This is a genomic window from Aquitalea aquatica (assembly GCF_013911085.1).
Classification (GTDB): domain Bacteria; phylum Pseudomonadota; class Gammaproteobacteria; order Burkholderiales; family Chromobacteriaceae; genus Aquitalea; species Aquitalea aquatica.
This window is the reverse complement of record NZ_JACERN010000040.1, coordinates 1-57,671: the sequence shown is the minus strand read 5'-3', so window position 1 is coordinate 57,671 and position 57,671 is coordinate 1. Positions and strand designations below refer to the sequence as shown.

At 60.1% G+C, this 57,671-nt stretch carries 48 protein-coding genes (1 of these 48 running past the window's edge); 27 read left to right on the top strand and 21 right to left on the bottom strand.

What is annotated here, in order from left to right:
* Nucleotides 1-1,476, bottom strand: partial view of an SPFH domain-containing protein gene (locus H2Z84_RS17090; RefSeq protein ID WP_181837022.1) — the 5' portion only. Its footprint begins 504 nt before the window's first position; only the first 1,476 of its 1,980 coding nucleotides appear in the window; its start codon is at nucleotides 1,474-1,476; its stop codon lies off the left edge, out of view.
* A gap of 89 nt (nucleotides 1,477-1,565) precedes the next feature.
* On the opposite strand from H2Z84_RS17090, the gene H2Z84_RS17085 reads away from it, so the two are divergent.
* Nucleotides 1,566-1,811, top strand: coding sequence for a hypothetical protein (locus H2Z84_RS17085; protein ID WP_181837021.1), 246 nt, complete (start codon nucleotides 1,566-1,568; stop codon nucleotides 1,809-1,811).
* 22 nt (nucleotides 1,812-1,833) lie between these two features.
* On the opposite strand, the gene dapE is transcribed toward H2Z84_RS17085, so the two are convergent.
* The 4 genes from dapE to H2Z84_RS17065 form a co-directional block, all read right to left on the bottom strand.
* Nucleotides 1,834-2,964, bottom strand: coding sequence for a succinyl-diaminopimelate desuccinylase (dapE, locus tag H2Z84_RS17080; protein ID WP_181837020.1), 1,131 nt, complete (start codon nucleotides 2,962-2,964; stop codon nucleotides 1,834-1,836).
* Complete coding sequence (locus H2Z84_RS17075) at nucleotides 2,961-3,311, bottom strand: ArsC family reductase (RefSeq protein WP_181837019.1); 351 nt, start codon at nucleotides 3,309-3,311, stop codon at nucleotides 2,961-2,963. The genes dapE and H2Z84_RS17075 overlap by 4 nt, the downstream gene beginning before the upstream one ends.
* 15 nt (nucleotides 3,312-3,326) lie before the next feature.
* Nucleotides 3,327-4,484 carry a PilT/PilU family type 4a pilus ATPase gene (locus tag H2Z84_RS17070; protein ID WP_181837018.1) on the bottom strand — a complete coding sequence of 386 codons (1,158 nt, stop codon included), beginning with the start codon at nucleotides 4,482-4,484 and terminating at the stop codon, nucleotides 3,327-3,329.
* A 135-nt stretch (nucleotides 4,485-4,619) separates the two neighbouring features.
* Nucleotides 4,620-6,299 (bottom strand): long-chain-fatty-acid--CoA ligase, encoded by a 1,680-nt coding sequence (locus tag H2Z84_RS17065; RefSeq protein WP_181837017.1) that lies wholly within the window; start codon nucleotides 6,297-6,299, stop codon nucleotides 4,620-4,622.
* A 308-nt stretch (nucleotides 6,300-6,607) separates the two neighbouring features.
* Between H2Z84_RS17065 and rimP the strand changes: the two genes are divergently transcribed.
* The 18 genes from rimP to H2Z84_RS16975 all read left to right on the top strand — a co-directional run bounded on the left by rimP (nucleotide 6,608) and on the right by H2Z84_RS16975 (nucleotide 28,181).
* Nucleotides 6,608-7,036, top strand: a complete 429-nt coding sequence (gene rimP, locus H2Z84_RS17060; protein ID WP_181837055.1) for a ribosome maturation factor RimP — start codon at nucleotides 6,608-6,610, stop codon at nucleotides 7,034-7,036.
* Nucleotides 7,037-7,087: 51 nt separating this feature from the next.
* A complete protein-coding gene (gene nusA / locus H2Z84_RS17055; RefSeq protein ID WP_181837016.1) occupies nucleotides 7,088-8,566 on the top strand; it encodes a transcription termination factor NusA in 1,479 nt (492 codons plus the stop codon).
* 39 nt (nucleotides 8,567-8,605) lie between these two features.
* Nucleotides 8,606-11,551, top strand: coding sequence for a translation initiation factor IF-2 (gene infB, locus H2Z84_RS17050; protein WP_181837015.1), 2,946 nt, complete (start codon nucleotides 8,606-8,608; stop codon nucleotides 11,549-11,551).
* A gap of 135 nt (nucleotides 11,552-11,686) precedes the next feature.
* Complete coding sequence (gene rbfA / locus H2Z84_RS17045; protein ID WP_181837014.1) at nucleotides 11,687-12,115, top strand: 30S ribosome-binding factor RbfA; 429 nt, start codon at nucleotides 11,687-11,689, stop codon at nucleotides 12,113-12,115.
* On the top strand, nucleotides 12,112-13,035 hold the full coding sequence (gene truB, locus H2Z84_RS17040) for a tRNA pseudouridine(55) synthase TruB (protein WP_181837013.1): 924 nt from the start codon (nucleotides 12,112-12,114) through the stop codon (nucleotides 13,033-13,035). The genes rbfA and truB overlap by 4 nt, the downstream gene beginning before the upstream one ends.
* Before the next feature lie 80 nt (nucleotides 13,036-13,115).
* Nucleotides 13,116-13,385, top strand: coding sequence for a 30S ribosomal protein S15 (gene rpsO, locus H2Z84_RS17035; RefSeq protein WP_103523461.1), 270 nt, complete (start codon nucleotides 13,116-13,118; stop codon nucleotides 13,383-13,385).
* A 183-nt stretch (nucleotides 13,386-13,568) separates the two neighbouring features.
* A complete protein-coding gene (gene pnp, locus H2Z84_RS17030) occupies nucleotides 13,569-15,716 on the top strand; it encodes a polyribonucleotide nucleotidyltransferase (RefSeq protein WP_181837012.1) in 2,148 nt (715 codons plus the stop codon).
* A 422-nt stretch (nucleotides 15,717-16,138) separates the two neighbouring features.
* Nucleotides 16,139-17,353: an aspartate aminotransferase family protein gene (locus tag H2Z84_RS17025; protein WP_181837011.1), complete on the top strand. Its 1,215-nt coding sequence runs from the start codon at nucleotides 16,139-16,141 to the stop codon at nucleotides 17,351-17,353.
* Between the two features lie 106 nt (nucleotides 17,354-17,459).
* A complete protein-coding gene (gene aruF / locus H2Z84_RS17020) occupies nucleotides 17,460-18,494 on the top strand; it encodes an arginine/ornithine succinyltransferase subunit alpha (RefSeq protein WP_181837010.1) in 1,035 nt (344 codons plus the stop codon).
* Nucleotides 18,491-19,525 carry an arginine N-succinyltransferase gene (astA, locus tag H2Z84_RS17015; RefSeq protein ID WP_103523465.1) on the top strand — a complete coding sequence of 345 codons (1,035 nt, stop codon included), beginning with the start codon at nucleotides 18,491-18,493 and terminating at the stop codon, nucleotides 19,523-19,525. Before aruF ends, astA begins: the two co-directional genes overlap by 4 nt.
* A complete protein-coding gene (astD, locus tag H2Z84_RS17010) occupies nucleotides 19,522-20,982 on the top strand; it encodes a succinylglutamate-semialdehyde dehydrogenase (protein WP_181837009.1) in 1,461 nt (486 codons plus the stop codon). Before astA ends, astD begins: the two co-directional genes overlap by 4 nt.
* Nucleotides 20,979-22,325, top strand: coding sequence for an N-succinylarginine dihydrolase (gene astB, locus H2Z84_RS17005; RefSeq protein WP_181837008.1), 1,347 nt, complete (start codon nucleotides 20,979-20,981; stop codon nucleotides 22,323-22,325). The genes astD and astB overlap by 4 nt, the downstream gene beginning before the upstream one ends.
* Nucleotides 22,326-23,084: 759 nt before the next feature.
* Nucleotides 23,085-24,014: a branched-chain amino acid ABC transporter permease gene (locus tag H2Z84_RS17000; protein ID WP_181837007.1), complete on the top strand. Its 930-nt coding sequence runs from the start codon at nucleotides 23,085-23,087 to the stop codon at nucleotides 24,012-24,014.
* Between the two features lie 17 nt (nucleotides 24,015-24,031).
* Nucleotides 24,032-25,114 carry an ABC transporter permease subunit gene (locus H2Z84_RS16995; RefSeq protein ID WP_124643645.1) on the top strand — a complete coding sequence of 361 codons (1,083 nt, stop codon included), beginning with the start codon at nucleotides 24,032-24,034 and terminating at the stop codon, nucleotides 25,112-25,114.
* Between the two features lie 3 nt (nucleotides 25,115-25,117).
* Nucleotides 25,118-25,888 carry an ABC transporter ATP-binding protein gene (locus H2Z84_RS16990; RefSeq protein WP_181837006.1) on the top strand — a complete coding sequence of 257 codons (771 nt, stop codon included), beginning with the start codon at nucleotides 25,118-25,120 and terminating at the stop codon, nucleotides 25,886-25,888.
* Nucleotides 25,885-26,595, top strand: coding sequence for an ABC transporter ATP-binding protein (locus tag H2Z84_RS16985; RefSeq protein ID WP_181837005.1), 711 nt, complete (start codon nucleotides 25,885-25,887; stop codon nucleotides 26,593-26,595). Before H2Z84_RS16990 ends, H2Z84_RS16985 begins: the two co-directional genes overlap by 4 nt.
* Before the next feature lie 15 nt (nucleotides 26,596-26,610).
* On the top strand, nucleotides 26,611-27,411 hold the full coding sequence (locus H2Z84_RS16980; RefSeq protein WP_181837004.1) for a YdcF family protein: 801 nt from the start codon (nucleotides 26,611-26,613) through the stop codon (nucleotides 27,409-27,411).
* A gap of 17 nt (nucleotides 27,412-27,428) precedes the next feature.
* Nucleotides 27,429-28,181, top strand: a complete 753-nt coding sequence (locus H2Z84_RS16975) for a competence/damage-inducible protein A (protein ID WP_181837003.1) — start codon at nucleotides 27,429-27,431, stop codon at nucleotides 28,179-28,181.
* 66 nt (nucleotides 28,182-28,247) lie between these two features.
* On the opposite strand, the gene H2Z84_RS16970 is transcribed toward H2Z84_RS16975, so the two are convergent.
* From H2Z84_RS16970 to H2Z84_RS16940, 7 genes are all read right to left on the bottom strand, one after another.
* Nucleotides 28,248-29,339, bottom strand: a complete 1,092-nt coding sequence (locus H2Z84_RS16970; RefSeq protein ID WP_181837002.1) for a polyamine ABC transporter substrate-binding protein — start codon at nucleotides 29,337-29,339, stop codon at nucleotides 28,248-28,250.
* 169 nt (nucleotides 29,340-29,508) lie between these two features.
* A complete protein-coding gene (gene mmsB, locus H2Z84_RS16965; protein WP_181837001.1) occupies nucleotides 29,509-30,399 on the bottom strand; it encodes a 3-hydroxyisobutyrate dehydrogenase in 891 nt (296 codons plus the stop codon).
* Between the two features lie 24 nt (nucleotides 30,400-30,423).
* Nucleotides 30,424-31,572, bottom strand: a complete 1,149-nt coding sequence (locus H2Z84_RS16960) for an enoyl-CoA hydratase/isomerase family protein (protein ID WP_258869455.1) — start codon at nucleotides 31,570-31,572, stop codon at nucleotides 30,424-30,426.
* Entirely contained in the window at nucleotides 31,557-32,339 is a 783-nt protein-coding gene (locus H2Z84_RS16955) for an enoyl-CoA hydratase (RefSeq protein ID WP_178972804.1), read from the bottom strand. Before H2Z84_RS16955 ends, H2Z84_RS16960 begins: the two co-directional genes overlap by 16 nt.
* Before the next feature lie 89 nt (nucleotides 32,340-32,428).
* Nucleotides 32,429-33,589, bottom strand: a complete 1,161-nt coding sequence (locus H2Z84_RS16950) for an acyl-CoA dehydrogenase family protein (RefSeq protein WP_181837000.1) — start codon at nucleotides 33,587-33,589, stop codon at nucleotides 32,429-32,431.
* Nucleotides 33,590-33,689: 100 nt separating this feature from the next.
* Complete coding sequence (locus tag H2Z84_RS16945; RefSeq protein WP_181836999.1) at nucleotides 33,690-35,192, bottom strand: CoA-acylating methylmalonate-semialdehyde dehydrogenase; 1,503 nt, start codon at nucleotides 35,190-35,192, stop codon at nucleotides 33,690-33,692.
* 45 nt (nucleotides 35,193-35,237) lie between these two features.
* Nucleotides 35,238-36,089 carry a 3-hydroxybutyryl-CoA dehydrogenase gene (locus H2Z84_RS16940; protein ID WP_181836998.1) on the bottom strand — a complete coding sequence of 284 codons (852 nt, stop codon included), beginning with the start codon at nucleotides 36,087-36,089 and terminating at the stop codon, nucleotides 35,238-35,240.
* A gap of 157 nt (nucleotides 36,090-36,246) precedes the next feature.
* Here H2Z84_RS16940 and H2Z84_RS16935 point away from each other — a divergent pair, with 157 nt between their 5' ends.
* Nucleotides 36,247-36,630: a MerR family transcriptional regulator gene (locus tag H2Z84_RS16935; protein WP_181836997.1), complete on the top strand. Its 384-nt coding sequence runs from the start codon at nucleotides 36,247-36,249 to the stop codon at nucleotides 36,628-36,630.
* A gap of 51 nt (nucleotides 36,631-36,681) precedes the next feature.
* Nucleotides 36,682-37,869, top strand: coding sequence for an acetyl-CoA C-acyltransferase (locus tag H2Z84_RS16930; RefSeq protein ID WP_181836996.1), 1,188 nt, complete (start codon nucleotides 36,682-36,684; stop codon nucleotides 37,867-37,869).
* Nucleotides 37,870-37,943: 74 nt separating this feature from the next.
* Here H2Z84_RS16930 and H2Z84_RS16925 read toward each other — a convergent pair whose 3' ends face one another.
* A complete protein-coding gene (locus tag H2Z84_RS16925; RefSeq protein ID WP_181836995.1) occupies nucleotides 37,944-39,056 on the bottom strand; it encodes an AI-2E family transporter in 1,113 nt (370 codons plus the stop codon).
* Between the two features lie 126 nt (nucleotides 39,057-39,182).
* Nucleotides 39,183-40,958 carry a protein-disulfide reductase DsbD gene (dsbD, locus tag H2Z84_RS16920; protein WP_181836994.1) on the bottom strand — a complete coding sequence of 592 codons (1,776 nt, stop codon included), beginning with the start codon at nucleotides 40,956-40,958 and terminating at the stop codon, nucleotides 39,183-39,185.
* A gap of 151 nt (nucleotides 40,959-41,109) precedes the next feature.
* Between dsbD and H2Z84_RS16915 the strand changes: the two genes are divergently transcribed.
* Nucleotides 41,110-41,907: an alpha/beta fold hydrolase gene (locus H2Z84_RS16915; protein WP_181836993.1), complete on the top strand. Its 798-nt coding sequence runs from the start codon at nucleotides 41,110-41,112 to the stop codon at nucleotides 41,905-41,907.
* A gap of 224 nt (nucleotides 41,908-42,131) precedes the next feature.
* Entirely contained in the window at nucleotides 42,132-42,797 is a 666-nt protein-coding gene (locus H2Z84_RS16910) for a class I SAM-dependent methyltransferase (protein WP_181836992.1), read from the top strand.
* Here H2Z84_RS16910 and H2Z84_RS16905 read toward each other — a convergent pair.
* The 4 genes from H2Z84_RS16905 to H2Z84_RS16890 are packed head-to-tail and all read right to left on the bottom strand — an operon-like array spanning nucleotide 42,794 to nucleotide 47,097.
* Nucleotides 42,794-44,086 (bottom strand): MgtC/SapB family protein, encoded by a 1,293-nt coding sequence (locus H2Z84_RS16905; RefSeq protein WP_181836991.1) that lies wholly within the window; start codon nucleotides 44,084-44,086, stop codon nucleotides 42,794-42,796. The genes H2Z84_RS16910 and H2Z84_RS16905 overlap by 4 nt on opposite strands.
* 21 nt (nucleotides 44,087-44,107) lie before the next feature.
* Nucleotides 44,108-45,961, bottom strand: a complete 1,854-nt coding sequence (gene dxs, locus H2Z84_RS16900; protein WP_181836990.1) for a 1-deoxy-D-xylulose-5-phosphate synthase — start codon at nucleotides 45,959-45,961, stop codon at nucleotides 44,108-44,110.
* Between the two features lie 16 nt (nucleotides 45,962-45,977).
* Complete coding sequence (locus tag H2Z84_RS16895) at nucleotides 45,978-46,874, bottom strand: polyprenyl synthetase family protein (RefSeq protein WP_181836989.1); 897 nt, start codon at nucleotides 46,872-46,874, stop codon at nucleotides 45,978-45,980.
* Complete coding sequence (locus H2Z84_RS16890) at nucleotides 46,864-47,097, bottom strand: exodeoxyribonuclease VII small subunit (RefSeq protein WP_059284794.1); 234 nt, start codon at nucleotides 47,095-47,097, stop codon at nucleotides 46,864-46,866. The genes H2Z84_RS16895 and H2Z84_RS16890 overlap by 11 nt, the downstream gene beginning before the upstream one ends.
* A 164-nt stretch (nucleotides 47,098-47,261) precedes the next feature.
* Between H2Z84_RS16890 and H2Z84_RS16885 the strand changes: the two genes are divergently transcribed.
* Nucleotides 47,262-48,095: an SDR family NAD(P)-dependent oxidoreductase gene (locus tag H2Z84_RS16885; RefSeq protein ID WP_181836988.1), complete on the top strand. Its 834-nt coding sequence runs from the start codon at nucleotides 47,262-47,264 to the stop codon at nucleotides 48,093-48,095.
* Nucleotides 48,096-49,135: 1,040 nt separating this feature from the next.
* Here the strand turns inward: H2Z84_RS16885 and H2Z84_RS16880 are convergent.
* Nucleotides 49,136-50,872 (bottom strand): P-loop NTPase fold protein, encoded by a 1,737-nt coding sequence (locus H2Z84_RS16880; protein ID WP_181836987.1) that lies wholly within the window; start codon nucleotides 50,870-50,872, stop codon nucleotides 49,136-49,138.
* Nucleotides 50,873-51,219: 347 nt separating this feature from the next.
* Entirely contained in the window at nucleotides 51,220-52,086 is an 867-nt protein-coding gene (locus tag H2Z84_RS16875) for a LysR family transcriptional regulator (protein ID WP_181836986.1), read from the bottom strand.
* A 100-nt stretch (nucleotides 52,087-52,186) separates the two neighbouring features.
* On the opposite strand from H2Z84_RS16875, the gene H2Z84_RS16870 reads away from it, so the two are divergent.
* Together H2Z84_RS16870 and H2Z84_RS16865 are read left to right on the top strand one after the other, a co-directional pair.
* A complete protein-coding gene (locus H2Z84_RS16870; RefSeq protein ID WP_181836985.1) occupies nucleotides 52,187-52,657 on the top strand; it encodes a multidrug/biocide efflux PACE transporter in 471 nt (156 codons plus the stop codon).
* 2 nt (nucleotides 52,658-52,659) lie between these two features.
* Nucleotides 52,660-52,995, top strand: coding sequence for an SMR family transporter (locus H2Z84_RS16865; RefSeq protein ID WP_103523293.1), 336 nt, complete (start codon nucleotides 52,660-52,662; stop codon nucleotides 52,993-52,995).
* Between the two features lie 62 nt (nucleotides 52,996-53,057).
* On the opposite strand, the gene H2Z84_RS16860 is transcribed toward H2Z84_RS16865, so the two are convergent.
* A complete protein-coding gene (locus H2Z84_RS16860) occupies nucleotides 53,058-54,329 on the bottom strand; it encodes a diguanylate cyclase (RefSeq protein WP_181836984.1) in 1,272 nt (423 codons plus the stop codon).
* 175 nt (nucleotides 54,330-54,504) lie between these two features.
* Here H2Z84_RS16860 and H2Z84_RS16855 point away from each other — a divergent pair, with 175 nt between their 5' ends.
* Nucleotides 54,505-57,336, top strand: a complete 2,832-nt coding sequence (locus tag H2Z84_RS16855) for a valine--tRNA ligase (RefSeq protein WP_181836983.1) — start codon at nucleotides 54,505-54,507, stop codon at nucleotides 57,334-57,336.
* Nucleotides 57,337-57,671: the final 335 nt, after the last annotated feature.

The following is a 57,671-nucleotide window of genomic DNA, read 5'->3' as shown; positions in this document are numbered from 1 at the left end:
CTGCTGGATCCGGTTTCGCAGTTGCAGAGCGGTGGCTGAGAGCCCCTCGCCCAGCAGTTGATCGAGCTGCTGGCCGGCAAAGTAATGCAGCATGGTCTGTTCGGCCAGGCTGTGCAGCAGTGCCGGCGCATCAGCCAGCCGGTACAGCGCCAGTGCGTCTGCATCGCGCAAGCCCTGGCGGTAGACCAGCCGGACATCCAGCCCCATCAGTTGGAGGGACTGGTTGCTGCCACGTCCGCTGGCAATCAGCTGCATGCTTTCTGCGCGGTGTTGGCCATCCCACAGGCGGTTACTGCTGATGGCGGCAGTCGGTCCGTCATCGTCTTTATTCTGCAGTACGGTGCTGGCCTGCTGGTGAACCTGGCCATTCTCGATATAGCTGACGCGACCCAGTGGCCACGGCAGGCCCAGGTGCAGGCCAGGTTGCCATACGGCCACGGCGGCGCCAAAGCGTTGATAGATGCCGCGCTGGTCGATACCAATAATGCTGAGACTGCTGAGCAGCCAGCCGCACAACAGCAAGCCGCCGGCCAGCGGGCGCAGCGCACTGCCGAGAAAGCGCAAAGCCCAGCTGTGGCGCAACTCCAGCCCCAGCCCTTGTTGCAGCTGTTGGCGCAGTCGCTGTACGGGGTTGCTGCGCTGCATGAGCGAAGCCAACACGCTATTGAAGGCTGGTGGCGTTGCCTGCTGCCGGTGATAGGGGTGGAATCCGCTCAGCAGGGCGCGTAGCAGCAGTTCGGCGCTGAGCAGTAGCATCCAGTAGCCGGCTAGCTGCAGGCCGGGTAATAGCCAGTCCAGACCCAGCATCAGGCCGAATCCGCACAGCGCTGGCAGTAGCAGGGCGAGAATGATGGCGCGTGACAGGGTGAGCAGCAGCGGCGCTTCCGGCCAGTCGGCAGTGTTTTCCTGAGCCTGCCTGCGCTCCAGCAGCAGGCAGGCGAAGGCAGCCAGCAGTCCGCACAGTGCTGGCAGTAGCAAGGACTGGCGGCTGATGTCAGCGATCAGCCCAGCACTTAACTCGGCCCGCACCAGTAGCACGGACAGCAATAGTGCCAGCAGGCTGCCCAAGGCCTGCCAGATCACCGGCCAGCCGGTGTGACGGCCGATCAGCCGCCGCAGCCGTGGCCACAGCAACAAGCGGCGCAGTAGCTGGCTTTGCTGCTTGGCAGTGCTGCTTGAGTGTGGTGGCTTGCCACGCCAGGAGGGCAGGCTAAGGGTCAGCAAAGCTAGCGCGGCAGCGCCTTGGCGGCGACGGCGCCAACCCGCTCGGCTGGCCGCCGCATTGAGTAGACCGGACTGCAGGCTGAGTGTGGCGGCATAGCTCAGCCACAACAGGCGTGCCGGCCACTCGGCTAGCAACAGGCTGCACAGCAGGCAGCCCGCTGCCGCCAGCATGGCCAGCAGGCTGCCGACGCGATATTGTCGCTCGTGGCGGCAGTTAGCAGAGGCAGGTGGGAGAGTGGCTGGCGTCTTCATATTCCGGGGGTGGGGCGATCAGGGCGTCTGGCTGTGTCGGCAATGCTACACTGGCCGGGAAGATAGGCCGAATAAAAGGTAAGCAAATCATGACACAGGCGAATTACCTCAGCGTGTCATTTCTGCTGCTGGCTGGTGGCACATGCGCGGCCAGCCTGCCTGCGGCACAGCCGCCACAGCAGGCCGAGCCTGCCGCAGCAGTGCAGCCGGCGGCGGCCGGGCAGTACCAATGTCTCGACCCTTCCGGCCAGTTGCACAGCTTGCTGGGCAAGTACGCGCTGAAATGCGGTAATCCGGCTTGCCCGCTGTGCTATCCAGCCGGGCCGCAGCCCTAGCCTGTTCGATACCCCGACTGTTTCAGTCCGGCAGCAGCTGTTGCAGTGTGCGCTGGTAAATTTCCGCCAGCGGTTCCAGGTGGGCTATTTCCACGCATTCGTTCAGTTTGTGAATGGTGGCATTGACCGGGCCGAATTCCACCAGCTCGCGCGCGATGCGCTTGATGAAGCGGCCATCCGAAGTGCCGCCGGTGGTGGACAGCTCGGCGCTCTGCCCGGTGACCTGGTGGATGGCGCTGCTCAGGGCGTCGGTCAGTGCGCCAGGAGCGGTGATGAAGGGCAGGCCGGACAGCGACCAGTGCAGTTCATAGCCCAGACCGTGACGATCCAGAATGGCGTGCACCCGGTCCTTGAGCGATTCCACCGAGCTTTCCGGGCTGAAGCGGAAGTTGAAGCGGATTTCACACAGGCCGGGAATGATGTTCACCGCACCGGTGCCGGCGTGGATGTTGGATACCTGCCAGCTGGTGGGCGGGAAGAATGCATTGCCCTGGTCCCACTCGGTGCTGGCCAGCTCGGCCAGTGCCGGGGCCATCAGGTGTACCGGATTCTTGGCCAGATGCGGATAGGCAATATGACCCTGGATACCGTGGATCACCAGCCGGCCGGACAGCGAGCCACGGCGACCGTTTTTGATGGTGTCGCCCAGTTGCTGGTCCGAGGTGGGTTCGCCGACGATGCAGTAATCGATCAGCTCGCCGCGAGCTTCCAGCGTATCCACTACCTTGACCGAACCATCCGTCGCCACGCCTTCTTCATCCGAAGTCAGTAGCAGGGCAATGCTGCCGCTGTGCTGCGGGTGATCGGCCACAAAGGCTTCGATGGCGGTGATGAAGGCCGCCAGCGAGGCTTTCATGTCAGCCGCGCCACGGCCGTACAACAGGCCGTTGCGTTGGCGCGGCTCGAACGGCGGGCTGTCCCACTGTTCGGTCGGGCCGCTCGGCACCACGTCGGTATGGCCGGCAAAGCACAGCAGCGGGCCGCTATTGCCACGGCGTGCCCACAGATTGTCCACCTCGCCAAAACGCATGTTTTCAATGACAAAGCCCAGCGCCTGCAGCCGTTCGGCCAGCAGTGGCTGGCAGCCAGCGTCACGCGGGGTGACCGAGTCGCGGCGGATCAGTTCGCAGGTGAGGTCCAGTGTTTTGCTCATGCGCCGAACTCCTCGGCCCATTGCGCCTCATTAAAGCCCACGCTGGTCTTGCCTGCTTGCTCCAGTACAGGTCGCTTGATAATGGAGGGCTGCGCCTGCAGTACGGCGATGGCCCCAGCCGGCGTGGCCGCCTGGGCTTTGAGTTCGTCAGACAGGCCGCGCCAGGTGGTGCCCTGGCGGTTGATCAGCTTGTACAGGCCGATGGCGTCTATCCAGCCTTGCAATTGCGCTTCCGTAACGCCCTGTTTCTTGAAATCGTGGAATACGTAGTCGATCTGCTGTTCGGTAAGCCACTGGCGGGCTTTCTTGACCGTATTGCAGTTGGGGATGCCGTAGAGGGTGATCATGTGTGTGTGCTTGTTTTATAAATCCAGGGTGAATCCGTCAAAGCTGGTAGCAGTGCTGTCGTTGTCTTGCCGCTCCTGCTGTTGCTTGCTGTTCGTTTGTGTTTCGGCCTGCTTGTTCTGGGCATGGTTGATCAGCCAGTACAGATTGGTGGGCGAGTCGGCATTTTTCAAGGCGTCGTCCAGCAGAATGCGGTCTTGCTGGTAGAGCCGGAACAGGGATTGTTCGAAAGTCTGCGCGCCTTCGCTCATGCTGTTTTCGATGGCTTCCTTGATCTGGTCCACCTCGCCGTTGCGGATCAGCTCGGCAATGTGCGGGGTATTGATCAGGATTTCCAGCGCCGGAATCTGCTTGCCGTCCTTGGTGGGAATCAGCCGCTGGGAGATCACCGCGCGCAAGGAGACCGACAGGTCCATCAGCAAGGCATTGCGGCTTTCCGTCGGGAACATGCTGATGACACGGTTGAGCATGTGATAGCTGTTGTTGGCGTGCAGGGTGCTCAGGCACAGGTGGCCGGATTGCGCGTAATTGATGGCGTGGGTCATGGTCTCGGCATCACGCACTTCACCGATCATCAGTACGTCCGGCGCTTCGCGCATGGCGTTCTTCAGGGCGTTCTGGTAGGAGAAGGTGTCCACGCCGATTTCACGCTGGTTGACGATGGATTTCTGATGACGGTAGACGAATTCGATCGGATCTTCCACGGTCAGGATGTGGCCGGACTGGGTCTGGTTGCGATGCTCCAGCAAGGACGCCACGGTCGAGCTTTTACCGCTGCCGGTGGCACCCACCACGATAATCAGGCCACGTTTTTGCAGCACCAGTTCCTGCAGTGTATCCGGCAGGTTCAGCTCGGCCAGCGACGGAATCCTGGGGCGGATGAAGCGCACCACCATGGCCACCGTGCCGCGTTGCTTGAAGATGTTGACACGATAGTTGCCCAGGGTGTCGACCAGGCGGCCGAAGTTCATCTCCAGTTCGCGCTCGAAGGTGGCGATTTCCACCTCGTTCATCAGGCTGTAGGCCAGCTGGCGCACGATGTCGGCGGACAGCGGCTTGTCGTTGATGGGCAGGGTTACGCCGTCGATCTTGATCTGTGGCGGTGCATCCGCGGTGAAAAAGATATCACTGGCCTGTTTGTCGGCCATCAGCTTGAAGAACGGCAGCATCAGCATGGTTGGTATTCCCGATATACAAGAGATTTGTTGTGGCGGACAGCACACTGTCCTTGTTATAGCCGTATTGTGCCTGCAGTCGGCGACGAGGGACAGCAGGCAAGAAAAAAGCCCGCTTGCGCGGGCTTGGATGGTTTAGGCCTGTTTGCCGACTTCCTGGTCGCGCAGTGCGCGGCGCAGAATCTTGCCGACATTGGTCTTGGGTAGTTCGCTACGGAACTCCACCATCTTGGGTACCTTGTAGCCGGTCAGGTTTTCGCGGCAGTGGTGGATGACATCCTTTTCCGTCAGGGCCGGGTCTTTTTTCACCACGAATACCTTGACCACCTCGCCGGATTTATCGTCTGGCACGCCGATGCAGGCTACCTCCAGCACGCCGGGGTGGCTGGCGATAATGTCTTCCACTTCATTGGGGTAAACATTGAAGCCGGATACCAGAATCATGTCCTTCTTGCGGTCCACCAACTTGACGAAGCCTTCTGGCGTCACCATGGCCATGTCGCCGGTGGCCAGGAAGCCGTGCTCGTCAATGACCTTGGCTGTTTCGTCCGGACGATTCCAGTAGCCCTTCATCACTTGCGGGCCCTTGATACACAGCTCGCCCTGCTCACCTTGCGGCAGCGCCTGCCCATCGGCACCGCGAATCTCGATGTCGGTGGAGGGGACCGGCAGGCCGATGGTGCCGTTATAGGCCTTGATATCCAGCGGGTTGATGCAGGCTGCCGGGCTGGTTTCGGTCAGGCCGTAGGCTTCGGCCAGGGTGACGCCGGTGACCTGCTTCCACTTGTCGGCCACGGCCTTCTGCACCGCCATGCCACCGCCCAGCGCCAGCCGCCAGCTGGAGAAGTCGACGGTCAGGAAGTCCGGATTGTTCAGTAGCGCGTTGAACAGGGTATTCACCCCGGTCATGGCGGTGACGCGGTATTTCTTGATCTCTTTGATAAAGCCGGGGATGTCGCGCGGATTGGTGATCAGGATATTCAGCGCGCCCAGTTCGGTGAACACCATCAGGTTGGCCGTCAGCGAAAAGATATGGTACAGCGGCAGGGCGGTGATGATGACTTCCTGCCCCTCGCGCGCCGCCGGCTTCACCCAGCTGCCCGCCTGCAGCATATTGGCAATGATGTTGCGATGGACCAGCATGGCACCCTTGGAGATGCCCGTGGTGCCGCCGGTGTATTGCAGGAAGGCGATGTCCTCATGGCCGATCTCTACCGGCTTGAAGCTATGCGATGCACCCGCTGCCAGGGCGTCGTTGAAGCCGATGTGGCCGGGCAGTTGCCATGCCGGCACCATCTTCTTGATCTTGCGCACCACGAAGTTCACCAGCAGCCGCTTGGGGAAGCCCAGCATGTCGCCAATCGAGGCGATGATGACGTTCTTGACCTTGGTGCGGCCGATCACGTCTTGCAGCACATTGGCAAAATTCTCCAGGATGACGATGGTTTCGGCACCGGAGTCGTTGAGCTGGTGCTCCAGTTCGCGCGGCGTGTACAGCGGATTGACGTTGACCACGGTGCCGCCAGCCCGCAGCGTACCGAATACGGCCACCGGATACTGCAGCAAATTGGGCATCATCACCGCCACGCGGTCGCCTTTTTGTAGCTTCAGCGTGTTTTGCAGGAAGGACGCAAACTGCACGGTCAGTGTTTGCAGCTCGCCATAGCTCAGTACCTTGTCCATATTGGCCATGGCTGGCCGGTCGCGGAACTTCGTTGCGCTGCGATCAAACACCTCAACAATCGACTGGAACTGGTTGATGTCGATCTCGTGTGGTACCCCCGGCTGGTAATTCTTTAGCCAAACCTTTTCCATATCTTAGGGTTTCTCCATCGTGCTGATTCGAGAGTGCCGCGCCGGCAGTGGTTATGCTGGCGAGCGTCTTCTATATATTTGTTTCTGAATTTTCGACCGGGCATTGCGCCCGTTCTTATATACCCGAACTTCGTCGGGTTGCGGCTAATTTACAGTATGTAAAAAACTCGCGCAAAGCGCAGGACCTGCGCGCGGCGGCGGTGGGTAGGGGCTTGACAGGCTTCGGTTTTCTTTTTCGCGGGAATGGGTTACAATCGCGATGTTTAGGGATGGGCGTTTCGCCCATTTTTTATTTGTGGAAAGAAGCAATGGATGTTCGTTTGCTGCTGGAAAACACCCTGCCAGGTCTAGGCTATGAACTGGTCGATTTCGAAATGACCCAGGGTGGCGGTTATCGCGTGTTTATGGACAAGCCCGGTGGTATCACGGTGGAAGACTGTGTGCTGGTAAGCAACCACCTGACCCGTCTGTTTACGGTTGAAAACGTTAATTACGAACGGCTCGAGGTTTCCTCCCCGGGGCTGGATCGTCCTCTCAAGAAAGAGGCCGACTTCGTGCGCTTTGCCGGACAGCTTGCCAAGATCAAGACGCGCATGCCGGTCGAGCAGCAAAAGAAGTTTGCCGGTCGTCTTGCCGGGGTTGAAGATGGCGCCGTCAAGCTGGAAGTGGAAGGCGGCCGCATCGTGGCAATTGCCCTGACCAATATCGACAAAGCCAGGCTAGAGCCTGAGTTTTGAGCGGAGGCGGGCTCTGACGCCACGCATAAGGACAAAAATTCGGAGGAATGCATGAGTCGCGAGATTTTGTTGCTGGTTGATGCCCTGGCAAGCGAAAAGAACGTCAGCAAGGACGTGGTCTTTTCCGCCCTTGAAATGGCGCTTGCTTCGGCAACCAAAAAGAAGTTTACCGATGACGAAATGGATGTGCGTGTCGAAATCGACCGCCATACCGGGCAGTACCAGACTTTCCGCCGCTGGACGGTGGTGCAGAACGAGCTGATCGAAAACGAAAGCCGTGAACTCACCATCACCGACGCGCGTGATGATGATCCGCGCATCGAAGTGGGTGCCGTGATCGAACAGCCGATGGAAGCGGTCGAATTCGGTCGCATCGGTGCGCAGACTGCCAAGCAGGTTATCCTGCAACGCATCCGTGATGCCGAGCGCGAACAGCTGCTGAACGAATTCCTGCAGCGCCGCGAACATCTGGTTAGTGGCACCATCAAGCGTATCGAACGTGGCAATGCCATTATCGAATGCGGCAAGCTGGAAGCCGTACTGCCGCGCGATCAGATGATTCCGAAGGAAAACCTGCGCGTGGGCGACCGCGTCAAGGCCTTCCTGCTGCGCATCGACCGCATGGGTCGTGGTCCGCAGCTGGTGTTGTCGCGTACTTCCAGCCAGTTCATCATCAAGCTGTTTGAGCTGGAAGTGCCGGAAATCGAAGAAGGCCTGCTGGAGATCAAGGAAGCTGTCCGCGATGCCGGTCTGCGTGCCAAGATCGCCGTCAAGGCCAACGATGCCCGCATCGACCCGCAAGGTACCTGCATCGGCATGCGCGGCTCCCGCGTTCAGGCCGTTACCCAGGAACTGGCTGGCGAGCGTATCGATATCGTGTTGTGGGCACCGGAGCCGGCGCAGTTCGTGATCAACGCGCTGTCCCCGGCTGAAGTCAACCGCATCATGATCGACGAAGACAACCACAGCATGGATGTGGTGGTCGAGGAAGATCAGCTGGCTCTAGCCATCGGTCGTAGCGGCCAGAACGTCAAGCTCGCTGCCGAGCTGACTGGCTGGTACCTCAACATCATGACGGTTACCGAAGCGGAAGAGAAACACCAAGCGGAAGATGCGCAATTGCGTGATCTGTTCGTCAAGTGCCTGAGCGTGGACGAAGCAACTGCCACGGTTCTGGTGCAAGAGGGTTTCGCCACCCTGGAAGAGGTGGCATATGTGCCGATCACCGAGATGCTGGAGATCGACGGTTTTGACGAGGAGTTGGTGAATGAGCTGCGTAGCCGTGCACGTGACGCCATCCTCACCCAGGCCATTGCGTCCGAAGAGAAAGTCGAAGGTGTGTCCGAAGACCTGAAGGATATCGAGGGTCTGGACGCCGAGCTGGTTCGCAAGTTGGCCGAAAACGGCGTGTCCACGCGAGATGATCTGGCCGATCTGGCCGTCGACGATCTGGTGGACATGACCGGCATTGAAGCTGAAGCTGCACGTGCAATCATCATGAAAGCGCGCGAACACTGGTTCAACCAGTAAGGCTTCTTCGGGAAGTATTTACGGAATTTGGGAAGACGCATGGTATTGACGAATGTAAAACAGTTTGCCGGTGAGCTGAACCTCACGCCTGAACGATTGCTGGAACAGCTTCGTGCAGCGGGTGTGGCCAAGCGCGCGCCGGATGATACGCTCTCCGAGCAGGATAAATCCCAGCTTCTTGACTACCTGAAGCGTTCGCATGGCGCCCGTGATGAGTCGCGTATTACGCTGACCCGCAAGTCCACCAGTGAAATCAAGACCGCAGACGGTAGTACGGTAAAAGTGGAGACGCGCAAGAAGCGTGTCGTGGTTCGCCCGGAAGATGGTCCGGCAGCTGCACCGGCAGAAGTTGCGCCGGCTGCCGCTCCGGTAGCCAAAGCCGCCGAACCTGTTTCTGCCCCCGCTCCGGCGGCAGAGACCAAGCCGGCTGAAGTCAAGCCGGAAGCAAAGCCGGAACCGCAAGTAAAGGTTGAACCCAAGGTGGAATCCAAGCCCGCCGCACCGGTAGCCCCGGCTGCGGAAGCCCCGGCCAAGGAAGCTGCACCTGCTGCCAAGCCGGCTCCGGCTCCGGTACGCACAGTGGCCTCCATTCTGTCGCCGGAAGAAGTAGCCTCCCGCGAAGCGGAAGAAAAGCGTCAGGCTGCTTTCCGTGCCCGTCAGCAAGAGCTGATGCGCGAAAAAATCGAACGCGAAGAGCGCCGTCAGGCAGCTCGTCTGGCTGCCCAGCAACCCGCACCGGCCCCGGCTCCCAAGCCGGTTGAAGCGCCGAAGCCGGTTGAGGCACGCAGCGACGAGCGCCGCGATGAGCGCGGTCCGCGTCCGGCTGGTGCCGACAACCGTGGCCCGCGCCCGGCTGGTGACAACCGTGGCCCGCGCCCGGCTGGTGCCGACAATCGTGGTCCGCGCCCGGCTGGTGACAACCGTGGCCCGCGCCCGGCTGGTGCCGACAACCGTGGTCCGCGTCCGGCTGGTGCCGATAATCGCGGCCCGCGTCCGGCTGCAGCGCCGGGTGCCCCGGTCGTTCCTGCTACGGTAGCCGGTCGTCCGGATGCCAAGAAGGGCGGCGCCAAGAAGGGTAACGAGCGCTGGGAAGAAGGCAAGAAGGGCCGTGGTCTGAAGACCAAGGGCGGCGATGCCGGCAGCGACTGGAAATCCCGTGGTGGCAAGGGCAAGCACAAGCAGAACAATCAGCATGCTTTCCAGGCCCCGACCGAGCCCATCATTCATGAAGTGCTGGTGCCGGAAACCATCTCTGTCGCCGATCTGGCTCACCGCATGGCCGTCAAGGCCGTCGAGGTGATCAAGGTCCTGATGAAGATGGGCATGATGGTGACCATCAATCAGGTGCTGGACCAGGAAACTGCCATGATCGTGGTGGAAGAAATGGGCCACAAGCCGCGTGCGGCACAGGCGGATGATCCGGAAGCCTATCTGGAAAAGCCGGAAGGCGAAGAAGTGGAAGTGGCTGTGTTGCCGCGTCCGCCGGTAGTGACCGTGATGGGTCACGTCGACCACGGCAAGACCTCGCTGCTGGACTACATTCGTCGCGCCAAAGTGGCTGCGGGCGAAGCCGGTGGCATTACCCAGCATATCGGTGCTTACCACGTGGAAACTCCGCGCGGCATGATCACCTTCCTGGATACTCCGGGTCACGAAGCGTTTACCGCTATGCGTGCTCGTGGTGCCAAGGCGACCGACATCGTGGTGCTGGTCGTGGCTGCCGATGACGGCGTGATGCCGCAGACCATTGAAGCCATTCACCATGCCAAGGCTGCCAAAGTGCCGATGGTGGTGGCGGTCAACAAGATCGACAAGATGGGTGCCAATGTAGAACGCATCCGTCAGGAACTGGTTTCGCACGAAGTGGTGCCGGAAGACTGGGGTGGCGATACCCAGTTCATCGAAGTTTCTGCCAAGCAAGGCACCAACATCGATGCGCTGCTGGAAGCCATCTTGCTGCAAGCCGAAGTACTGGAGCTGAATGCACCGATCGAAGCCCCGGCCAAGGGCATCATCGTGGAAGCCCGTCTGGACAAGGGTCGTGGCCCGGTAGCCACCCTGCTGGTTCAGTCCGGCACCCTGAAGAAGGGCGACGTGGTACTGGCTGGTACGGCATTTGGTCGCGTTCGCGCCATGATGGACGAAAACGGCAAGGCCATCGACACCGCTGGCCCGGCCATCCCGGTAGAAATTCTGGGTCTGTCCGACGTACCGCAAGCCGGTGAAGATGCCATGGTGCTGACCGACGAACGCAAGGCGCGTGAAATCGCCCTGTTCCGTGCCGGTAAGTTCCGTGACGTTCGCCTGGCCAAGCAGCAAGCCGCCAAGCTGGAAAACATGTTCGCCCAGATGGCCGATGGCAGTGGCGAGGTGCAAACCTTGTCCATCATCATCAAGGCCGACGTACAGGGTTCCTACGAAGCCCTGGCTGGCAGCCTGCAAAAGCTGTCCACCGACGAAGTGCGCGTCAGCATCCTGCACTCCGGCGTGGGTGGTATCTCGGAATCGGACATCAACCTGGCAATCGCCTCCAAGGCTATCGTGATCGGCTTCAACACCCGCTCCGACGCTGCGGCGCGCAAGCTGGCCGAGAACGAAGGCGTGGACATTCGTTACTACAGCATCATTTACGATGCCGTGGACGAAGTGAAAGCAGCCCTGTCCGGCATGCTGGCTCCGGAGAAGAAAGAACAAATCCTGGGTACCGTCGAGATCCGTCAGGTGATCCCGGTGTCGAAGGTAGGCAATATCGCGGGTTGTATGGTGACCGACGGCATGATCAAGCGTACTGCTTCGATCCGTCTGATCCGCAACCACGTGGTGGTGCACACCGGCGAACTGGACTCGCTGAAGCGCTTCAAGGACGACGTGAAGGAAGTGAAGCAGGGTTACGAATGTGGCCTGATGCTGAAGAACTTCAACGACATCCAGGAAGGCGACCAACTGGAAGCTTTCGAAATCGTGGAAGTGGCTCGCTCGCTGTAAGCGGCAGCTACCCGGCGGGCGCGCTTCGGGCTCAGGCTCGAAGGCGCTCGCCTTTTGCATTCAAGGCGGCTGACACAAGGCCGGGTATCTGCCCGGCTGGCTGTTGGCCGCTTTTATACCGACAGGATGGAAATCATGGCCAAAGCCAGAAAAGGTTTCTCCCGCTCCGACCGCATTGCTGAGCAGATTCAGCGCGAGTTGGCCGAACTGGTCCGCACCGGTCTGAAAGACCCGCGCGTGGGCTGGATCACCATTACCGCCGTGCAGGTGACGCGTGACTACTCGCACGCCAAGGTGTTCTACACCGTGATGGACGAAAAGACCCGTGAAGTCAGCCAGGAAGCGCTTGATCACTCCGCCGGTTTCCTGCGCTCCGAGCTGGGTCGCAGCATCAAGATGTTCACCACGCCACAGCTGCACTTTGTCTATGACGAGTCGGTATCGCGCGGCATGCACATGACCAGCCTGATCAATCAGGTGGCGCGTGAAGACGCTGAAAAATTCAGCGCTGGTGAAGGCGAGGGCGCAGCGGCCGCGCAAGAGCAGGAAGGTAGCGAGGAATGAGCAAGCCGCGCAGCAACCGCCGCCAGATCGATGGCGTGCTGCTGATCGACAAGCCCTATGATATTTCCAGCAATAACGCGTTGCAAAAGGCGCGTTGGTTGCTGAACGCTGCCAAGGCAGGCCATACCGGCGTGCTGGATCCGCTGGCCACCGGCCTGTTGCCGATGTGTCTGGGGGAGGCCACCAAGTTCTCCTCTTACCTGCTGGATGCCGACAAGGGCTACCGTGCCACGGTGCGCTTTGGTGTGGCGACTACCACCGGTGACATCGAAGGCGATGTCATTCGGGAATGTCCGATTGCATTTGATGAGGCAGGCCTGTTGCAGGTGATGCAGCAGTTCGTCGGCGAGATCAGCCAGGTGCCGCCAATGTATTCGGCGCTCAAGCACCAGGGCAAACCGCTGTATGAATATGCTCGCGAAGGCATTGAAATCCATCGCGAGCCACGCCGCATCACCATTCACTCGCTCAAGCTGATCAGCTTTGATGGTGTGGAAGCAGTAATCGACGTGCTGTGCAGCAAGGGCACTTATATCCGTACTCTGGCCGAGGACATTGCCATTGCGCTGGATTGCGCCGCCCATCTGACCGGCCTGCGCCGTACGACTACTGGTGGCTTTCAATTGTCCGAGGCGCACACGCTGGCGGCCGTCGAGGCGCTGGACATGGCCGGGCGCGAGGCTTTGCTGTTGCCGGCCGATGTGTTGGTGCAACATTTTCCCGCCACCACGCTGGATGAAGCCATGGCCGGGCGTTTTATTCATGGGCAGGCCGTGCGTTTTGCCGGCAACTGTGAGAAAATGACGCGCTTCCGGGTTTACAGCGATGCAAACGCGGAGTTTCTTGGTCTGGCCGAGGTGCGTGATGATGACATGCTGCACCCGATCAGACTGCTGGCTGTCAAGCAGGCAGCCTGCTAGCGAAGTGTGGATGGGTTGGGCAACCGGCTCGCTGCACTTGTCGGATCGCAAGATCCTTACCTGATTTGGAGTTACCCAAAATGGCAATGACCGCCACCCAAAAAGCAGAAATCGTTAAAAACTTCCAACACAAGGAAGGCGATACTGGTTCGTCCGAAGTGCAAATCGCACTGCTGACCGCTCGTATCAACGATCTGACCCCGCACTTCAAGGCCAACACCAAGGATCACCACAGCCGTCGTGGTCTGTTGAAAATGGTTAGCCGTCGTCGTCGTCTGCTTGACTACCTCAAGCGCACCGATGCTGACAGCTACCGCGCCGTGATTGCCCGTCTGGGTCTGCGCAAGTAATTGGTTCAGGTTTGAAAAAGTCGCAGCAAGTCTGCGACTTTTTCACGCTGGCCTTCAAGCACGCTGTATTACTGTGACAACGGGGGGAGCCTCTAGAAATTTTGATCGCGGTCGGTCTGAATTTTTAGGGGTTCCCGTTGTGTTTTCAGCTTGAAAAAACATATTTTGACTAAGGGATGCCCTGTGTTCAATAAAATTACCAAATCGTTTCAGTATGGTAACCAGACCGTTACCCTGGAAACTGGCGAAGTAGCGCGTCAGGCTTCCGGCTCCGTTATTGTATCCGTTGATGAAACCGTGGTTCTGGTGGCCGTTGTTGGCGGCAAAAATATCAAGCCGGGCCAGGACTTCTTCCCGCTGACCGTGGACTACCTGGAGCGTACCTACGCTGCCGGTAAAATTCCGGGTGGCTTCTTCAAGCGCGAAGGCAAGCAGTCCGAGAAGGAAGTGCTGACCAGCCGCCTGATCGACCGTCCGATCCGCCCGCTGTTCCCGGAAGGCTTCTATCACGACGTACAGATCGTGGCCACCGTACTGTCGCTGAATCCGGAAGTGGATTCCGACATCCCGGCCATGATTGGTGCTTCTGCTGCACTGGCCATCTCCGGCCTGCCGTTTGCCGGCCCGATCGGCGCTGCCCGCGTGGGCTACGCCAATGGCGAATACATCCTGAACCCGACCAAGACCGAACTGGCGACTTCCGCCATGGATCTGGTGGTGGCCGGTACCGAACGTGCCGTGCTGATGGTGGAATCTGAAGCCAAGGAACTGTCCGAAGCCGTGATGCTGGGTGCTGTAGTGTTCGGTCACGAACAAATGCAGTCCGCCATCAAGGCCATCAACGAACTGGCTGACGAAGTCAACCCGGTGATGTTTGACTGGGCTGCTCCGGTACAAAACGAAGAGCTGATCGCCCAGGTACGTGGCATTGCCGGTGCCAAGCTGGCTGATGCCTTCCGCCTGCGTCAGAAGCAAGCCCGTACCGTGGCCATCAACGAAGCCTGGAGCGACGTGAAGGCTGCGCTGATCAATGAAGAAACCGACACCCTGAAGGCTAACGAGATCAAGGGCATCTTCAAGGGTCTGGAAGCGGAAATCGTACGTGGCCAGATTCTGGCTGGCGAAGCGCGTATTGACGGTCGCGACACCCGTACCGTGCGCCCGATCAGCATCCGCAGCAACGTGCTGCCGCGTACCCATGGTTCCGCCCTGTTTACCCGTGGCGAAACCCAGGGTCTGGTGGTTACCACGCTGGGTACCAAGCAGGATGAGCAAATCATCGACGCGCTGGCCGGTGAGTACACCGAGCGCTTCATGCTGCATTACAACTTCCCGCCGTACTCCACCGGTGAAGCCGGCCGCATGGGCCCGCCGAAGCGTCGTGAAATCGGCCACGGCCGTCTGGCCAAGCGCGCGCTGATCGCCGTTCTGCCGCCGGAAACCGAATTCGGTTACTCCATGCGCGTGGTATCGGAAATCACCGAGTCCAACGGTTCGTCCTCCATGGCTTCGGTATGTGGCGGCTGCCTGTCGCTGCTGTCCGCCGGTGTGCCGCTGAAGGCGCACGTGGCTGGTATCGCCATGGGTCTGATCCTGGAAGGCAACCGCTTCGCCGTGCTGACCGACATCCTGGGTGATGAAGATCACCTGGGCGACATGGACTTCAAGGTGGCTGGTACTGCCGAAGGCATCACCGCACTGCAGATGGACATCAAGATCCAAGGCATCACCAAGGAAATCATGCAGGTTGCCCTGGCGCAAGCCAAGGAAGGCCGCGAGCATATCCTGGGTCTGATGAAGGAAGCCGTGGATGGCCCGCAAGAGCTGTCCGCCCACGCTCCGCGTCTGTACGTGATGAAGATCAATCCGGAGAAAATCCGTGAAGTGATTGGTAAGGGTGGCGAAACCATCCGCTCCATCACCAAGGATACCGGTACCGAGATCAACATCGATGAAGATGGCACCATCACCATCGCTTCCATCTCCGGCGAAGGTGCCGAAGCTGCCAAGAAGCGCATCGAGGAAATTACCGTTGAAGTCGAAGTAGGCAAGATCTACGAAGGCACCGTGGTGAAGATTCTCGACAACAACGTCGGCGCCATCGTATCCATTCTGCCGGGCAAGGATGGTCTGGTTCACATCTCGCAGATCGCCAACGAACGTATCAAGAATGTGTCCGACTACCTGAAGGAAGGCCAGATCGTTAAGGTCAAGGCCATCGAAATGGATGATCGCGGCCGTATCCGCCTGTCGATCAAGGCCCTGCTGGAAGACGAATCCAAGGTAGCGCGCGAAACCGCCGACTCCTTCGGTCTGAAGACCCAGCAGTAATTCCGCTTTGCCGGAAACAAGAAAGCCCGCAGCGATGCGGGCTTTTTTACGCCTGTACCGTACCGGCATGTGATTTTTGCTGCTTGTGTAGCGGCGGTCATGACGGGAGGAGGTGGCTGGCAAGCTGTTGTTGCATGTCGCCATTGCAGCAGTGTGGGTCAGCGAAATTGACTTATCGGACCGGAATTCGGGGTCTGTGGCGGTGGAATGTGCTACAAGTAATTGAAAATGATGGAGATTGTTCTTGTTGGTCTGCTTTGAGATAGGTCAAGTAATTTTATAAGCTGATGTCGCAAACCGGATATGGGTTGGCTTGGTGATTCGATTAGAATCATTTCAAGCGTATTAAATCATAACAATGCCGTTTTCTGCCCAGCACCACAGGCAGAAGCGGAGGACTCTGCAGGAAGGGAACTATCAAGATGAGCAATTCGATCACCCGCGCTGATTTCGACCAGGTCATGGTACCCAACTACGGCCCGGCGGCTTTTATTCCGGTCAAGGGCCTGGGCTCCCGCGTCTGGGATCAGGATGGTCGCGAATTCATCGATCTGGCCGGCGGTATCGCCGTGAATTCGCTGGGCCATTGCCACCCTGAGCTGGTGGCTGCGCTGACCGAACAGGCCGGCAAGCTGTGGCATGTGTCCAATGTGTTCACCAACGAGCCGGTACTGAAACTGGCGCATGCGTTGACATCTGCTACCTTTGCCGACCGCGCCTTCTTCTGCAACTCCGGTGCCGAAGCCAATGAAGCCTGCTTCAAGCTGGCCCGCAAATACGCCGCCGATCATTTCGGCCCGGAAAAGAATGAAATCATTTCCTGCAAGAACTCCTTCCACGGCCGTACCCTGTTCACGGTAAGCGTGGGTGGCCAGCCCAAGTACACCGAGGGCTTTGCCCCGGTACCGGCCGGCATCAACCACTTCGAATTCAATAATATCGATTCGCTCAAGGCTGCCATCAACGACAAGACCTGCGCCGTGGTCATCGAACCGGTACAGGGCGAGGGCGGCGTATTGCCGGCCGATAAGGCTTTCCTGCAAGCCGCGCGCGAGCTGTGCGACCAGCACAATGCCCTGTTGATTTTTGATGAAGTGCAAACCGGCGTCGGCCGTAGCGGCTCGCTGTATGCCTATCAGGAGTACGGTGTGACCCCGGACATTCTGTCCAGCGCCAAGTCGCTGGGTGGTGGTTTCCCGGTGGGTGCCATGCTGACTACCGATAAAATTGCCAAGAGCTTCTCCGTGGGCACCCACGGTACGACTTATGGCGGCAACCCGCTGGCTGCTGCCGTAGCGCTCAAGGTCATCGAAATCGTCAATACCCCGCAAGTGCTGGACGGCGTACGTGCCAAGAGCCAGCGTCTGCGCGATGGCCTGAATGCCATCAATGCCAAGTATCAGGTATTCAAGGAAGTACGTGGCCTGGGCCTGCTGCTGGGCTGCGTGCTGACGGATGAATATGCCGGCCGTGCCAAGGATTTTGTCAACGCCGCCAGCAAGCATCAGCTGCTGTTGCTGGTTGCCGGTTTGAATGTTGTGCGTCTGGCACCGTCGCTGGTGGTGGAAGAGCGCGATATCGATGAAGCCCTGCAGCGCTTTGATGCTGCCGTGGCTGAACTCGTCGCCGCCAAGTAAGCCCGTTTTCCCCAGCAAAAGACACCGCAGCCCGGGTTTTCCGGGGCTGCGGGTACGGCTGCGCCCGTGATACGGCGTAGCGGCTTTCCCCCAGAGGGAGGTTCCCATGTTTATCGTGCGCCCCGTCCGCACTGCCGATCTGCCGGCCATCGAGCGTCTGGCTGTTGCCAGCGGCATCGGTGTGACCAGCTTGCCCAATAACCGGGACAAGCTGTTCGAACGCATCCAGAAGTCCGCGTCGTCCTTCGAGTTTGAAGCTACCGCCGAAACCGGCAGCGAATACTATATGTTTGTGCTGGAGTCGGCCGGCGAAGTGGTTGGCACCGCCTCAATCAGCGCCTGTGCCGGCTTTGACGAGCCTTTCTATAGCTACCGTAGCGAAACCTTTGTGCATGCCTCGCGCACGCTCAAGGTGAACAACCGTGTGCATGTGCTGAACATCTGTCACGACCTTACCGGCATGGTGCAGCTATGCGGGTTTTATGCCGATGCTGCACTGGAGCCCATCGCGGCCGAACTGCTGTCGCGTGCTCGCCTGTTGTTTGTTGCCACGGCGCGTGCGCGCTTTGGCCGCCGCATCATTGCCGAGATGCAGGGCATTCACGACGATGCCGGTCAGTCGCCGTTCTGGAATGCCATTGGCCGCCGCTTCTTTAATATGGATTTCCTGCAGGTGGAGCAGGCCTTTGTTGGCCACAGCAAGACTTTTATTGCCGAGCTGATGCCCAGCTACCCGATCTATGTTCCCTTGCTGCCGGATGACGCTCAAAACGCCATCGGTCAGATTCATGCCAATTTCGAGCGCCCCTGTCAGTTGCTGAGCACCGAAGGTTTCGAGGCGGACAACTACATCGATATCTTTGATGGCGGCGCGGTGCTGACTGCCGAGCTGGATCGCCTGCAAACGCTGGAGCGCAATCGCTGCTATCCGGTAGAGGTGGCGGCCAGCCTGCCGGCCCAGGCCAGCGTGCATCTGGTATGCAATCAACAGGTAGGCGACTTTGCCGCCGCAGCCATACGGGTGGCGGTGGTCGATGGCGTGGCCTTTATCAACCCCGATGCGGCCCAGGCCCTGGGTGTGAGCAGTGGTGACACTGTGCGCGTCGTCGGTTTGCAGCAAGGCGGAGGAGAAACCGCATGATGATTATCCGTCCCATCGCCCATGGCGATCTGGCTGGTCTGATGAATCTGGCACGCAGTGCCGGTGTCGGCCTGACTTCGCTGCCGGTGAATGAAGAGCGGCTGTCGCGCCGCATCAGCCGTTCGGTGTTGTCCTTTGCTGGCGAGCTGGATCGTGCCGACCAAGGCTATGTATTTGTGCTGGAAGATAGCGAAACAGGGCAAGTCGGGGGTATTTGCGCGCTGGAAGCCGCTGTTGGCCTGAAAGAGCCCTGGTACAACTACCGCGTGGGCACCATTGTGCATGCCTCGGACGAGCTGGGGGTGTATTCGCGCCACGAAACCCTGTTCCTGTCCAACGACCACACCGGTTACTCCGAGCTGTGCACCTTGTTCCTGCACCCTGATTTCCGTGCCAACCGTAATGGCGGCTTGCTGTCCAAGAGCCGCTTCCTGTTTCTGGCGCAATTCCCGCAGCTATTCGGCAAGACCGTGGTGGCAGAGATGCGCGGGGTATCCGATGCCGATGGCCGTTCGCCCTTCTGGGAAGGGCTGGGCCGGCACTTCTTCTCCATCGATTTTGCCGAAGCGGATTACCTGACCGGCGTTGGCCAGAAAGCCTTTGTTGCCGAGCTGATGCCCAAGCATCCGGTGTATGTGGATTTTCTGCCGGCCGATGCCCAGGCGGTGATTGGCAAAACCCACGACAACACGCGCCCGGCGGTGGCCATGCTGGAGTCGGAAGGTTTCCGCTACGAAGGCTATGTCGACATTTTCGATGCCGGCCCTACCGTGCAGGCTTATACCAGTGAAATCCGCGCGGTGAAGGAAAGCCGCACCCTGGCGGTGAAACTGGCAGACCCGCTGCCGGCAGGCGAGCGTTGTCATTATCTGGTGTCGAATGAATCGCTGACCGGTTTCCGGGTGATTCTGGCCGAAGCCCCGGCACCCACCCATGAGTTCTTTCTGACACCGGATCAGGCGCAGGCCCTGAACGTGCAGGAAGGCGAGCATGTGCGCGTCGTAGCGCTGTCGCCCAAGGAGAATGTATGAGCACCCTGTTTATCAATGGCCAATGGCTGGCCGGCGCGGGCGCGGCCCTGAGCAAGACCAATCCGGCTACGGCTGAAATCATCTGGCAAGGGCAGGGGGCGGACGCAGCACAAGTAGATGCTGCCGTTACCCATGCGCGTCAGGCATTCAAGTCCTGGGCACGTACCTCGCTGGACGAGCGCATTGCCATCGCCCGCCGTTTTGGCGAACTGCTGACTGCCAACAAGGATGCCCTGGCCACCATCATCGCCAAGGAAACCGGCAAGCCGCTGTGGGAAGCGCTGACCGAAGTCACCACCATGGTCAACAAGGTGGAGATCTCGGTGAAGTCCTATAACGAGCGTACCGGCGAGCGCGCCGCGACCATGGGCGATGCCCAGGCGGTGCTGCGCCACAAGCCGCATGGCGTGGTGGCGGTGTTTGGCCCGTACAACTTCCCCGGCCATTTGCCTAATGGTCATATCGTGCCGGCGCTGCTGGCCGGTAACTGCGTGCTGTTCAAACCTTCGGAACTGACGCCGTGGACCGCGCAGGAAACCGTGCGGCTGTGGGCCGAGGCGGGCTTGCCGAGCGGCGTGATTGCCCTGCTGCAAGGTGCTCGCGAAACCGGTATCGCCCTGGCAGGCCACAAGGGTATCGACGGCCTGTTCTTTACCGGTAGCTCAGCTACTGGCGAGTTGCTGCACCGTAATTTTGGCGGTCAGCCGGACAAGATCGTGGCGCTGGAAATGGGCGGCAACAATCCGCTGATCGTGGAAGACGTGGCCGATGTCGATGCCGCTGTGCACCACATCATCCAGTCGGCTTTTGTCTCGGCCGGCCAGCGCTGTACCTGCGCTCGCCGTCTGCTGGTGCCGCAAGGCACGTGGGGCGATGCGCTGCTGGCACGGCTGGTGGAAGTCACCGCCAAGCTCAAGGTGGGCAAGTACGACGAACAACCGGCCCCGTTCATGGGCGCGGTGATTTCCAATGCCGCAGCCGAAGCACTGCTCAAGGCCCAGGCCTGGTTGCTGGACTGCGGTGGCAAGAGCCTGCTGGAAATGCGTCGCCTGACACCGGATGCCGCCATCCTGTCGCCTGGCATCATCGACAGCACGGCAGTAGCCCGCCCGGACGAAGAGTTCTTCGGCCCCTTGCTGCAAGTGATCCGCTATGCCGATTTTGATGAAGCCATCGCCATTGCCAATGACACCCGTTTTGGCCTGGCCGGTGGAGTGCTGTCGGACAGCCGTGCGCTGTATGAGCGCTATCTGCTGGAAAGCCGTGCCGGTGTAGTCAACTGGAACAAGCCCCTGACCGGGGCCTCCAGTGCCGCGCCGTTCGGTGGTATCGGAGCTTCTGGTAATCATCGTCCCAGCGCCTATTACGCCGCTGATTATTGTGCCTACCCGGTGGCTTCGCTGGAATGTGACAGCCTGACCGTGCCTGCTCAACTTTCTCCGGGGATTACACTGTGAACGCCTATGAAGTGAATTTTGACGGCCTGGTTGGCCCGACCCACAATTACAGCGGCCTGTCCTTTGGTAATGTAGCCTCCACCAGCAATACCAAGGCGCTCGCCAACCCCCGGCTGGCGGCCAAGCAAGGCCTGGCCAAGATGAAGGCGCTGCACGACCTGGGCTTCAAACAGGGCGTACTGGCTCCGCACGAGCGCCCGGATGTGGCCAGCCTGCGCCGGTTGGGTTTTTCCGGTACGGATGGCGAAGTGGTGGCCCGCGCCGCCAAGGAAGCACCGGCCATTCTGGCGGCAGCCTCGTCCGCGTCCTGCATGTGGACAGCCAATGCGGCTACGGTCAGCCCTTCTGGCGATACGGCAGACCGGCGGGTGCACTTTACTCCGGCTAATCTGAACAACAAATTCCACCGCTCCATCGAGCATCCGACCACCCGTCGCCTGCTGCAAGCGATGTTTGCTGACGAGCAGCGCTTCATGGTGCATGAGGCGCTGCCGGCGCAAATGCACTTTGGTGATGAGGGCGCGGCCAATCATACCCGCTTCTGTGCGGAATACGATGGTGCCGGGGTCGAGTTCTTCGTGTTCGGTGCGGCAGCCTTTGATGGCCGCTATCCGGCACCGCAGCGCTTTCCCGCCCGCCAGACGCTGGAAGCCTGCCAGGCGGTGGCCCGGCTGCACGGCCTGTCCGAATCGGGTGTGGTGTATGCCCAGCAAGATCCAGCCACCATCGATGCTGGCGTCTTCCATAACGATGTGATCTCGGTGGGCAACCGCAATGTGCTGTTCCACCACGAGAAGTCTTTCCTCGACCAGCCGCGGGTGTTGGAAGAGCTATCACGCAAGCTGGCGGCAGTCGGTGGTCATTTCGTTTCGGTTGAGGTGCCGGATGCTGAAGTGAGCGTGGCCGAGGCGGTAAAAAGCTATCTCTTCAACAGCCAACTGCTGTCCAAGTCAGATGGCAGCATGATCATCGTGGTGCCGGAAGAGTGCCGCAATGTCGAACGCGTGTGGAGCTATCTGCACAAAATGATAGGTAGCGGCGGCCCGATCAATGAAATCCGTGTCTTCGACCTGAAACAGTCGATGCAGAATGGCGGCGGCCCGGCTTGCCTGCGCTTGCGCGTGGCCTTGTCGAGCAGCGAGATTGCTGCCGTCAATCAGGGCGTAATGATGAGCGAGCAGTTGTTCCTGACCTTGAATGGCTGGGTAGAGCGGCATTATCGCGACCGCCTGGGCGGGGATGATCTGGCCGATCCGTCCTTGCTGAACGAGTGCCGTGGTGCGCTGGACGAACTGACGCAGATTCTGCATCTGGGTTCGGTCTATCCCTTCCAGCAAGTTTAGCTGGCGGGGTGGCAGGCTTATCGCCAGCTTACTGATGCATAAAGCCACCTGCGGGTGGCTTTATGCATGGTGGCGGCGAGTGCGGAGATGCGCGGTGGCTGCTAGCCAGCAGGCAGCAGCGGTGCATGCAGGATTCTTTTTTGGGGCGTCCACGATATTTCTGCCGCATTATGGGGCGGGGTAGGGCTTTTTCAGCGCAAAAATCTGGCCCGAGTTTTGCTCTAGGGGGACATGGAGTGGGTTTTATCGGGATTGATTCATCAGGATACGTGCGCAGCCATGAGAATTTTCTCGTCAGCTATGCCTTAGTGTAATGCTTTGGATTGTATCCCGAAGATTGTATACATTCGAATGGCTGCGAAAATTCTATGTTCACTTTGGAATGCGAATGAACATATCTTTTCGTAAACGAAAAATATCAAGGGGAAACATGTCAAAAATGTGAAAATGCATGCTTGGGCAGGTGTGACGCAGCGTAGCGAAGATATCCAATTTTATCTTGCTGCAGCGCAGCGTTATTGTCTGAAAAAACTCAATAAAATCAACAACATGCAAAGTTTTTAAATGATTTGCTTTTTAGCTGTTTTTTGCCGGTTTTTAAGATTGACAGTCGATTGAATCCACACGCATAATCCGTGCGGCTGTCAGACAGAAACCAGAAAAATGGTTCAATACGACAGGCTATACAACTACAGGTGGCATAAGAAGAGGGTAAGCCCTACAAGCTGCTGGGTCGTTTAATCAAAGGAGATCTCCCACGTGGACATTTTTATCCAACAGATCCTCAATGGTCTGGTACTTGGTAGTATCTATGCGCTGATCGCGCTGGGTTACACCATGGTGTACGGGATCATGGGGCTCATCAACTTCGCCCATGGCGAAGTCGTGATGTTTGGTGCCATGGTATGTATTACCGTTGTCTCTATGCTGACGCATTCCGGTGTAGACCTGCCGGGCTGGGCAATCGTACTGATCGGTACACTGGTCGCCATTCCGGCATGTGCCTTGCTGGGCTTCGTCATTGAGCGGGTGGCCTACCGTCCGCTGCGTGGCGCACAACGTCTGGCCCCGCTGATTACCGCAATCGGCCTGTCCATCACGCTGCAGCAGGTGGCCATCCTGATCTGGGGCCGCAACTACATTCCTTTCCCTGACCTTCTCAATTCCGACACCGTCAGTATCATGGGTGCCAGCATCACCAAGTTGCAGGTCATGATCGTGGTGCTGTGCGTGGTATTGATGGCGGGCTTGCTGGTGATGGTTGAAAAAACCAAGCTGGGCCGTGCCATGCGTGCCACCAGTCAGAATCCGACTGTGGCTGGCCTGATGGGTGTCAATGTCAACACCATCATCTCCGCCACCTTCATGCTGGGTTCTGGCCTGGGCGCGATTGCCGGTGTGATGGTAGCAACCAACTATTCGCAAGCTCACTACTATATGGGCTTCATGATCGGCCTGAAGGCATTTACCGCTGCGGTGCTGGGTGGTATTGGTAACCTGGGTGGTGCGGTAGCTGGTGGCATTCTGCTGGGCATCATCGAAAGCCTGGGTGCTGGCTATATCGGTCAGCTGACCGGCGGCTTCCTGGGTTCCAACTACCAGGACATCTTTGCCTTCATGGTGCTGATTCTGGTGCTGATTTTCCGTCCGTCCGGCTTGCTGGGCGAAAAGATGGCTGACCGTGCCTGATCTGGGGGAGAAATAATATGACCAAGGCACTCGATTCCAAAAAACTCGGGCTGTTTATTGCCTGCGGTATTGCCCTGTGTGTCCTGCCGTTTGTGGTAGGTGGTGCACTGGGTAATTCCTGGGTACGTATCGTCGACTTTGCGCTGCTGTACGTGATGCTGGCACTGGGCCTTAATATCGTGGTGGGCTTTGCCGGTCTGCTCGACTTGGGCTTCATCGCCTTCTACGCAGTGGGTGCTTACACTTATGCACTGCTGAGTTCGCCGCACTTCGGCATTCACTGGCCGTTCTATGTCACCATTCCGTTGGGCGCGCTGTTTGCTGCCTTCTTCGGGGTTCTGCTCGGTACCCCGGTGCTGCGCCTGAAGGGTGACTATCTGGCCATCGTGACGCTGGGCTTTGGTGAAATCGTCCGTATTTTCATGAACAACCTGAATGCGCCGATCAATATCACCAACGGCCCGCAAGGTATCAACCTGATCGACCCCATCCATGTGGCGGGTGTCGATCTGGGTACCCCGATCAGCCTGTTCGGCCTGAATCTGCCGCCGGTTTACCTGTACTACTATCTGTTCCTGGCGCTGACCGTGCTGGTGGTGATCATGGCTTCCCGCCTGCAGCACTCCCGTATCGGCCGTGCCTGGGTGGCACTGCGTGAAGACCAGGTGGCGGCTTCCGCCATGGGTATCAACATTCGCAACATCAAGCTGCTGGCCTTTGCACTGGGCGCGCTGTCTGGTGGTGTAGCTGGTGGCCTGTTTTCTGCCTTTCAGGGTTTTGTCTCGCCGGAATCCTTCAGCTTGCTGGAGTCCATCATGATCCTGGCCATGATTGTTCTGGGCGGCATGGGTAATATCGCCGGTGTGATCCTGGGTGCTGTCGTGCTGACCATTGCGCCGGAAATCCTGCGTGATGTGATTGGCCCGCTGCAGATGAAGACCATGGGTCGCATGCTGATCGATCCGGAAAATGCCCGCATGCTGCTGTTCGGCATTGCCATGGTGGTGATGATGCTGGTTCGTCCGGAAGGCATGCTGCCGTCCAAACGCCGCAAGGCTGAGTTCAAGGACGCCAAAGACGCGGCGGCGCAGAAAGGTTAAGTCATGGCTGAAGTACTGCTGAAAATCGAAGGCATCAACAAGCGTTTTGGTGGCTTGCACGCGCTGAGCGGTGTCGGCCTCACCATCAACAAGGGTGAGATCTACGGCCTGATCGGTCCGAACGGCGCCGGCAAGACTACTCTGTTCAACGTACTGACCGGGTTGTATGTACCTGACGAAGGCTCCTTCACCTTCGATGGCAAGAACCTGTTCCAGGCCAAGCCGCATATCGTGGTGGAAGCCGGTATTGCCCGTACCTTCCAGAACATTCGCCTGTTTGCGGAAATGACTGCGCTGGAAAACGTGATGGTGGGTCGCCACATCCGTTCCAAGGCCGGTGCGCTGGGCGCGGTATTGCGAGATCGCCGTACCCGTGCCGAAGAACAGTCGATTGCCGACAAGGCTTGGGAACTGCTGGAGTATGTCGGCATTGCCGATGTGGCCAACGAGCGTGCCCGCAACCTGTCCTACGGCCACCAGCGCCGTCTGGAAATTGCCCGTGCGCTGGCTACCGAGCCCAAGCTGCTGGCACTGGACGAACCGGCTGCCGGTATGAACCCGCGCGAAACCGAGTCGCTCAAGGATCTGATGAGCAAGATTGCCAAGAGCGGCACCACGGTTTTGCTGATTGAACACGACGTCAAGCTCATGATGGGCCTGTGTGACCGTATCGCGGTGCTGGACTACGGCAAGAAAATTGCTGAAGGCATCCCGGAAGAAGTACGCAGAAACCCGAAAGTGATTGAGGCTTATTTGGGAGCGGCACACGCATGAGTCTCTTAGAAGTTAAAAACCTGCAAGTGGCCTACGGCGGCATTCAGGCTGTCAAAGGGATCGATTTCCATATTGACCAGGGCGAACTGGTGACCCTGATCGGTGCCAACGGTGCCGGCAAGACCACCACCCTGAAAACCCTGATCGGCATGGTCAAGCCTTCCGGTGGCAGCATCAGCTACGATGGCAAGCTCAACGGAACCATTCCCTCCTACGACTATGTGCGTCATGGCCTGGTGATGGTGCCGGAAGGTCGCGGCATTTTCAGCAAGCTGACGGTGGAAGAAAACCTGCAAATGGGTGCCTACTACCGCAATGATACCGCTGCCATCCAAAGCGAAATCGAACGCGTATACGAGCTGTTCCCGCGTCTGAAAGAGCGTTTCAAGCAGCTGGCCGGCACCCTGTCCGGCGGTGAGCAGCAAATGGTGGCCATGGGCCGTGCCATGCTGTCCAAGCCCAAGCTTTTGCTGCTGGACGAGCCGTCCATGGGTCTGGCACCGATCATCGTGGAAAAGATTTTCGAAATCATCCAGATGATTGCCAAGGAAGGTGTGACCATGCTGCTGGTAGAGCAGAACGCCAAACTGGCACTGGAAGTGTCCCAGCGCGGTTATGTGATGGAAAGCGGCCGTATCACCATGGGTGGCCCGGCGCGCGAACTGCTCGACGACGAACGCGTGCGTAACGCCTACCTCGGCGAGTAAGCAAACGAGTCTTCAATGACAGCAACGATTAGCCCCGAAGTACTGGTCCACCAGCTCTTCGGGGCCTTTTTATTGCCGCCGCTGCTATTCATCCTACCGCTACTGGCCGGCGCGCTGCTATTGCGCCCGCGCCCGGTCGTCGGCTGGCTGCTGCTGCTGGGCGGCCTGTTTCTGGCCTATGGCCTGTCCATCCCCCGCACGGCCATGTGGCTGAGTGCCGGGCTCGAACAGTATCCGCCGATCACACAGGCACAATTACAGCAGGCTCAGGCCATCGTGGTACTGGGGGGCGGCAAGAAGCCGGCACCCGAGTACGGCCGTAATGAACCTGCAGCCGACACCCTCAGCCGTCTGCGCTATGCCGCCTGGCTGGCCCGTCGCAGCCAGTTACCGCTGCTGGTGACCGGCGGTTCCCCGCTGGGCGGCGAGCCGGAAGGCGAGGTCATGGCACGTACCCTGCAGCAGGACTACGGCCTGCCGGTACGCTGGGTAGAGATGCAGTCCAACACCACGCTGGAAAATGCCCGCTTCAGTGCCCGCCTGCTGAAAAAGGATGGCATCGGGCGTATCGTGCTGGTGAGCCAGGGCTGGCATCTGCGCCGTGCCTTGCCATTTTTTACTGCCGAAGGCTTGCAAGTGTTACCCGCACCCACCGGCTTTGTCCGCTATGATGGCGGAGGACTAGCCTGGTATCTGCCTACCGGGCGGGCCATGCAGGAATGCCACTCTGCCTTGCGCGAGTGGCTGGGGATTTTTTTCTACAAGGCGCGCGGCTGGCTGCATGGCCTAGCGGATCAGCCCGCTGCGCAGCCCTGATTTGACGAGGTGAGTGCGTGAAAATCGGTGCCATCATCATTGGTGACGAACTGCTGTCCGGCAAGCGTCAGGACAAGCATCTGCAAGCCTTGATCCGTATTCTGGCGGCACGCGGCCTGAGCCTGGCATGGGCTGACTATGTCGGGGATGATCCGGCCCGCATCCGTGCCACGCTGGAGCGTGCTTTTGCCGGTGGCGATGTGGTGTTCAGCTTTGGCGGCATCGGGGCGACGCCAGACGATCACACCCGCGCTTGCGCGGCCCAGGCCTTGGGTCTGGAACTGGAGGTCCACCCGGAGGCGGGTGCGCTGATCGAGGCGCGCTTTGGTGCGGATGCCTATCCGCACCGCATCAATATGGCGAAGTTTCCGCAGGGCAGCCACATCATCCCTAACCCGGTGAACCAGATTGCCGGTTTCTCGCATGGCGATGTGCATTTCGTGCCGGGCTTCCCGGCCATGGCCTGGCCGATGATCGAATGGGTGCTGGATGAACAGTACCGTCATCTGTTCAATGACAGCCCGGACGTGGAAGCCGGGGTGATTGCGCTGAATGCGCGCGAGGGTGACCTGATTACCCTGATGCAGGATTTCAGCCAGCGCTATCCTGCCCTCAAGCTGTCCAGCCTGCCCAGTTTTGGCAATGACACCATCCCGCAGATGCATATCGACTTCGGCTTTACCGGCCAGCGCCAGCTGGTGGACATTGCTGTCACGGAATGGCGCAAGGCGTTGACGGCGGCGGGCTATACCTTGCAGGAACGCGTTTGAGCTGGTGAGCGACACCACTAAAAAAGGGGCTTTATGCCCCTTTTTGTTTTTGCTGGACCTGGCTGATCAGCGCCCGGTTTTCAACTGCGTCCACAAGCGGTTTTGCAGGCGCATGATATCGGCCGGCAGTGGCTCCAGCAGGAATAGCTTGTTGATGAGCGCTGCTGGTGGGTAGATGGCCGGGTCGTTGGCAATCTCCGGTTTCACGAACTTGCGCGCTGCGGCATTGGCGGTGGGGTAGAACACGGTATTGGTGATGCCGGCATTCACTTGCGGGGTCTGCATGTAGTTGATCCATTGCAGGGCGGAATCGACATTCTTGGCCCCCTTGGGAATCACCATCACGTCAAACCACAGCGGGGCACCGGTTTTGGGAATGTAATAAGCCAGTTGATAAGGGCGTTTGGCCTCGGTCGCGCGCGTCTTGGCGATCACCACGTCACCCGAGTAGCCCAGCACCATGCAGATGTCGCCATTGGCCAGCTCGTTGATATAGCCGGAGGAGCTGAAGCGCTTGATATAGGGGCGGATCTTTTGCAGGGTCTGGAAGGCAGCCTGGTAGTCGGCCGGGTTGCGGCTGCTGGGAGACTTGCCCAGGTAGTGCAGGGTGGTGGCAAACACCGCCTTGGCATCGTCCAGCACCGAAATGCCGCAGCCTTTCAGTTTCGCCGCTTTTTGCGGGTTGAACAGATTGTCCCAGTCGTCCAGCGCGGTGTCCTTGCCCAATAGCGGCTGCACCTTGGTCAGGTTGTAGCCCAGGCCGTCGGTGCCGTAGGCCCAGGGTACGCCGTACAGATTGCCCGGGTCGGCGCCGGCTATCTTGGCCATCAGTGCCGGGTCCAGGTTGCGCAGATTGGGTAGCTTGCTCTTGTCCAGCTTCTGGAAGGCCCCGGCCTGGATTTGCTTGGCCATAAAGTCCGAGGTGGGGGTGACGATGTCGTAGCCGGAGCTGCCGGTCAGCAGCTTGGATTGCAGGGTTTCATTGCTGTCGTAGTTGTCGTAGCGCACCTTGATGCTGGTCTGTTTTTCAAAGCCGGGGATGGTGTCCTTGGCGATGTAGTCGGACCAGTTGTAGACATTCAGCACCCCGGCGGCGCTGGATGCCTGGCTGGCGGCGGCCAGCAGCAGGGCGGAGGCAAGCAGTTTTCTGGTTTTCATGGCTGTTTTCCTGAGCGGTTGAATACGTCGTCATGAAGGCCATTGGACTAGCTGCCAAGCGCTAGGTTTCCGCCACCGTGTTGCAACAGGTCGAATGGCCCTGAGGCGAGAAGTACAGGCATGAAAAAGCCCGGCAGTAGGCCAGGCAGGGACAGACAAGAAAACGGCTTCAGTCTTGCGGGTGGAAATATTGCAGGATGCTGGAAAAATCCAGCTGACCGTGACCGGCTGCTGCATGGCTTTCGTACAGATTGCGCGCCAGCGTGCCCAGCGGCGTGGCGGCATGGCTGTCCAGCGCGGTGGTTTCGGCCAGGCCCAGGTCTTTCAGCATCAGTGCGGTCATGAAACCACCGCTATAGCCACGGCTGGCTGGTGCGCTTTCCATCACCCCCGGCCACGGGTTGTATAGCTCCAGCGCCCAGTTGCGGCCAGAGCTTTTGCTCATGATGTCCGACAGGACTTTCGGGTCCAGCCCGTTTTTCACCCCCAGCGCCAGCGCTTCGGCAGTGCCCGCCATCAGAATGCCCAGCAGCATGTTGTTGCAGATTTTCGCCGTCTGGCCCGCGCCGTTGCCGCCAGCGTGGAAGATGTTCTTGCCCATAGCCTCCAGCAGCGGGCGTGCTTCGGCCAGGTCTGTCTCGGCTCCGCCAACGATGAAAGTGAGCGTGCCGGCAGCGGCCCCGGCAGTACCACCGGACACCGGCGCATCCAGCATGCGCAGGCCAGCTGCAGCGGCAGCATCGGCCACCTTGCGCGCATCGCTGGCGGCAATGGTGCTGCAGTCAATCACCAGCGTACCCTTGGGCAGGCTGGCAAATAGCCCTTGCTCGCCCAGATACAGCGCCTGTACATGCTTGCCGGCCGGCAGCATGGAAATCACCACGCTGGCCCCTTGCACGGCATCCAGCGCGCTGCTGGCGGCACGGGCACCGGCTGCTTGCAGCCTGGCCAGTGCCTCGGCTGATAAATCGAAAGCGGCAACGCTAAAACCCTTGGCCACCAGATTGAGCGCCATTGGCCCGCCCATATTGCCCAGGCCGATGAAGGCGATGTGTGTCATTGCGTCTCTCCTCTTTTCTTGTACTTAAGGCAGCGAGGCCAAAGGGTGCTGATCGGCCGGCCACGGTGCCACAAAGTGGTTGTCCACCCAGTCCTGCGGGATGTCGGCCAGTTGGCGGTAGTGCCATTGCGGCTGCCTGTCCTTGTCCACCAGCAGCGCGCGCACGCCTTCACGGAAGTCCGGTTTGTGGCAGAAGTTGAGCGACAGGATCAGCTCCATGCGCAGCGCTTCGGCCAGTGACAGATGGCGGGCGCGCTGGAAGATTTCCCAGGTCACGGCGGCGGACACCGGGCAGCCGTGGCAGAAGTTTTTCGCCGCACTGGCCAGCCAGTCGTTGTCGAACTGCTGCGTGCTCAGGCTGTCGGCCACGCTGGCCAGATCGCCCTGGGTCATCAGTTGATGGATGGTCAGCAGGTTGGGCAGCACATTGGATGGTGGCAGGCTGCTGCGCGCCGCTTGTTCCAGCTGGCTGAGCAGGGCGGAAACCTGGGCGTTTCGGGTGGCTGCATCGGCATCCCAGTATTGTTGTTGCAACTGCTCCAGCAGCTGCGGCCAGGCATCGCTGGCCAGCACGTGGTCGGCCAGATTGCAGATCAGCGCATCGTGCGCATTGAGCGGCGCGCCGGTCAGGCCGAGGAACAGGCCGACGCGGGCGGGCATGCGTTGCAGAAACCAGCTGCCGGCCACATCCGGATACAGGCCGATGGTGATTTCCGGCATGGCAATGCGGGTGGCGCTGGTGGCCACGCGGTGGCTGGCTCCGGCCATCAGCCCCAGCCCGCCACCCATCACGATGCCGTGACCCCATACGATGAGAGGCTTGGCATAGCAGTGGATGTGGTAGTCCAGCGTGTATTCTTCGCGGAAGAAGTCTAGCGCCTGCGGCTGTGGGTGGCTGTCGTCGCTCAGCAGCGCATCCCGTAGGGCGCGCACATCGCCACCGGCGCAGAAGGCTTTCTCCCCGGCACCGCGCAGCAGTACGGCGGCGATGTCCGGGTCGGCTTCCCAGCTGGCCAGCTGTGGCTGCAGCAGACGAATCATCTCCAGCGTCAGCGCGTTCAGCGACTTTTCGCTGTTGAGGGTGGCAATGCCGAGGCGCTTGCCATCGGCACAGCGGCATTCTTCAAACAACACGGCATCGTGCATGGCGGCTCCTGTCAGCGGTTGTGCCATTGCGGGCTGCGCTTGGCCAGAAAGGCCTGCACACCTTCCTGCTGGTCGGCGGTGTCGAACAGCTTGATGAACTGCTCACGCTCGTGAATCAGGTTATAGCCGGGCGGCTCGATGCGTGCGCGCTGTACCAGCTGCTTGCACACCTTGACCGAGGAGGGCGACTGGCGTGCCACTTTTTCCGCCAGCTTGAGCGCGGCTTCCAGCGCCTGGCCCTGGCCGACCACTTCTTCTACCAGGCCGATGCGCTCGGCGGTGTCGGCATCCACCCGCTCGCCACACAGAATCATGCGCTTGGCCCAGCCTTCGCCCACCAGCCACGGCAGCTGCTGGGTACCGCCGGCGCAGGGCAGCAGGCCGACCGCAGCTTCCGGCAGCGCCATTTGTGCCTGCACTTCGGCAATGCGGATGTCGCAGGCCAGCGCGCATTCCAGCCCGCCACCCATGGCATAGCCGTTGATGGCGGCAATGCTGACGCCGCGGAAGGCCGCCAGCGCCTCGAAGGCTTCGCCGAACAGCATGGTCATTTCGGTGGCCACCAGCTTGTTGCCGTCGGCAAACAGGTTGAGGTCGGCCCCGGCGGAAAAGAACTTGCTGCCGCTGCCGGTGATCACCAGTGCGTAGATGTTGTCGTCCGCGTTCAGGTCTGCCACCAATTGCTTGAGCGCGTTCAGGCTGGCGCGGTTCCAGGTATTGGCTGGCGGGTTGTCGATGGTGACCTGGGCGGTGTGGCCGATGAGGTTCACGTCCAGATGAGCGTAAGTATTCATGTGGCTGCCTTTGAATGTGGTTCAGTCTGTATTTGCTAATCGCGACCTCTACTCAGCGCGGTTAACAAAATAGCGTAGCGTGCCGGGTCTTAGCGCAGGTTTTCCAGCGCGCCGTCCTTCAGCAACTGTCGGGCGACGATCATGCGCATCACCTCGTTGGTGCCTTCCAGGATCTGGTGCACGCGGGCATCGCGTACATGGCGTTCCAGTGGGAAGTCCTTCAGATAGCCATAGCCGCCAAACAGCTGCAAGGCATTATTGGCGACATTGAATGACAGATCGGTGGCAAAGCGCTTGGCCATGGCGCAGTAGGCGCTGGCGTCGGTGCTGCCGCTGTCCAGCTTGAACGCTGCCAGACGTACCATCTGGCGGGCGGCTACCAGCTCGGTCAGCATGTCGGCTAGGCGGAATTGCACGGTCTGGAAGTCGGCCAGTGGCTGGCCAAACTGTTGCCGCTCCTGCACATAGCGCTGGGCGGCATTCAGTGCGGCCTGGGCGGTGCCAACCGCGCAGGTGGCGATATTGATGCGGCCGCCATCCAGCCCCTTCATGGCATAGGTAAAACCCATGCCTTCCTCGCCCAGCAGGTTGCCTGCCGGAATTTCGACATTGTCGAAAGTGATGGCGCGGGTAGGCTGGCTGTTCCAGCCCATTTTCTTTTCCTTCTTGCCGTACTGCACGCCGGGCGCATTGGCGGGCAGCACAAAGGCCGATACACCCTTGGGGCCGGGGCCGCCGGTACGGGCCATCACCACCAGCACATCGGTGCTGCCCGCGCCGGAGATGAACATCTTGCTGCCATTCAGCACATAGACTTCGCCCTGTTTGTCGGCGCGGGTCTTGAGCGAGGCCGCATCGGAGCCGGCACCCGGCTCGGTCAGGCAATAGCTGCCCAAGAGCTCGCCGCTGACCATGCGCGGCACCCATTCCCCGGCCAGCGTGGCGCTGCCGAAGCTGGCAATCATCCAGCTCACCATATTGTGGATGGTGAGATAGGCGGCGGTGGAGGTGCAGCCGGCGGCCAGTTCTTCAAACACGATGGCTGAATCCAGCCGCGACAGTCCCAGCCCACCGTAGCTTTCCGGGGTGTACAGGCCAAGAAAGCCCATGTCGCCGGCTTCGCGGATGGTATCCAGCGGAAAGGTTTCTTCCAGGTCCCATTCGGCGGCAAACGGTGCCAGACGGCTGACGGCAAAGTCGCGCGCGCTGTCTTGGAAGGCCAGTTGCTGTTCGTTGAGTGCAAAGTCCATGTCGGTTTCTCCTCTTGCAGCAGCCGGGCCGGTGGGGGAGAGCGGCCTGCTGCTGTCTTGTTTTATCTGACGTGAATCGGTCTGCCTTGATCAGCGCAACTCAGCGCAGCGAAATGGTGGTGTGCACCTTGCCGCTGCTGGCCTCGTCGTCGAACCAGCGGCTGGTGACGGTTTTGGTCTGGGTGTAAAACAGGATGACCTGCTTGCCGTAGGGGCCGAGGTCGCCCAGCTTGGAGCCGCGCGAGCCGGTAAAGCTGAACAGTGGCACCGGCACCGGAATCGGCACATTGATGCCGACCTGACCGACATCGATGTCTTCTTGGAAGCGCCGTGCCGCTGCCCCGCTCTGGGTGAAGATGGCGGTGCCGTTGCCATTGGGGTTGGCATTGATGATGGCAATGGCCTCTTCCAGCGTGTCCACGGCCAGCAGGCACAGCACCGGGCCGAAGATTTCCTGCTGATAGATGGCCATGTCGGTGCTAACGCCCGAGAAAATGCTGGGGCCGACAAAGTTGCCGTCCGGGTAGCCATCCACTTGCACTTCCCGGCCATCCAGCTCCAGCACCGCGCCTTCAGCCACGCCCTTGGCAATTAAGGTAGTCACCCGCTCACGGGCCGCGCAGGAAATCAGCGGGCCCAGGTCCGGATTGTCCTTGCCTGCGCCCACGCGCAGGGACTTGGCCTTGGCCACCAGGTCTGGAATCCAGTTGCGCGCTTCACCCACCAGCACCGCCACGCTCAGCGCCATGCAGCGCTGGCCTGCTGCGCCGAATGCCGCGCCGGTCAGCTGGTTCAGCGCCTGTTCCTTGTTGGCATCCGGCAGCACGATGGCGTGGTTCTTGGCTCCCATCATGCATTGCACACGTTTGCCGGCCAGGCTGGCGCGGTTGTAGACGTGGGTGCCGACGCGGCTGGAGCCGACAAAAGAGATGGCCTTGATATCCGGGTGGTCGCAAATGGCATTCACCACCGCTTCGCCGCCATGCACCACATTCAGTACCCCAGCCGGGATGCCAGCCTGCAAGGCCAGTTCCACCAGTCGCATGGTCACCATCGGGTCCTGTTCGGACGGTTTCAGTACAAAGGTATTGCCGGTGGAAATGGCCATCGGGAACATCCACAGCGGAATCATGGCCGGGAAGTTGAAGGGGGTGATGCCGGCACACACGCCCAGTGGCTGTTGCACGGTGTAAGTATCCACGCCTCCGGCCACGTTTTCGGCGTATTCACCCAGTTGCAGATTGCCAATGCTGGCGGCGTGTTCCACCACTTCCAGACCACGGAAGATATCGCCCTCGGCATCGGCCAGGGTTTTGCCCTGTTCTGCCGTCAGCAGGGAGGCCAGTTCCTTCATGTGCTCGCGGATCAGTTGCTGGTACTTGAGGAAAATCCGCGCGCGGCTGCCGATGGGGGTTTTCTTCCAGCTGGCGAAGGCTGTCTTGGCGCTGGCGACAGCGGCTTGCACTTCTTCTGCGGTGGCCATCGGCACCCGTGCCAGCACTTCTTGCGTGGCCGGGTTGATGATGTCGCGCCACTGTTGACTGTGCGATTCGACAAATTCACCGTTGATCAACAGCTTGACGCTGGGAACAGCCTGTTTCATCTGCAACTCTCCTGTGCTTGGCGGCGTGTGTGCCGTCTTGGTATGTCAGTCGTAGTGATAAAAACCCTTGCCGCTCTTGCGGCCCAGCTGCCCGGCCGCCACCAGCTGTACCAGCAGCGGGCAGGCGCGGTATTTGCTGTCACGAAACTCGGTATGCAGGATGTCCATGATGGACAGGCAGGTATCGAGGCCAATCAGGTCGGCCAGCGCTAGTGGGCCGATGGGGTGGTTCATGCCCAGCTTCATCACGGTGTCGATGTCTTCCGCCGTGGCCAGGTTTTCGAACAGGGCAAAGGCGGCTTCGTTGATCATCGGCATCAGGATGCGGTTGGAAACAAAGCCCGGGCCGTCTTTTACCGTCACCGGGGTTTTGCCCAGTGCCACCGCCAGCTCGAATACCTTCTGGTAGGTGTGGTCGGCGGTCTGGATGGCGCGGATGATTTCCACCAGCTGCATCAAGGGCACCGGGTTCATGAAATGCATGCCCACCACGCGTTCCGGCTGGGGCACCCAGGCGGCAATGCGGGTGAGCGAGATGGACGAGGTGTTGGTGGCCAGAATGGCATCCGGCCGCACCACGCTGCCCAGCTCGCGGAAGATGGACTCCTTGATCGCCGGGTTTTCGGTGGCGGCTTCCACCACCAGGTCGCGGTCGGCCAGCTCGGCCAGCAGGGTGGTGGGGTGGATGCGCGCCAGAATGCCGGCGATGTCCGCTTCGGCAATACTGCCTTTCTTGGCCATGCGCGCCAAGCTGTTGCGGATGGCGGCCAGCCCCTTGTGCAGGGCAGGTTCACTGACGTCGGCCAGTTTCACGTCAAAGCCATGCATGGCGAAAACCTGGGCAATGCCGTTGCCCATGGTGCCGGCACCGACGACGGCGATGTTGAGGATGCTCATCTGTGCTTCTCCTGCGTTGTTTTTATCACAATAACTTGACGTTTACGTCAACGTCAATCAACAATCAGCCATCAGGGAAGAGAAAGCAGGGCAGTGGCGCATTCCGCCCTTGTCCACGGCTTTATGCAGGGCCAAAACAACAACAGGGAAGCGGCAGATGGCCGAACATACTTTTAGCATCAGCGAGCTGGCGCGCGAATTTGATGTCACCACGCGCACCATCCGCTTTTACGAAGACCAGGGTTTGCTGGAACCGCAGCGGGCAGGGCAGCGCCGCATCTACAGCCGGCGCGACCGGGTGCGGCTGATGTTGATTTTGCGTGGCAAGCGCATCGGCCTGTCCTTGCTGGAAATCCGCGAGCTGTTTGATTTGTACGATGCCGCCAGCAACGACGAACCGCAGCTGCGCGAATTCATCCGCATCCTCAGCCGCAAGGAACAGCAATTGCAGGAACAACTGGATGACATCAGGGTGGTGCTGGGCGAGATCGGCCAGATCCGCAGCCAGTGCGAGAAGGCACTGGGCAAACAGGCATCTTGAAGACAGAAGACATTAGCCGGGCAAGCAAGCCTTTCAGGAAGGAAAACGCAGATGCAACAGCAAGAGTCGATTGTGATTGTGGGCATGGCCCGCACCGCCATGGGCGGTTTTCAGGGCATGTTTGCCGGGCAGAGCGCCAGCCAGCTGGGTGCTGCAGCCATTCGTACCGCGGTGGAGCGGGCGGGTGTGGCTGCCGAGGATGTCGAAGAAGTGATCATGGGCTGCGTGCTGCCCGCCGGCCAGGGTCAGGCCCCGGCCCGTCAGGCCGCGCTGGGCGCCGGCCTGCCGCTGGCCGCTGGCTGCACCACCATCAACAAGATGTGCGGCTCTGGCATGAAAGCCGCCATGCTGGCGCACGACCTGCTGCTGGCCGGTTCAGCCCGCGTGATGGTGGCTGGCGGTATGGAGAGCATGAGCAATTCGCCCTATCTGATTCCCAAGGCGCGCGGCGGCCTGCGACTGGGGCATGGCGAGATCAAGGACCACATGTTCCTGGACGGGCTGGAAGATGCCTACGACAAGGGCAAGCTGATGGGAGTGTTTGCCGAAAACTGTGCTGGTGAGTATGGTTTCAGCCGCGAGGCGCAGGACGCCTTTGCCATCGCCTCGCTCACTCGTGCACAGGAGGCGATTGCCGCTGGACGCTTCCGCGAGGAAATCACCCCGGTGGTGGTGACGGGAAAAACCGGCGAGCAGGCGCTGGATATCGACGAGCAGCCACTCAAGGCCCGCCTCGACAAGATTGCCAGCCTCAAGCCAGCGTTCAGCAAGGACGGCACGGTGACCGCAGCCAATTCCAGCTCCATTTCCGATGGTGCCGCTGCGCTGGTGTTGATGACCGAAAGTGAAGCCGAACGCCGTGGGCTCCAACCGCTGGCGCGGCTGCTGGCCCATGCCACCCATGCGCAGGAACCGGGGCTGTTTACCACTGCGCCGGTGGGGGCCATCCGCAAGCTGCTGGCCAAAACGGGCTGGACGGTGGGCGATGTCGACCTGTTCGAAATCAACGAAGCTTTTGCCGTGGTCACCATGGCGGCCATGCATGATCTGCAACTACCGCATGCCAAGGTGAATGTGCATGGTGGTGCCTGCGCGCTGGGCCACCCCATCGGCGCATCCGGAGCGCGGGTGATGGTGACGTTGCTGTCGGCTCTGCGTCAGCATAGTGGCAAGCGTGGTGTGGCCAGCCTGTGCATCGGTGGTGGCGAGGCCACGGCGGTGGCGCTTGAACTGCTATAAACCATCGGTACCGGAGAAAATAAAAAAGCGCCGTTCAGGCGCTTTTTTATTACATAGAGAGAGGACCCGGTGGATCAGACGTGCTGTTCCGGCTCAACGCAAGGCTGGTTGGCTGCCTCATCTTCTAGCGGGTAGTTTTCCGGGCGCAGCCAGTGCTGGAACAGGGTAAAGCCCACCGCCAGCAGGGTGGGGCCGATGAACAGGCCCAGCAGGCCCCAGGCCAGCAGGCCGCCGATCACCCCCATGAAAATGATGGACAGCGGCATTTGCGCGCCCTGGCTGATCAGCAGCGGCTTGAGCACGTTGTCGATGGTGTTGACCAGCAGGAAACCCCACACCAGCAGGAAGATGCCCAGCCCGGTCTGGCCGGTGTAGAACACCCACAGCGCAGCCGGCAGCCAGATCAGCAGCGTGGGCAGCTGGGCTACGGCCACGATGAAGCAGAGAAAGCCCAGTACCAGCGCACCGGGCACCCCGGCAATCAGCAGGCCGATCACGCACAGCACGGTCTGCGCCAGGGCGGTGCCCACCACGCCGGTGGTGACGCTGCGGATGGTGCGGGCGATGACTTCTGGCAGTTCGTCGGCGGTGGCACCGCCCAGCTTGCTGATAGCCAGTTCGGCCCCATCCCACAGCTTGTCGCCATTGATCAGCAACAGGCCGGCGATGACGATGGCCAGCACGATTTCCAGCATGCTGAGGCTGGCCGACGCGCCGCCTTCCAGCGCCCACAGCGCCGCCTTGTTGATGGCCGGGCGGATTTTTTCGATGAAGCCCGGCAGGTCGGCCTGCACGCTCAGCCAGAACTTGTGCAGGCTGTCGCCGGCCAGCGGCAGCGTGCTGACCCAGTTTGGCGCATCCGGCAGATGAAAGCTGGTGAGATCACGCGACATATTGGTGAGCTGCGGGATGGTATCGGCCAGCGTCAGCGCCATCAGCCCGATGGGAATGGCCAGGGTCAGTGACAGTCCACCGACAATCAGGATGGCGGCCAGCTTGGCGCGACCATTCAGGCGCAGGCGCAGGCGGGTAAACAGCGGCCAGGCTGAAATGGCGATGATGGCGGCCCAGGTCAGTGCTCCCAGAAAGGGCTGGATCACCTTGATGCAGGACAGGATGAGCAGGCCCATCACGGCGATGCGCAATACGGCCATCACACTGATGCTGGGGAAGGGCTTTTGGGTCATGGATGCGTCCGTTTGGCAGTGAAGGCAGCGTCTCTGGCTGCGCGAGCCAGATTGTAGCGGGAAAATCATGCAACCGGTATGACGGGCCGCCTGCAGTCAGCGTGCAGGCGGCGGGTGCGGCCCGGATTACAGGCGGGCGGTGAAGTCGGCTGCCGGAGTAAAGCCGATGATGCGATCGCGTTCCTGGCCCTTGCTGTCAAACAGGATGATGCCGGGTGGGCCAAACAGGCCAAAGCGTTTGAGCAGGGCCTGGTGGGCCGGCAGGTTGGCGGTGACATCGGCACGCAACAGCACATAGCCTTGCAGCTTGGCTGCCACCGCAGGGGCGGGGAAAGTGTCGCTTTCCATTTCCTTGCACGACACACACCAGTCGGCGTAGAAATCCAGCAATAGCGGTTTGCCCTGGGCGCGGGCCTCGGCCAGCGCGGCATCCAGGCTGGCGCTGTCATTGACCGGGCCAAAATGCATGGCCTGGCTGACGCCGGCCTGGGCCTTGTTGCCGGCCAACCATTTCAGCGGATAGCGCGGATCGGATTCGCCTGCCAGCGCACCGGCCAACTGGGCCGCACCCACCAGAAACAGCAGCAGCCCCAGTCCCTTGGCCAGCTTGTGGCTGATATGGGCATTGCCGGGCAGGGTTTCGAATGCCTTGAGAAACACCGCGCAGCCCACGCACAGCGCAGCCCACAGCAGCAGCACCAGGCTGGCCGGCAGGAAGGGGCTGGCCATCCAGATGGCGAGGCCCAGCATCAGCACGCCGAAACTGGCCTTGACTGCTTTCATCCAGCCGCCGGCACGCGGCAGCACATGGCCACCAAAGGTGCCGATCAGCAGCAAGGGCAGGCCCAGCCCCAGTGCCATGGCATACAGCGCCGCACCGCCCAGCACGGCATCGCCGGTACTGCCGATATAGCCCAGCGCCAGCGCCAGTGGCGGAGCGACACAGGGGCCGATGATCAGCGCGGACAGCACCCCCATGCCGAATACCGTGGCCAGCTTGCCGCCGGACAGGCGATTGGAGGCATCGGCCAGCCGCGACTGCAGTGCCGATGGCAACTGGATGGTGTACAGATCAAACATCGACAGCGCAAATACCACCATCAGCACGCTGGCTGTCAGGATGACTGCCGGCTGTTGCAGCCAGACGGTGAGTAGCGAGCCGGTCAGTCCGGCGATCACGCCAATGACGGTATAGCTGAGCGCCAGGCCCTGCACATAAGTCAGCGACAGCCAGAAGCCGCGCCGGCGGGTGATGTGCTGGCCTTCACCGGCAATCAGCGAGGAAACAATGGGTAGCAGCGGATACATGCAGGCAGTAAAGGCCATGCCGATACCAGCCAGCAGGAAGCTGCCCAGCGTGGCCAGCCAGCCTTTGGCTGCCAGATTGCCGCTGCTACCCGCCGGCTTTCCCGGCGTGGCAGCCGTTAGCCAGTCGCCACCATTCTGGGCGCTGCCATAGCTGTCGATATTCAGATGATGGGTATAGGGCGGGTAACACACGCCAGCGGTGGAGCAGCCTTGCAGTTTGACATTCAGCTGGAAGCGCGCCGGCGCGCCGGCAGTCAGCGGCAGCTTGATCAGCTGCTTGCCCAGGTAGATCACCTGCTTGCCGAAAAAGGGATCGTGTTTTTCCTTGCCCGCCGGCAGCTGCGGCAGACCGGTAAGGCTCGCCGGTTCGGTGCTGAAGGAGAGCCGGTCGCGGTAGACATAATAGTTGTCGGCCACAGTTAGTTGCAGCAGCAAGTGGTCGGCCTGGCGCTCCACACTGACGGCAAAGGCTTTTTCCGGAGGCAGCAGGTCTTCCTGGTTGATCGCCAGCGCTGGCAGGCTGCTGCCAAGCAGGCTTATCAGGGCTAGCAGGCGCAGCAAGGGAGAAAACAGGCGGAGCAGAGACTGGGGCATGGCGGCGTTCAGTTTGGTAGAGCAAGGGTTGACCAGCAGGCAGCTGCCGGGTTCCTGCCACCCTGCAGCAAGTTGCGCACACGGGCGGGGCAGCCGCCATTTTACGGTAGTATCGACCCACAACAACATAATATGGGCGAAACATCACATCATGCCGGACATCATTCATTTTGCGCATGCCAATAGTTTCCCGGCCACGGTCTATGGCAAGCTGCTTGGCGCGCTGGCTACCGACTACGAATTGGGCTGGCAGGATACCATCGGTCATGATCCGCGCTTTCCGGTCACCGATTGCTGGCCGTATCTGGTGGAGGAGCTCATCCAGCATGTCGGGCAGCATTATGCCACGCCGGTTATCGGCGTCGGCCATTCGCTGGGCGGTTTCCTGCTGTTTTACGCGGCGCTCAGGCGGCCGGAACTGTTCAAGGCCCTGGTGATTCTGGATTCGCCGCTGATGGGGCCGCGCCGTTCGCTGGGTATCTGGCTGGCCAAGAAACTGGGCTTTATCGACCGTGTCACGCCAGGTGGCAACACCCTGCGCCGGCGTGATAACTGGGCCAGCGTGGACATGGTGCAGGACTACTTTGCCCGCAAGCCGGCTTTCGCCCGGTTTGATCCGGACTGCCTGGCCGATTATGCCCGGCATGGCACGCTGGACAATGGCCAGGGTGGCCGTCAGCTGAAGTTTCGTCCGCAGATCGAACATCAGATCTACTGCGGCCTGCCGCATGATTTTCCGCGCCATCGTGGCCGGCTTGCGGTGCCGACGGCCTTTATTGCCGGGACACAATCCGATGTGGTGCGTGCGGCGGACATCCGCTTCATGCAGCAGCATTTCGCCATGCAGCTGCACCAGCAGCAAGGCAGCCACCTGTTTCCGCTGGAACATCCACTGCAAACCGCCGCAAGCATCCGCCATGCACTGACGCAGCTATTGCCTGTGGCCTGAAGCCTGCTACTGCATTGTTGCAGCACACAAAAATGAGCAGGCGGGCAGGGCAGATGTTACCCTGAACACGGTTTTAGCCGCGCAGCCATGACGGGTTCGCGGTGTCCGACTGCCTTTTCGTCCCCGCATGCCCCTTGCCTGAGTGATTCTGGAAGCGACTGCCCGTTCGATCAGAACGTTTCCTGCAGTGCAATCCAGTTTCCTTCCTGTAAAGGCGTCCCGGCATGCCCGGCTATCTGACCAAGCAGCAAACGGTGTCCGTTGGTGGCACCGATTATTTCATTCGTTCCCTGTTGGATTCCCAGCAATATGCCGACCCGTTGGGCGAGGCTGAGCAGCGCGGCATTTCGCCAGCCAGCTGGTCCTTGTTTGGCCTGCTGTGGCCATCGGCCCGCGTACTGGCCCTGCTGATGAGCAGCGAGCCGCTGGCCGGCCTGCGCGTGCTGGAAATTGGCGCAGGGCTGGCGCTGGCCAGCATGGTGGTGCACCGCCGTGATGGCGATGTCACCGTCACCGACTGGCATCCGCGCAGCCCGGACTTTCTGCGGGAAAACCTGTTGCTCAATCATTTGTCGCCGCTGGAATACCAGGCGGGCGACTGGAGTGGCAGTAATCCGGCACTGGGGCGCTTTGACCTGATCATCGGCAGCGACGTACTGTACGAACGCCAGCAGCCGGGTCAGCTGGCACACTTCATCGACAGCCACGCCAATAGTGCGGCCGAGGTGATCATCGTCGACCCTGATCGTGGTAATCGTGCAGGCTTTTGCCGAGAAATGGCCACGCTGGGTTATGGCTTTGACAGCCAGCGGGCACCGGGCAAGATGGAAAGCGGCGAGGCTTACAAAGGCTGCATCGTGCGCCTGTCGCGCCAGAGGATGGCGGCCTAACTGCCCCAGCCCAGCACCAGCAGCCCGGCCAGCATGCCGGCGCTGGCGGCCAGCAGGGTGGGCAGGCAGCGCCGGGCCAGCGTGGCACCGCCCAGGCTGGCGATCAGGCCAAACTTGAAGGTGTTGTTGGCGGTAATGGCCAGCACCAGCGTGGTGGCCACTTGCTGGCCATCCAAGCGGTTTTCACCGAACAGGTTGAAGGCGGTGAGCGAGATGGCATCTACATCGTTCAGGCCGGAAATCAGCGCTACCACATACACACCCTTGCTGCCGAATTCGGCATTCAGCCAGGCGGCGCAGAACATCACCAGTGCAAACATGGCCCCAAACCCCAGTGCCAGTTTCATTTCTGAGGGATTGCTCAGTTGCAGGTCTGGTTGTGGCTGGCCGTTATTGTGCTGGCGCAACTGCCACAGGGCGGTGCTCAGTCCGCACAGCAGGCCCGGTACCAGCACCCATGCCACTGCCGGCAGCACGCTGGTTTGCACCACGGCGGCCAGCAGCAGCAACCGCACGAACAGCACCAGATTAGCCAGCAGGATGACGGCGGTGGCCAGCTGGATGGACCGCGGATTGGCACGGGCCTCGCGGGCGTAGATCAGGCTGGTGGCGGTGGAAGACACCAGGCCACCCAGAATGCCTAGCAACGGGCCGCCCACTTTCTGCCCCAGCAACTTCACTGCCAGGTAGCCGGACAGGCTGATGCCGACAATCAGCGTCACCATCAGCCATACCTGGTGCGGATTGACTGCCTGATAGGGGCCGAAGGTCCGGTTGGGCAGCAGTGGCAGCACGATGAAAGACAGGGCGGCAAACTGCAGCAGCGACAGCAGGTCGCGCCGCTCCAGCTTGTGGGTGATGCCGGATAGTTCCGGTTTCAGATAGAGCAGGCCGGTGGTGACGATGCCGACTGCCACGGCCACCCCGCCAAAGCCATGCCATACCAGGGCACCCAGGCAGTAGATCACCAGCAGCGAGGCCACCGTGGTGGTGCGTGGCTCGGTTTTGTCCGGTTCGCCGCTGCGTTCGGGCAGGAAGCCAAAGCTGGCCACGGCCAGCAGGCCTACGGTTTGCAGCAGCACACCGTGGCTGGGTGCATCCAGCATGGCGGTTAAGGTGCCGAGGATGGAGGTCAGCGGAAAGGTACGGATGCCGGCCAGGGTGCGGTGCTTGCGTTCACGCTCCACCCCCATCAGCAGGCCGATGGCCAGGCTGGTGACAAACAGCGGCAGCGCCTCGAACGGGCTGCCCTTGAGATTCAGCCATGCCGCCAGATCAATACCGCCCATGACTGCCTCTCCTTGCTGTTGTTATTGTTGCGGCAGCCAGTGGCGAATGCTGGCTTCGATGCCGGCAGCATTCAGGCCGCAGTCGGCCAGCAGCACGGCCGGGTCGCCATGTTCGACATAGTCGTCCGGCAGGCCCAGTTGCAGCAGCGGGCGCTGCAGGCCCATGGCATGCAGCGCTTCGCCACAGGCTGATCCGGCTCCGCCCATGATGACGTTTTCTTCCACGGTGACCAGGTAATCGTGCTGCTCGGCCAGTTGGCGGATCAGTGCGGTGTCCAGCGGCTTGACGAAGCGCATGTCGGCTACCGAGGCATCCAGCGCCTCGGCGGCGGCCAGCGCCGGGGTCACCATGCTGCCGAAGGCCAGTATCGCTACCTTGCCCTGGCCGCTACGGCGCAGCACGCCCTTGCCCACAGGCAGCGCGCTCATTTCCTGCTGGATTTCCACGCCGGGGCCCACGCCACGCGGGTAGCGCACGGCGCTGGGGCTATCCAGCTGGAAAGCGGTATACAGCAGCTGGCGGCATTCGTTTTCGTCAGACGGGGTGATCACCGTCATATTGGGAATGCAGCGCAGGAAAGAGATGTCGAATGCCCCGGCGTGGGTGGGGCCATCCGCCCCTACCAGGCCGGCACGGTCGATGGCAAACAGTACCGGCAGGTTCTGCAGTGCCACGTCGTGGATCAGCTGGTCGTAGCCGCGCTGCAGGAAGGTGGAGTAGATCGCCACCACAGGCTTGGCGCCGTCACAGGCGAGGCCGGCGGCAAAGGTCACGGCATGCTGCTCGGCAATCGCCACGTCGAAGTAGCGGTCCGGGTGTTCCTTTTCGAAACGCACCAGGCCGGAGCCTTCACGCATGGCCGGGGTGATGCCCACCAGACGCTGGTCCAGCTTGGCCATATCGCAAATCCAGTCGCCAAACACCTGGGTGTATTGCGGCTTGCCACCACTCTTGCCACCAGCCAGGCCATTGGCCGGGTCAAACTTGGTGACGCCGTGGTATTTCACCGGGTCGTTCTCGGCCAGCTTGTAGCCGTGGCCCTTCTTGGTGACGATATGCAGGAACTGCGGCCCTTTCAGGCTGCGGATGTTCTTGAGAGTGTCCACCAGTACATCGATATCGTGGCCGTCGATGGGGCCGATATAGTTGAAGCCGAATTCCTCGAACAGGGTGCCGGGGGTGAAGAAGCCCTTGACGTGTTCTTCCACCTTGCTGGCGATTTCCTTCAGCGGCGGAGCAATGCCCAGCACCTTGCTGGAGCCTTCGCGCATGGCCGCATAAAAGCGGCCCGACATCAGCTTGGCCAGATAATTGTTCAGCGCCCCGACATTGGGCGAGATCGACATATCGTTGTCGTTCAGCACCACCAGCAGGTCGGTATCCATCGCTCCGGCATTGTTCAGTGCCTCGAAAGCCTGGCCGGCAGTCATGGCACCGTCGCCGATGATTGCCACGCACTTGCGCTCCAAGCCCTGCAGCTTGGAAGCCACCGCCATGCCCAGTGCGGCACCGATGGAGGTGGAGGAGTGGCCGACGCCAAAGGTGTCGTAGGGCGATTCCTCGCGCTTGGGGAAGCCGGCCAGTCCGCCTTGCTGGCGCATGCTGCCCATGCGGTCACGGCGGCCGGTCAAGATTTTGTGCGGATAAGTCTGGTGGCCCACGTCCCACACCAGCCGGTCGTCCGGGGTGTTGAACACGTAGTGCAGGGCAATGGTCAGCTCGATGCTGCCCAGATTGGAGGCAAAGTGGCCGCCGGTCTTGCTGACCGTATCGACCAGGAATTCGCGCAGTTCCGTGGCCAGTTGCGGCAGTTGCTGGCGGCTGAGGGCACGCAGGTCGGAAGGCAGGTGGATGGTATCGAGCAGCGGGGTCATTGTTGTTCTTCTGCGGTTAAAACGAGCGGGCTACGATATAGTCGGCCAGTTGTTTCAGGCGGTCGGCATCCGCGCCGAAGCCATCCAGTGCGGCAAAGGCTTCGGCACACAGTTCTCGGGCAAACTGCTTGGCTTCGGCCAGTCCCATCAGGCTGACATAGGTCGGTTTGTCATTGGCGGCATCCTTGCCGGCGGTCTTGCCCAGCGTGGCGGTATCGGCTTCGCAGTCCAGCACGTCGTCCACCACCTGGAAAGCCAGGCCAATGCGTTTGGCGAAGATGTCCAGTTGTTCGATCTGTGCGGCAGACAGCGGCTTGCCGGCTTGTGCACCCAGCATCACCGCCGCGCGGATCAGCGCGCCGGTTTTCAGCATGTGCATGAACTCCAGCTCGGGCAGGTTCAGGCTCTGGCCGACACTGGCCAGGTCGATGGCCTGGCCACCCGCCATGCCGGCATGGCCGGAAGCGCGTGCCAGCGTATGGCACAGGCTGAGCTGGGTCGCCGGGCTGACACCCTGCATCGGGGTGGCGATCAGCTCGAAAGCCAGCGTCTGCAGCGCATCACCCACCAACAGGGCGGTGGCCTCATCAAAAGCCACATGACAGGTGGGCTTGCCACGGCGCAGCACATCGTCGTCCATGCAGGGCAGGTCGTCGTGCACCAGCGAATAGGCGTGGATCATCTCTACTGCGGCAGCGGCGCGGGCCAGGTTCTCGGTACTGGCACCGCTCAGTTCGCCAGCAGCAAATACCAGCAGCGGGCGCACCCGTTTGCCGCCCTGCAGCGTGACATAGCGCATGGCTTCATGCAGGCGTTGCGGCAGGCTGTCGGCGGAGGGCAGAAAACGCTCCAGCGCGGTTTCCATGGTTTGCTGGATCTGCGTCATCCAGCCGATGAAGGATTCATTGGCCATTGCTGAGGTCCAGCGGTTTGAGTTCGTCGTTTTCCAGAATTTTCAGCTGCTGCTCGGCGTCGGACAATTTGCCCTGGCAGAACTTGATCAGCTCGATGCCTTGCTTGTACGAGGTGAGCGCAGACTCCAGCGGCAGGTCGCCGCCTTCCATCGCCTGGATGATGTCCTCCAGCTGGGCCAGCGCAGTTTCAAAGCTGGCCGGGGCTTTGGCGGATTTCGCCATGGCGTTTTCCTTGTTGCAAAATCAGGTAGTCGGCCATTTTATTCCATTTCTCCGGCAACACGATAACTTTGTCAGGCGCGAGCGCGGCGGTGAAAGCGCTTTAGCAATGCCGGGTGGATGGTGTAGGGTGCCGGCTGTCTGTCTGAATATGAAAAGGAATTCCGGTGCACGCCCACCCCTGCATTCTGATTACCGGCTGCTCCAGCGGTATTGGTTACCACACGGCAAAACTGTTGCAGCAGCGCGGCTGGCGGGTGTTTGCCAGCTGCCGCAGTGGCGACGATGTGGCCCGGCTGCAAGCCGAAGGGCTGGAGAGCCTGCCACTGGATGTGACTGACAGCGAGTCCATTCGCCAGGGCTTGGCCGAGGTATTGCGCCGCAGCGGTGGCCGGCTGGATGCGCTGTTCAATAATGCAGGCTTTGGCCAGCCGGGCGCAGTGGAAGACATCAGCCGCCAGGCCATGCGCGAACAGTTCGAGACCAATCTGTTCGGGCCGTGGGAGCTCACCAACGCCGTGCTGCCGGTCATGCGCGCCCAGGGCCATGGCCGCATCATCTATAACAGCTCCATTCTGGGCTTCGCCGCCATGCGCTGGCGCGGTGCCTACAACGCCAGCAAGTTCGCCATGGAAGGCATGTGCGACACCCTGCGCCAGGAGCTGCACGGCACGGCCATCTTTGTGTCGCTGGTGGAGCCGGGGCCGATTGAAAGCCGCTTCCGCCCCAATGCCCTGCAACGCTTCCTGAAAAATGTCGATGTGACGGGCAGCGTGCATCGCGAGGAGTACGAAGGCCAGTTGGTACGGCTGAAAAAAGAAGGCCACGCCGCGCCCTTTACCCTGCCGGCCACGGCGGTTGCCGAGGCGGTGTGGCGTGCCATTACGGCTGCACGCCCGGCCGCGCGTTACCGCGTGACCACGCCGACCAAGGTGTTCTGGTTTTTGCGCCGGGTGTTGTCGACGCGGGCTTTCGACTGGGCGCTACGCAAGGCGGTGTAACGGATGATGTTTGACCTGCCGCTTCCGCGCGGCGGACGGGAAAGGGATCTTTACTTGGCCAAAAATCCCTTTCATCCCTAAAGGCCACCCAGCAAGCATGGCCTGGGGCTGCCCGCCGGGACCCGTCCGGTGCGAGGCGCGCCTGAACTCACGATTTGCTAACGTCAAATCGCTCAAAAAGGGCAGGCGCTTAAGACCTCGCCCCGGCCACCCGTGGGACCCAAGGGGCGCGTTGATTCGGTGGTTTCTGATGGTTTCGTGCAACGTCCATTTCTGCGCACTTTCCCCTGAAGTCACTCGGCCTGTCTTTTACTTAAAACCTCAGTCGAAGCAGCCCCAGTCCCGTCAGCGCGAGCCGACGCAGACGTGCTGCCCAGGGTGTTAAGCGGGCGGCTGTCCGCAGCGGCGCGACGGTAGCGCGCCGCAAGTTCCGGCCGCGCCCTGGGCGGCATGGCTGGGGCGGGGTTTCGACGCGCTGCGGGTCGCCTTTTCTTTGGGTCCTTTCTTTTGGCGAAGCAAAAGCAAAGGACCTCGCCGGCGGGGCGAGACCCGCGAAGTTAAACGTAGTGGGGCTGGATGAAAGTCGGGTAGCCATTGCCAAGTCAAAACAGGCTTTGCATCCGCTCACGCGGATGATGTTTTACCTGCCGCTTCCGCGCGGCGGACGGGAAAGGGATCTTTGCTTGGCCAAAGATCCCTTTCATCCCTAAAGGCCACCCAGCAAGCATGGCCTGCGGCTGCCCGCCGGGACCTGACCGCGGCGAGGCGCGCCTGAACTCGCGATTTGCTAACGTCAAATCGCTCAGACAAAGCAGGCGCTTAATACCTCGCCCCGGCCACCCGTCGGCATGCTTGATGGGGCCCAAGTGTTGCGTCGGTGCGGTGGTAAGGTCCGGGAGATGTAGCTGACTTCGTATGGCAAAGCCAACATGGAAAACGGAATTTCTGGTTTAGACCCATACCCGACATCGGCGATATGGGGTTGTGTGCCCAGAAGCTGACGCTGTAAGTGCTATTCAACAGTTGACCGCTGTTGATACCTATGGTTTGGCTTCAGTTTCGTCCTCAGCCAAAAGCGGAGGAACGTTGCTCTCAGCAAACAATGCTCGCAACAACCGTCCGAAGCGGTTCTCTTTCTCGGCTCTGGCAATGCGACGACATGCCTCCAAGAAATTCAACCCTGCCTGACCAAAGTGCTTCTCGTAGTTTTGGCCCTGCTCCAGGATATCCAAACTTTTAAGTACGAAAAGCTTGAAATCACGTCCTTTCAACGTCCGCATCGCTTTCTCGAAGTCATCAATCGTAGCGGCTTTCATCGCTGCTTCTTCCCTATAACCCCAACTGTCGTTCTCAATCAGTACTTTTATGGCATCGACTACAGTCATGCTGTGAGTTTCAACATCACGCATATTGTCTATTGCGGATTTAATTCTTGGGTGTAGCGGCCGTTTGTACGGTGATATCGTAAATTCAGTCTTGTCAGGGATAGTCTCAAAGTAAGCCAACCAACCATCAATCAATTCTTTTTCAAGTTTCACACCATCAGGTAGATCAACTATCTGCTTTCCTAGTGCCGTGACAGTGTAGGGATCAAGGTCAGCGACTCGGGTAATGAGCTTGACCGCATCAGAGACCAGATCGGTGTCGCTATCTGTAACAGCCCAATTGAAACGTTCAAAAAATACATCCGCGAGATTTCTAGCTTCGAGGCGATTCATGTTGTGTTGGTAGCCCTGGATAATGGCCTCAACCGCGTTTGCGTCATGGCTTCCATCGCGAACAAAGGCGACAACCAATTCTTCAAATTCGCCCGAAGAATTGATCCCTAGCTTTGACAGAAGCACTTTCCATGCAGCGGGTGTGGATTCCTCACCACTCTCCTTTGACACATCACTTTTCTGCTCAATGTAGTGCTTAATAAACTCGCCATCGCCTCGATTGTAGCCTGCGACATACTCCAAAGTCGGTCCATTCTTGATAGCTTTGTTTGCAATGGCAGAAATGAGCACAATCGAGGGGACCGTTCTTGCTTGTATTGCAAGAGGCATATCTCCGGTCTCACCAAGGAGCCGAACCACATGACGGTAAGCCTTACGGATGATCCGGATATTAGTGATTCCGCACGCCTCCACCGCAGTCCTAGCCATTTTTCGATAAGGACTCGTCAAGTCCGGAACCGCGATGTCAAACGCCTCTTCGGGTGTCGGTGTGAATCGAAGTTCTTCTTCGACCACTTTCTCTCGAAATGTTGTCCAGAGCTCAGTGTCAGCGGACAAGGAGAACTGGTCCGCGTTGAGAATCAAGAGGAATCGTGTACCAAAATTCTGAGAGTACTCGTCGACGAAGCCCAAGACCTCGTCAACTGACAATGAAGCATGCTTGCGCTCGATGTCGTCGACAACTACGAATCGATTACGCAGGGCGACAGGAACAGCTACTAGCGTAAGTTCGTCGAGCGCAGAAAACCCCTCGTGAACCTTCTTCAAGGCTTCGCGACTGTGTTGCCAGGTTTTCGTTAGAATTTCTGTCAGTGCGCTACTCTCTCCGCCTATTGGAAGCGCGCTTTGAACTACCTTGAGTTTGAGCTGATTGATGTCTTTCAAGCCAAAAAGGGAAACGTAGCGCGCGCCTTCGACAATCGGGTTTTGCGACTCTTTGCGAATCTCGTTCCAGAGGTGGGTTTTGCCGGTACCCCATGCGCCAACCAACGCGAAGACCTTTATGTCGGCGTTGTTGATTAGCGAGATCAACTGCGTTTTAGATTGTTTGATCATCATTTACTTTATTTGGCACTTAATCCAGCAGGCTCTTCCGGCTGTACGACGTTCGGGTTGAATCACTGGCGTACTTGCTCATCCAGATCCGGTGAATATTTTTCGAGATTCAATGTGGGCACGTTGTTATTTCTCAATTGTGCACCAACACCTAGACGGCGCTTGTATATGGGCCGCTCCGAAGCTGTATTTCTCGACCGGCAGCTCCTAGCCGTCAGCAGCCATGCTAACGCATTGGCATAAAACTTTCTTGTCCCTAATCAGGAATCCAACTACCCAGCGTGCTGTCTGACAAATCGATACCGGCACTTGGTTTACAGGACGCCGCTCGCATTTCTGCGGCACACCCGCTATCCCCCCGTCCCCATCAACTGCGCCAGCACCCATGCCGCCGCCCGGCCGGGCTGGCGGGCTTGCGACCACACCAGGTCCACCCGGACTGATTTGGGCCAGCCGGCCACATTCAGCGCTTGTAGTTCATCCCCACCAAAGTTTACCGCCAGCCAGCAGGGCAGTTCGGCCCAGCCAAAACCCAGCCGTGTCATTTCCAGTAGCAGCAGATAGCTGGGGGCAGACCAGCAGCGTGCGCTCAGCGTGGCGCTGGGTGGGCCGTAGTAGGTGTTCAGCCGCAGCTCGCGCTCGGCCGCCAGTTGTTCGCGGCTGACTTCCGGCAGTGTCGCCAGCGGGTGGCCACTGGCCACATACAGATTGCTCTGGCTGGCATCTGCCATGGGGTAATGGCCGATGTCGGCCGGATAGCGTGCCAGGCCCGAGACAAAACCCAATTGGGCGCGGCCACTTTCCACCAGGTCGATCACGTCTTCTTTTTCTGCCACCAGCGTTTCCAGTTCCAGCGCCGGAAACTGCTGCTCGAAACGATGCAGCATCTGCTCCAGCGCCTGCGACTGGAAGGTGTCGGATAGCACAATGGTCAGCCGTGGTTCCAGCCCGCCGCCCAACAGGCCGGCCACCCGGCCCAGCGCGTCGCTGGCATCCAGTAGCTGGCGGGCATGGCTGAGCAGCTGCTGCCCGGCAGGGGTGAGTACCGGCTGGCGGCCGCTGCGCTCGAACAGGCTGACGCCCAGGTCGATTTCCAGATTGGCGATGGCTTCGCTGATGGTGGACTGGCTCTTGCCCAGGCGACGGGCGGCAGCAGAAAACGAGCCCAGTTCGGCGGCGCTACTGAAGGCGGCGATGGCGTCTAGCGACAGTGACATATCGGACTTTCCGATGGGTTTTATTTTTTAACTATCCGTCAAACCAATCACAATGTCACCCGATTCGAGCCACTCAGCAGCATTACCTAGAGGTGACACCATGCAGACGCAACACGACAAGCCTGTCAGCGAGCGGATTTTCCATGCCGTGCTATACGAGCTGTGCGCGATGATCCTGCTGGTGCCGCTGGCCTCGCTGGTGATGGACACCGGGCTGGGGCATATGGGTGTGCTGGCGCTGATGATGTCTACGGTGGCCATGTTGTTCAACATGCTGTTCAACGCCCTGTTCGAGCGAGCGGAACGGCGCTGGGGGCTGACGCGCACGGTGTGGGTCCGCAGCGCGCATGCCTTGCTGTTTGAAGGAGGGCTGGTGGTGATGCTGGTGCCCTTGGCGGCGTGGTGGCTGGCGGTGTCGCTGTGGCAGGCATTTTTGCTGGATCTGGGCTTTTTTGCCTTCTTCCTGCCTTATACCTATGTGTTCAATCTGGCTTACGACCGAATTCGTTTGCGTGTCATACAGCGCAGGCATACTGCCCGGCTTCGCGCCGAGGGCGTTGCGGGAGAGTGAAGATGAATAATGCATGGATTTTCCTGTCGGTAGCCATTCTGTCCGAGGTGGTGGCTACCTCGTCGATGAAGCTGACCGAGGGCTTTACCCGGCTGGGGCCGTCGCTGGTCACGGCCATCGGCTACATGATTTCCTTTTACATGCTGTCGCTGACCCTGCGCCATGTGCCGGTGGGGGTGGTGTACGCCATCTGGTCTGGTGTGGGCATCGTGCTGGTGTCGCTGGTGGCCTGGCAGCTATACGGGCAAAAGCTGGATGTGCCGGCCATGATCGGCATTGGCATGATCATGGGTGGGGTGCTGGTGCTGAACCTGTTTTCCAAGTCATCCAGTCATTGAGCGCTGTGCGGCACAGTTCGCCACATTGGTGCAGGTAAAGGGGGAGGGCTTCCCCCTTATTTTTATGCCGATACCACGGATGCCTGGTCGCTGGCCTGGTCGATGATGCCGCCGCATACCTGATTGCGGCCATTGTGCTTGGCCTGGTACAGATAGTTGTCGGCCTGTTTCAGTAGGGTGCCGATATCGGCCTCCTCGGCGGCGGCCATGCCGATGCTGACGGTAAAGCGCAGATCACCCAGCGGCGTGCTGATGCAGAGATTGGCCAGCGCCCGCCGCAGCTTGTCCAGCTGACGCAGCATGCCGGGGGCGTCCATGGGCTGCGCCAGGATGACAAACTCTTCGCCTCCGAAGCGGGCGATGATGTCGTCCGGGAAAAACGACTCCAGCAAGCGCGCAGTCTGGCAGATCACCCGGTCGCCAATATCATGGCCAAAGCCATCGTTGATGCGCTTGAACAGGTCGATGTCCAGTACCGCCACGCTGTAGTTGTGGCGCAATCCGTCCACCTGTTCGAAAAAGTGGCGGCGGTTTGACAGGCCGCATAGCGGGTCCTTGTTGGCGGATTCCTGTAGGGCCTGCAGGTTTTCCACAAACTCCACGTTGCGGGTGACGCGGCAGAAGAATTCTTCGTAGTTGAAGGGCTTTTGCAGATAGTCATCCGCCCCGGCCTTGATGAAGCGGGCGGTCATGGTGGGGTCCTGGCTGCCGGAAATGCCGATGATGGCCAGGCGGGTGTGGTCGAGGAAGCGGCGCACGGTGCTGGTCATGCGCACCCCGTCCATGCCCGGCATGTCGTGATCGGTCAGCACCAGCTTGATGCCGGTTTCGCGCCGCAGAATGCCCAGCGCCTCTTCGGCGTCGGCAGCTTCCAGTACCTGATACAGATGGCGCTCCAGTTGCAGGCGCAAGAACTGGCGCACCGCTTGTGAATCGTCCACCACCAGCACCTTGATGCCGGGATTGATGCGGATGCGGCGCAGCATCTTCATCACGTATTCAAAGGCGGATGGGCTTTCCTTAGGGATGTAGTCCACCACTGGCATGCTCAAAACCCGCTCGCGGGTCTGCATGTCGTTATGTGCGGTCAGCACCACGGTGGGAATGCGGTTTTCCAGCAAGAGCGGCAGCACCTCGCCGCTGGGTGCGTCCGGCAGGCAATAATCAGCCACGGCAGCCATGAAGCGCGGGTCGTCTGCCAGCGCCTGGCGGACTTCGGCCATGCTGGTCACAGGAACCGCAACAAAGCCTTGCTTGTTGACCATGCGGCATAGCGGACGAATCAACATCAGGCTGTCTTCGATGACAAGAATGCGCGGGGCGGCCGTGCTCATGGGTATTTTGCTGTCGGTCAAGAGAAGTATGTTCATTATTGTCGAAGCTGGCCTATCTGTCAGTAAACCTTGCATGACAAATACCACCGTGGCGAATGGCTGCCGGCTCGGAGAACACCGCAAAAAAGGGTATAATCGACCCATTTTTTCAGCATAAGACACACCATTCACCACCATGGAACTTGCCAAGAGCTTTGAACCGGGCGATATCGAACGTCGCTGGTACCAACAATGGGAACAGGCCGGCTACTTCAAGCCGAGCATGGACACCACCAAGCCGTCCTTCGCCATCCAGCTGCCGCCGCCCAATGTCACCGGCACCCTGCACATGGGCCACGCCTTCAACCAGACCATCATGGATGGCCTGACCCGCTACTACCGCATGAAGGGCGACAACACGGTGTGGATTCCTGGCACCGACCACGCCGGCATCGCCACCCAGATCGTGGTGGAACGCCAGTTGGCCGAGCAGGGCATCAACCGCCACGACATGGGCCGCGAAGCCTTTACCGCCAAGGTGTGGGAGTGGAAGGAAAAATCCGGCGGCACCATTACCAGCCAGATGCGCCGCGTGGGCTGCTCGGTGGACTGGAGCCGTGAATACTTCACCATGGACGACACCCGCGCCGAAGTGGTGACCGAAGTCTTCGTCCGCCTGTTCGAGCAAGGCCTGATCTACCGTGGCAAGCGCCTGTCCAACTGGGACCCGAAACTGGGCACCGCCATCTCCGACCTCGAAGTGGTTTCCGAGGAAGAAGACGGCCACATGTGGCACATCAAATACCCGGTAGTCGGTAGCGACGAGTTTGTCACTGTCGCCACCACCCGTCCGGAAACCCTGCTGGGCGACGTGGCCGTAGCCATCAACCCCACTGACGAACGCTACCAGCACCTGCTGGGCAAACAGCTGGAGCTGCCGCTGACCGGCCGCACCATCCCGGTGATTGCCGACGACTATGTGGATGCTGCCTTTGGCACCGGCTTCGTCAAGATCACCCCGGCGCACGACTTCAACGACTATCAGGTGGGCAAGCGTCACAGCACCCAGCTGATCAACGTGATGAGCCTGGAAGCCACCATGCTGGCCCGCGCCCAGGTGTTCGGCTTTGACGGCTCGGTACAAGGTACCATCGACCTGCCGGCCGCCTATGCCGGCCTCAGCACCAGCGCCGCCCGTAAAGCCATGCTGGCCGATCTGGAAGCCCAGGGCCTGCTGCTGGAAACCAAACCGCACAAGCTGATGGTGCCGCGTGGCGACCGTACCGGCTCCGTCATCGAACCCTTGCTGACCGACCAGTGGTTTGTCGCCATGGACAAGGTGGCCGTAGATAAAGATGGCCAGCCCGACCCCACCGGCCAGTCCATCGCCGCCAAGGCCATCGACGCAGTACAGTCCGGCGAAGTGCGCTTCATCCCGGAAAACTGGGTCAACACCTACAACCAGTGGATGAACAACATCCAGGACTGGTGCATCAGCCGCCAGCTGTGGTGGGGCCACCAGATCCCGGCCTGGTACGACGAAGACGGCAACATCATCGTCGCCCGCAGCGAAGCCGAAGCCCAGGCACAAGCCCCGGGCAAGACCCTGCGCCGCGAACAGGACGTGCTGGACACCTGGTTCTCCTCCGCCCTGGTGCCGTTCTCCACTCTCGGCTGGCCGGAAGAAACGCCGGAGCTGAACGCCTTTGTCACCTCCAATGTGCTGGTGACCGGTTATGAAATCATCTTCTTCTGGGTCGCCCGGATGATCATGATGACCAAGCACTTCACCGGCAAGGTGCCCTTCCGTGACGTGTACATCCACGGCATGGTGCGCGACCACGAAGGCAAGAAGATGTCCAAGTCCGAGGGCAATGTGATCGACCCGGTGGACCTGATCGACGGCATCGCCCTTGAGCCGCTGGTGGAAAAGCGCACCACCGGCCTGCGCCGCCCGGAAAAAGCCCCGCAGATTGCCAAGGCCACCGAAAAGCTGTTCCCGGAAGGCATCCCGGCCTATGGTACCGACGCCTTGCGTTTCACCATGGCCAGCTACGCCACCCTGGGCCGCAGCGTCAACTTCGACTTCAAGCGCGCCGAAGGCTACCGCAACTTCTGCAACAAGCTGTGGAACGCCACCCGCTTCGTGATGATGAACGTGGAAGGCAAGGACTGCGGCCAGGACGAAAGCCTGCCGCTGGAGTTCAGCTTTGTCGACCAGTGGATCATCGGCCGCCTGCAACAGGCTGAGGCCGACGTCACCAATGCGCTGGAAACCTACCGTTTCGACCTGGCCGCCCAGATCATTTACGAATTCATCTGGAACGAGTACTGCGACTGGTATGTTGAGCTGGCCAAGGTTCAGCTGCAAAACGGCAACGAAGCCCAACAGCGCGCTACTCGCCGCACCATCGTGCGCGTGCTGGAAGTGGCCCTGCGCCTGACTCACCCGCTGATGCCCTTCATCACCGAAGAGCTGTGGCAAACCGTGGCCCCGCTGGCCAATGCCAAGCACACCGACTCCATCATGCTGGCGCAATGGCCGGTAGCCGTGCCGGAGAAGATCAATGCCGAGGCCAATGCCCGCATGGATGCCTTCAAGGACATGGTCAACGCTGTGCGCAATCTGCGTGGCGAAATGGGCATCGGCCCGGCCGTCAAGGCCCCGCTGTTCATTGAAACCAGCGATGCCTCGGTAGCGGACTTCATCCCTTACCTGAAGCTGCTGGCCCGCCTGACCGAAGGCAGCATCGTCGCCACCCTGCCGGCAGACGACGCCCCGGTCGCCATGTCCGGCAACGCCCGCCTGATGTTGAAGGTGGAAGTGGACAAGGCCGCCGAAACCGCTCGCCTCACCAAGGAGCTGGGCAAGCTGGACGCCGAGCTGGCCAAGCTGACCGCCAAGCTGGAAAAACCGGGCTATGTGGACAAGGCCCCGGCGCATCTGGTGGAGCGCGACAAGGCGCAGCTGGCGGAGCTGAATGACAAGATGGAGAAGGTGAAAGTACAGCTGGCCAAGCTGGCCTGATTGGCTTCATCCCGCATGCAAAAGCCCACCGTTTGGTGGGCTTTTTTGCGTCTGGGGTCTGCATATGCGAGTACATGGATGACACTTTTCGTGCTGCCCATTTGGAAAATCACCAAAAAATCAAAGACAAAGACAAAGACAAAGACAACTTTGCGGGTCTCGCCCCGCCGTCGAGGTACTTTCTTTTGCTTCGCCGAAAAGAAAGTACGGCGGTTTCAAGGGCCAAGTGCAACACGAACCAATTAAAGGTTAAGTTGTTGCATGCAAAGAACTTATGAGCACCTAAGTGCCGAAGAACGCGGGTTCATCATGGCAATGAAACAGCAGGGAGAAAG

Bases quoted from the DNA above. Each gene is read 5' to 3' on its own strand.
- H2Z84_RS17085 (WP_181837021.1), top strand. From the start codon at position 1,566: ATGACACAGGCGAATTACCTCAGCGTGTCATTTCTGCTGCTGGCTGGT.
- dapE (WP_181837020.1), bottom strand. From the start codon at position 2,964: ATGAGCAAAACACTGGACCTCACCTGCGAACTGATCCGCCGCGACTCG.
- H2Z84_RS17075 (WP_181837019.1), bottom strand. From the start codon at position 3,311: ATGATCACCCTCTACGGCATCCCCAACTGCAATACGGTCAAGAAAGCC.
- H2Z84_RS17070 (WP_181837018.1), bottom strand. From the start codon at position 4,484: ATGCTGATGCTGCCGTTCTTCAAGCTGATGGCCGACAAACAGGCCAGT.
- H2Z84_RS17065 (WP_181837017.1), bottom strand. From the start codon at position 6,299: ATGGAAAAGGTTTGGCTAAAGAATTACCAGCCGGGGGTACCACACGAG.
- rimP (WP_181837055.1), top strand. From the start codon at position 6,608: ATGGATGTTCGTTTGCTGCTGGAAAACACCCTGCCAGGTCTAGGCTAT.
- nusA (WP_181837016.1), top strand. From the start codon at position 7,088: ATGAGTCGCGAGATTTTGTTGCTGGTTGATGCCCTGGCAAGCGAAAAG.
- infB (WP_181837015.1), top strand. From the start codon at position 8,606: ATGGTATTGACGAATGTAAAACAGTTTGCCGGTGAGCTGAACCTCACG.
- rbfA (WP_181837014.1), top strand. From the start codon at position 11,687: ATGGCCAAAGCCAGAAAAGGTTTCTCCCGCTCCGACCGCATTGCTGAG.
- truB (WP_181837013.1), top strand. From the start codon at position 12,112: ATGAGCAAGCCGCGCAGCAACCGCCGCCAGATCGATGGCGTGCTGCTG.
- rpsO (WP_103523461.1), top strand. From the start codon at position 13,116: ATGGCAATGACCGCCACCCAAAAAGCAGAAATCGTTAAAAACTTCCAA.
- H2Z84_RS17025 (WP_181837011.1), top strand. From the start codon at position 16,139: ATGAGCAATTCGATCACCCGCGCTGATTTCGACCAGGTCATGGTACCC.
- aruF (WP_181837010.1), top strand. From the start codon at position 17,460: ATGTTTATCGTGCGCCCCGTCCGCACTGCCGATCTGCCGGCCATCGAG.
- astA (WP_103523465.1), top strand. From the start codon at position 18,491: ATGATGATTATCCGTCCCATCGCCCATGGCGATCTGGCTGGTCTGATG.
- astD (WP_181837009.1), top strand. From the start codon at position 19,522: ATGAGCACCCTGTTTATCAATGGCCAATGGCTGGCCGGCGCGGGCGCG.
- H2Z84_RS16995 (WP_124643645.1), top strand. From the start codon at position 24,032: ATGACCAAGGCACTCGATTCCAAAAAACTCGGGCTGTTTATTGCCTGC.
- H2Z84_RS16990 (WP_181837006.1), top strand. From the start codon at position 25,118: ATGGCTGAAGTACTGCTGAAAATCGAAGGCATCAACAAGCGTTTTGGT.
- H2Z84_RS16985 (WP_181837005.1), top strand. From the start codon at position 25,885: ATGAGTCTCTTAGAAGTTAAAAACCTGCAAGTGGCCTACGGCGGCATT.
- H2Z84_RS16980 (WP_181837004.1), top strand. From the start codon at position 26,611: ATGACAGCAACGATTAGCCCCGAAGTACTGGTCCACCAGCTCTTCGGG.
- H2Z84_RS16970 (WP_181837002.1), bottom strand. From the start codon at position 29,339: ATGAAAACCAGAAAACTGCTTGCCTCCGCCCTGCTGCTGGCCGCCGCC.
- mmsB (WP_181837001.1), bottom strand. From the start codon at position 30,399: ATGACACACATCGCCTTCATCGGCCTGGGCAATATGGGCGGGCCAATG.
- H2Z84_RS16960 (WP_258869455.1), bottom strand. From the start codon at position 31,572: ATGGCACAACCGCTGACAGGAGCCGCCATGCACGATGCCGTGTTGTTT.
- H2Z84_RS16955 (WP_178972804.1), bottom strand. From the start codon at position 32,339: ATGAATACTTACGCTCATCTGGACGTGAACCTCATCGGCCACACCGCC.
- H2Z84_RS16950 (WP_181837000.1), bottom strand. From the start codon at position 33,589: ATGGACTTTGCACTCAACGAACAGCAACTGGCCTTCCAAGACAGCGCG.
- H2Z84_RS16945 (WP_181836999.1), bottom strand. From the start codon at position 35,192: ATGAAACAGGCTGTTCCCAGCGTCAAGCTGTTGATCAACGGTGAATTT.
- H2Z84_RS16940 (WP_181836998.1), bottom strand. From the start codon at position 36,089: ATGAGCATCCTCAACATCGCCGTCGTCGGTGCCGGCACCATGGGCAAC.
- H2Z84_RS16935 (WP_181836997.1), top strand. From the start codon at position 36,247: ATGGCCGAACATACTTTTAGCATCAGCGAGCTGGCGCGCGAATTTGAT.
- H2Z84_RS16930 (WP_181836996.1), top strand. From the start codon at position 36,682: ATGCAACAGCAAGAGTCGATTGTGATTGTGGGCATGGCCCGCACCGCC.
- H2Z84_RS16925 (WP_181836995.1), bottom strand. From the start codon at position 39,056: ATGACCCAAAAGCCCTTCCCCAGCATCAGTGTGATGGCCGTATTGCGC.
- dsbD (WP_181836994.1), bottom strand. From the start codon at position 40,958: ATGCCCCAGTCTCTGCTCCGCCTGTTTTCTCCCTTGCTGCGCCTGCTA.
- H2Z84_RS16915 (WP_181836993.1), top strand. From the start codon at position 41,110: ATGCCGGACATCATTCATTTTGCGCATGCCAATAGTTTCCCGGCCACG.
- H2Z84_RS16910 (WP_181836992.1), top strand. From the start codon at position 42,132: ATGCCCGGCTATCTGACCAAGCAGCAAACGGTGTCCGTTGGTGGCACC.
- H2Z84_RS16905 (WP_181836991.1), bottom strand. From the start codon at position 44,086: ATGGGCGGTATTGATCTGGCGGCATGGCTGAATCTCAAGGGCAGCCCG.
- dxs (WP_181836990.1), bottom strand. From the start codon at position 45,961: ATGACCCCGCTGCTCGATACCATCCACCTGCCTTCCGACCTGCGTGCC.
- H2Z84_RS16895 (WP_181836989.1), bottom strand. From the start codon at position 46,874: ATGGCCAATGAATCCTTCATCGGCTGGATGACGCAGATCCAGCAAACC.
- H2Z84_RS16890 (WP_059284794.1), bottom strand. From the start codon at position 47,097: ATGGCGAAATCCGCCAAAGCCCCGGCCAGCTTTGAAACTGCGCTGGCC.
- H2Z84_RS16880 (WP_181836987.1), bottom strand. From the start codon at position 50,872: ATGATGATCAAACAATCTAAAACGCAGTTGATCTCGCTAATCAACAAC.
- H2Z84_RS16875 (WP_181836986.1), bottom strand. From the start codon at position 52,086: ATGTCACTGTCGCTAGACGCCATCGCCGCCTTCAGTAGCGCCGCCGAA.
- H2Z84_RS16870 (WP_181836985.1), top strand. From the start codon at position 52,187: ATGCAGACGCAACACGACAAGCCTGTCAGCGAGCGGATTTTCCATGCC.
- H2Z84_RS16865 (WP_103523293.1), top strand. From the start codon at position 52,660: ATGAATAATGCATGGATTTTCCTGTCGGTAGCCATTCTGTCCGAGGTG.
- H2Z84_RS16860 (WP_181836984.1), bottom strand. From the start codon at position 54,329: ATGAGCACGGCCGCCCCGCGCATTCTTGTCATCGAAGACAGCCTGATG.
- H2Z84_RS16855 (WP_181836983.1), top strand. From the start codon at position 54,505: ATGGAACTTGCCAAGAGCTTTGAACCGGGCGATATCGAACGTCGCTGG.